We start from the raw sequence: 57,213 nt of genomic DNA, 5'->3' as shown, positions 1-57,213 counted from the left end.
TGCACGTTCGCGACCACGCCCTCGCGGCTTCAGGCCCCATATCTGGACGAGGAAGAGGTGCTTGAGATCGCCCGCGCCGGGGCGGCGGCGGGGTGCAGGGAAGCGCTGTTCACCCTCGGAGACGCACCCGAACGCCGCTACGCAGTGGCGCGTGAATGGCTGGAGGCGCGGGGCTTTTCGCGCACCATCGATTACGTGCGCCATTGCGCTGGTCGGGTGCTCAGCGAAACCGGGCTGCTGCCGCACGTCAATGCCGGCGTGCTGGACGAGGACGACTGGGCAATGCTGCGCCCCGTCGCGGCGTCGGTCGGCCTGATGCTGGAGAGCACATCGGAGCATCTGCTGGACAAGGGCATGTGCCATCACGGTTCGCCGGACAAGGTGCCCGCGGTGCGGATCGCCTCGCTGGCGGCAGCCGGGCGGGCGCGGGTGCCGACCACCAGCGGCGTGCTCATCGGCATTGGCGAAACTGCGCGCGAACGGATCGAGGCGCTGCTTGCCTTGCGTGATCTGCATAAGGCGCATGGGCACCTGCAGGAAGTCATCGTCCAGAATTTCTGCCCCAAGCCCGGCACGAAGATGTCCGGAGCGATTGAGGCGAGCGAGGCGGATTTCCTGCGCACCATCGCCGCCGCGCGTATCGTGCTGCCCGGTGAGGTGTCGGTGCAGGCCCCGCCCAACCTCAACGATGAGCGACTGGTCGAACTGATCGATGCCGGGATCGACGACTGGGGCGGTATTTCCCCGGTGACGCTTGACCACGTGAACCCGGAAGCGCCCTGGCCGGAGATCGCGCGACTGGAAGCGGTCTGCGCGCGCGCAGGATTGCCGTTGGTGGAACGCCTGACGGTCTATCCTCGCTTTGTCGGGGAAAACGGCTGGCTTGATCCTGCGATACGCCCTTCGGTGCTGCGACTTGCCGATGCGGAGTGGCTTGGGCGTGACAGCCGGTGGAGTCCGGGCGTAGCGGACCGCGCACCCGGCACGGTTCACGCGCCGCTGGGCGTTCGCCACGAAGGGCCGGTGGCCTTGCGGCTGCACCGTATCCTCGATCGTGCGGCAAGCGGTATTACGCTGGCCGAAGATGAGATCGCGGCACTTTTCGCTACGCGCGGGGCTGCGGCGCAGGCGGTGGTGGAAGCTGCCGATGCCTTGCGCGCCGAAGTTCGCGGCGATGCCGTCACTTACGTGGTCAATCGCAATATCAACTATACCAACATCTGCACTCACGCCTGTTCGTTCTGCGCCTTTTCGAAGACCAGCAGCAAGGCCGGCTATCGCGACAAGCCCTATGACCTCGATCTTGAGGAGATTGCCGGCAGGGCGCGTGAGGCGGTGGCGCGCGGGGCGACCGAGGTGTGCCTGCAGGGCGGCATTCACCCGCGCTACACGGGGGACACGTACCTTTCGATCCTGCGCGCGGTGAAGGATGCCTGCCCAGATCTTCACGTCCATGCCTTTTCCCCGCTGGAGGTCAGTCAGGGTGCGCGGACGCTGGGGATGCCGGTTTCGGACTATCTTTCCATGCTGCGCGATGCCGGGCTGGGATCGCTGCCCGGCACGGCGGCGGAAATCCTGTGCGACGATATCCGACAACAGATCTGCCCGGACAAGCTGACGACCGGCGAATGGCTCGATGTGGTAGGCGCGGCGCACCGGGTCGGTTTGCCGACGACATCGACGATCATGTTCGGCCACCTTGAAAGCCCGCTGCACTGGGCGCGGCACTTGCTGGCACTGCGCAACCTGCAGTTCGACACCGGCGGCATAACCGAATTCGTGCCCCTGCCGCTGGTCCACATGGAGGCGCCGTTCTATCGCAAAGGCCAGTGCCGCAAGGGACCGACCTGGCGCGAGGCGGTGATGATGCATGCAGTGGCGCGGCTTGCGCTGCACGGGGCGATCAGCTCCATCCAGGTGTCATGGGTCAAGCTGGGCATGGATGGCGCGGCGGCCGTGCTGGCTGCGGGTGCGAATGACCTTGGCGGGGTGCTGATGGACGAAAGCATCAGCCGCGCGGCCGGGGCATCGCACGGGCAACTGGCCGAAGTGGCGGACATGCGCGCCGCAGCCGAAAGCGTCGGACGCCGGCTGTACCAGCGCACGACGCTTTATGGAGAAGTGGGGGCGCAGGCCCATCGACAAGTTCAGGGCGAGCGGGTCTAGTGTAGCGCGCCGATCCATCTGAGGCGTGGGGCTGTCGAAGCTCCACGCCTCAGCGCAGGGCGTTTCTTACATCGCCCGGATGTGCTGCCACATCGCCTCGGGCATCGAGGTATATTCGATGTAGTGCCCGAACACCTTGCGTGCATCGAGGTAGAGGAACTTGAGCCCGCCTTCCGGCTCCCCGGTCAGATCGCGCTCCATGGCGATGGGGAAATCCTGCGCGTCCACGCGCGCGCGAAAATCCGCCCAGTCCGGCACGCGGAAGCAGATGTGATGGAAGCGCAAGGGGCCGCCATTCGACAGGCAATTGGCATAGATGCCGACTTCGTCGATCTCGTTCTCGATCAGTTCGTACTGCAGATCGCCGATCCAGATGAAGCAGATGCGGCCCTTCTGGCGTTTGGGGCCGGAGGGTGTCAGCACTGTCTGGTCGACGGGGATGATCGTCGGCTCCTTCACCAGTCCGCGCCCGCGGAACAGATCGATCCCCGCTTCCAGATCGTCGCAGATGTACGCGTTCTGGTAGTGCAGCCCCTCCAGCACGATCAGCCCTCCCGCGCGATGTCGTAGCGCGACAGGTAGCGCTCAAACAGCGGCTCCAGCGCTTCCTTGGAGAGCCCGTACTGTGCCAGCTTGTATTCGTGGCGCCCGAACTTGTCCTGCGGGTTATCGTCCACCCACTGCTGTACGCCTGCTTCGGCCTGCGCAGTCCATTCGTCGCCAAGGGCGGCGTAGACTTTTTTCGTGGCGGCTACCGGATCTTCGACGAGATCGGCGTAGTGGACGTCGATGATCTTGTCCTCTCCGTACTTGTCGCGGAAGTCCATGATGCGGTTGGCATGTTCGGCCGCCTGCCAGGGGTAGTCTTCTGCCAGCCATTCGGTGTCCGCCTTGCCCATGTGCCCCATGTGGCTGAGCGAGATGATCGAGCACAGCGATCCGGTTGCCGTGAAGGGATCGCGGTGCGTCCAGATCACGCGGGCATCGGGATAGACCTTGAAGATCGTCTCCAGCCACAGCGCATGGCTGGGCTTCTTGACGTTCCAGATTCCGGTGGTGTGCTGCTGCAGCACCTGCAGGAACTTCTTGTGGTATTCGTACGAGCTGGTCATGTCGCAGGAGAAGATGAAGTCCTTGTAGAGCGGCAGCTTGCCCTTGGATTCGATCATCAGCGTCTTGAAATCGTGCGCCATGAAGAACACGCATTCATTGGGATAGACCGCCGAACCGCGATAATACTTGCCCATGGCCGGATTGGCTTCCAGCGCTGCCTTTTCCTGCGCCAGCCGCTCCACCGCGCGCGGATCGGTGGTGAGCATCGCGTTCGAGGTGACGGGCGGCACCGGATCGTCGATTTCCCAGGTCAGCGGCGAACGGCGCGCGGGATCGGCGGCCAGCAGGTTCGACATCAACGTGGTGCCGGTGCGCGGCACACCCATGACGAAGACCGGCCGCTCGATCGGCCGTGCCAGCAGTTCGGGGTTATCGCGCAGGTATTGCGATACCTTGAGGCGTCCGCTCAGCCAGTGGACGCTGTCCTTGCGGGCGCGGGCGATGCCGCCTTCGCTCATCCAGCCCCTGGCGATACCTTCGTTGAAGGAGCGGGTGAATGCGTCCAGACCTTCGCGCCAGGTATCGTTGTCGAAGCTGTCGATCCCGGTTTCGCGGATTGCCTGTTCGACCAGAGCATCGGGTACGAGCTGTTCGGCGGCAGTAGTAGCCATGGTGCGGTTGTCCTCTTCCCATCGGCCGATAGATCGACCTTTCATGGGCATGAGATAACCTGCCGATGCCGGGCGCTGGCAACGCGGTTGGCCGATCAATTCCGGACCTTCTATCGAATTCGGGTCAAGACCCGACAGGCTCGGTCAGGACGCGCCCCTGCCGCTGTCGGAACGTGCTGGGGCTGGTGCCCACGGTACGGCGGAAGGCGAAGGTGAAGCTGGAGGGAGACGAAAAACCCATGGTGAAGGCGATGGTCTTGACGCTTTCCCCCTCCATCAGCAGCCGCTTGGCCGCTTCCATCCGGCGCTGTTCGATATAGTCTCCGATCGAACAGGCGCGGCTGACGCGAAAGCCGCGCGTCAGCTGGCGCACGGAGAGCGCGCATAGCTTCGCCAGTTCCTCAAGAGAGGGAGCGGAAAGGTCATCGGCAAGCCTCTCGTCGATCAGCCGCAGGCGCCAGCCGGACAGGCCGCCGGTCATCGGTCGTTCGGCTACCTCAAGGCAGTGGCGGCCCAGTTCGATCGCCAGTTCCCCGCCAAGGAAGCCCAGCATCCGCTGCGCCGCAAGGCCGGGGTGGCGCACTTCGGCGGTGATGCGAAACAACAGCGCGCGCATGTGGGCGCTGCCGATGTCGAGCGCGGCGGCCAGATGCGGATCGTCCCATTCCAGCCCGTGGCCAAGGAGGTCGTGAACGAGGTCCGCATCGATCGTGCAGATCAACGAGGCTTGCCGCCCGGAACCGCCCTTGATGTGCAGTTCCTCGCCCGGAGGCAGCACGAAGATGTCGCCCAGCCGTTCCAGCCGGTGTGGGCCCCAGCGCCGGCGATAGCCGCCCCGCGATTCGAGCGGACGGGGCGTAAGGCACATGTTGACGTGATAGTCCCGGCCGACGGCGTGGACGGTATCGGTCGGTCCGGGAATGTCGAAGCGCACGATCTGCGCGGTGACCCCGCGCGTCTCCAACTGCGCATCGATGCACATCCGGGGGCGGTGTGCCTCGATCATCCTCATCTCCATCAGGCTGACCGTAATATGTCCCGGACGCCACGTTAGGGCTGGAATTCTATGCCTGGCGCGCTTGCCCGGCAATGCCCGGCCGAAGAACATCGCGCCGGTGAACATGCCGCGATGACGGCACGGCTTGGGACAGAGGAAGACAAGAATGGCGAATGGCCTGTTCGACTGCACGGGCAAGGTTACCGTGGTGACCGGCGGTAACGGCGGCATCGGCTTCGGCTTTGCGATGGGCGTTGCCAGGATGGGCGGCGATCTGGCCATCTGGGCGCGTAACGCCGAAAAGAGCGCGAAGGCCAAGGCAGAACTCGAAGCCGCAGGTGCGGGCAAGGTCGTGGCCTATCAGGTGGACGTTTCGGAAGAGGCGAACATCGTGGCCGGCTACGATGCGGTGATGGCGGATTTCGGCCGTGTGGACTGCGTCTTCGCCAATTCCGGTGCCTCGCCGCGCTACAACTCGGTCTTCGAGATGCCGACCGAACATTGGTACGATTTCCAGAAGACCGCGCTTCATGGCGCCTTCTTCACCTTGCGCGAAGGCGCGCGGCTGATGAAGGCGCGTGTCGAGGCGGGGGATGAAAGCGGCGGCAGCCTTGTCGCCTGCGGTTCGCTTTCGCTGTTTCAGGGGCTGCCGGGCAAGATGGAATATGCATCGTCCAAGGCAGCGGTGGCCGCGGCGATACGCTGCCTTGCGATCGAACTGGCGCCGCTCGGCATCCGGGCCAACGTGGTTGCGCCGGGGCTCGTGATCACCCCGATGATGGGCGAGGGTGCCCGCGCCGACGCTGTCGCGCAGCACTTTGCCCCAACGATACCGATGAAGCGCACGGGCTTTCCCGCCGACTTCGAAGGGATCGGCGCGTACCTGTGTTCGGACGCCAGCAGCTTCATGACGGGTGAGACGATCACCATCGACGGCGGCTACATGGTCCGGCCGTAAGGAGACAGGCAATGGAACTGCTCAAGATCCACGGTGTCGGCGACGTCCGCGTCGACGCTTATGAACGCCCGCAGGCCGGGCCGCTGGATGTCGTCGTGCGGATGAAGTCGGTGGGCATCTGCGGCTCAGACCTCTCCTACATCAAGATGGGCGGCATTCCGCCGGGAGCCGAGACGGCGCTGGGGCATGAAGGCGCGGGCGAGGTGCTGGAGGTCGGCTCCGGCGTGGCGGGCATCGCGGTGGGCGATCCGGTGATCGTCAACCCGATGATGACGCCAAGCAACATCGGATCGGGCGGGCCGGAAGGGGCCTTCACGCAGGAACTGCTGGTGCGCGAGGCGCGGCTGGGCGAATCGATCCTGCCGATCCCCGAGGGCATCGACTATGACGTGGCCGCCATGTGCGAACCGCTTGCCGTCGCCATGCACGGGGTCAACCGGGCAGAAGTGAAGCCGGGCGACAAGGTGGTGGTGTTCGGTTGCGGGCCGATCGGGCTGGGCATGCTGCTGTGGCTGATCGATCGCGGCGTGACGGATGTTGTTGCGCTGGACCTTTCCGAAGAGCGGCTGGAACGTGCCCGTGCGCTGGGTGTGCAGGCGGCGCTCAACCCTGCCGAAGTGGACTTGCGTGCGGAACTGGCCCGCCTCCACGGCGAAGTGCCAAGCTACGGTCGTGTGGGCGTCGGCACCGATGCCTTTATCGATGCGGCAGGCGCGCCCAACATCCTCACGCAAGTCATCATGATGGCGAAGTTCCACGCGCGCCTTGTCATCACCGCCGCTTACATGAAGCCGCTGGAGTTTCCGGTGGGCCGCATGCTGACCAGCGAGATGACCATCACCACCGCTCTCGGCTATCCCACCGAAATGCCGGATGTGATCGCTGCCATGCCGCGTCTCAAGGACAAGATCGCCGCGATGATCAGCCACAAGCTGCCGTTCCGCGACGTGATGAAGGGTCTGGAGATCGCGGCAACCCCGCAGTCCGCCAAGGTCATGATCAGCTTTGAGGAGGATTGAAATGAGCGATGTGAAAGACGCCGTGTCGGAATCCGGCCCAAAGCTGGCGGGGCTGGTGCGTGCAGGCGACGAACAGGCAGAGGCGATCCGCGTCACTGACTTCATCTTCCAGGCGAATGACATTTCCAACGCCTACCTCGTCACCACCGCTGAAGGCGACGTGATGGTCAACACCGGCTTCATGGACAATGCCGAGCGCACGAAGCGCCTGCTGGCGCCGCACCGCACCGGCTCGCTCGCCTTCGTGATCCTGACCCAGAGCCACGCCGATCATTATGGCGGGCTGCCGGAGTTCGTGGAGGAGGGCACCCAGGTCATCGGCGGCCCCGGCTTCAACGAAGCGCTGGCCGACATGAACGGGCTTCAGTCGTTCTTCGGACCAAGGAGCCGGAAGCTTTGGGGCTCGACGCTCAAGCGCGGGTCCACGCCCAAGCCGCCGCCGCATGTGGTGCCCGACATTCTCGTCGATCGGCGCCTGACGCTGGATATTGGCGGGCGGACCTTCGAACTGATCTCCACGCCTGAAGGGGAGACGGTGGACAACCTCACTGTCTGGATGCCGAAGGAGAAGATCGCGTTCACCGGCAATGTCTTCGGCCCGGTCTGGCTGTCGATGCCGTTCCTGAACACCCTGCGGGGAGACAAGCCGCGGCTGGTGCGCAATTATCTCAAGTCGCTGGAAACCGTCCGCGACCTTGGGGCAGAGGTCATCGTGACAGGGCATGGCGAGGCGATCGTCGGCAAGGATCGCATCCGCGCCGATCTCGACAAGCTGCATGCCGCCGTATCGCACGTGCGCGACTATACGCTGGAAGGCATGAAGGCGGGCAGGGACGTCCACACCCTGATGCGCGAATTCGCCTGGCCCGAAGGGCTGGAGATCGGTGAATTCCACGGCAAGGCCAGTTGGGCGGTCAAATCGATCTGGCGCGAATATTCGGGCTGGCTGCATTACGAGGACGGCACCACCGCGCTTTACTGCGTGCCGCGCAGCAGCGTCGATGCGGACCTCGTCGAGCTTGCTGGCGGAGCGGACAGGTTGGCCGCCCGCGCGCAGCAAAAGCTGGATGGTGGCGCGGCGCTGGAAGCGATCCACCTCACAGACATCGCGCTTGGCGCGGAGCCGGATAATGCGGCTGCGGTTGCCGTGCGCAAGGCCGCGCATGAGGCGCTGCTGGCCGAAAGTGGCGGGCGCAACCTGTCGGAAACGATGTGGTTGCGCTCCGAGATCGCGGAGATGGACGCGAAGCTGTAAGCCGCCCGCGGCTAGCTCAATCGTCGATCCTGACCATGCCGCCCAGAACCGGCCCGCCTGCAACGGCGATGGCCTCGCCGGTGATGTAGCTTGCTGCATCGCTGACGAGAAAGGCCACGAGTTGCGCCACGTCTTCGGGCAGGCCGTATCTACGTAGGGGGAAAACATTGGCGGCGCTGTCCGCGTCAAAGCCGGTTTTCTCCCAACCGGCGCGGGCGTTTTCGGTTGCCGTCATGCCGGGGGCAACGGCGTTGACACGCACGCCCACTGGGCCCCATTCGGCCGCCGCGACGCGGGTGAACATCTGTACTCCCGCCTTGGCCGCCGAATAAGCCGCCACGCCTTGCGTCCCGTGCATCCCGGCGACCGAGGACACGTTGACGATGGAGCCCTTCGCCTTGCGCAGATGGGGGAATGCGGCCTGCGATGCATACATTGCAGAATTGAGGTTGAGCGCGATGTCACGGTCCCACTTGGCGGGGTCCATCTTCGCGATGCCGACATGCCCGTGCGCGCCGCCCGCGTTGTTGACCAGAATGTCCAGCCTTCCGAAATGCGCCGCTGCCGTTTCGACCATGGCCTGCGCGGACGAAAGTTCGCGCACGTCAGCCTCCACCGCCAGTGCCTTTCGCCCGAGCGCCTTGATTTCAGCCACCACCGCATCGAGCGGCGCGGGCTTCCGGCCTGCCACTGCGATATCGGCCCCCCGCCTTGCCAGCAGCAGAGCCGTGGCCCGGCCGATACCTGTGCCTCCGCCGGTGACAATCGCCACGCGGCCGGTCAGATCGAACTCCTCGAACATACTTCCTCCCTCTCCGTGCCGTACAACCGGCAGCGTCGCCGCGATATTCGAGGCATCGCCGCCGCCCCGCTCTTGGCAAGCGGGGGCGCACCTTATTCACTGCATCCCGATGGCGCGGGGGATCGCCGGGATGATCGGCGAAACGGCCGACGCAGACGGACTCGCTGAAAAAGATAGTATATACTATCTAAAGCGTAATCAACATGGGAGCAGGATGAATGAGCGAGCACGATCTACTCGACCTTGGCGGGCAGGTGGCGGTGGTCACCGGGGCCGGGCAGAACGCAGGGCGCGGCATCGCACTGGAACTGGCGCGACATAACGCGGGCGGTATCGCAGTGAACGATTTCGTCCCCGAACGGGCAGAGGCAGTGGCCGAGGAAATCCGCGCTACGGGCGTGCCCGCGCTGGCGGTGCCGTTCGACGTGGGCGACCTTGACGCGATCCGCGCCGCCGATGCCGCGATCAGGGACAAGCTTGGCGCGGCGACCATCCTCGTCAACAATGCAGGGATGGCCGGTCCGGGCGGCTCTCTGCGCCCAACGCTGAACTTCTGGGAAGAAGAGCCCTCGGCCTGGGATCGCTACCTGCGCACCAACCTTTACGGCGTGTACAACGCCTGCTTCGCATTCATTCCCAACATGGTGGCGGCCAGGAAGGGGCGTATCGTCACCATCGTATCCGATTCCGGCCGCGTGGGAGAACCCAAGCTGGCGGTCTATGCCTCTGCCAAGGCGGGGGCGCAGGGCTTCGTGCGCTCGATCGCCAAGGAATTGGGCCGCTTCAACGTGACAAGCAACGCCGTCTCGCTGTCGTCGCTCATGCCGGACATGGACGAGGAAAAGCTCGCCCAGGTCATGCAGAGCGATCACGCCAAGGCGCAGATGGCCCGCTACACCATCCGCCGCTATGGCAAGTCGGCCGACGTGGCCGGCCTGGTGACGTTCCTGTGTTCTGACGCGGCGGAGTGGATCACCGGGCAGACGTATCCGCTCAACGGCGGATACGCGCCGTCCATGTGATGAGCGTCACTCTACCGTGACGCTCTTGGCAAGGTTGCGGGGCTGATCGACGTCGGTGCCCTTCACGCAGGCGACGTGATAGGCAAGGAGCTGCACCGGGACCGCATAGACCAGCGGTGCGATCAGCGGGTGGACGCGCGGCATCTCGATCGTGGCGATGCAGCCTTCGCCCGCTTCGGCAATGCCTTGCGCGTCGGAGATCAGCACGACCTTGCCGCCGCGCGCGCGGACCTCCTGCATGTTGCTGACGGTCTTTTCGAACAGCGGGCCGGACGGAGCCAGGACGATCACCGGCACGGCCTCGTCGATCAGCGCGATGGGGCCGTGCTTCATTTCACCCGAAGCATAACCTTCGGCGTGGATGTAGCTGATTTCCTTGAGTTTCAATGCGCCTTCAAGGGCCAGCGGATAGTCCGGTCCACGGCCGAGGTAAAGCACGTCGCGGGCAGGGGCGATGAGGTGCGCCATGGCCGCGATTTCCTCGTCATGATCCAGCGCGGCGTTGAGACTGGCGGGCGTGGCCAGCAGGTGCTGGACGACTTCGGCCTCTTCCGCACGGTCCATGCGCCCGCGCTTGACCGCAAGATGCGCAGCGAGGGCGGCCAGCACCGCCAGCTGGCAGGTGAAGGCCTTGGTCGATGCGACGCCGATTTCCGGTCCGGCATGGGTCGGCAGCAGCAGATCGGCTTCGCGCGCCATGGTGCTGGTCGGCACATTGACGACGACGGCGATTGTCTGGCCGGCCGCCTTGCAGTGCTTGAGCGCGGCAAGGGTGTCTGCCGTTTCCCCCGACTGAGAGATGAACAGCGCAAGGCCACCGTCTTCCAGCACCGGGTCGCGGTAACGGAACTCCGACGCAACGTCGATATCTACGGGGACGCGGGCGAACGTCTCGATCCAGTACTTCGCCACCATGCCTGCGTAGAAGCTGGTGCCGCAGGCGACGATGGTGATGCGCTTGACGGCGCCAAGGTCGAAATCGATCTGCGGCAGCGCTACCGACTGGTCGACCTGGCGCAGATAGCTGCGCAGCGTCTGGGCGACGACGGTGGGTTGCTCGAAGATCTCCTTCTGCATGAAGTGGCGGAAATTGCCCTTTTCGATCGCCACGGCAGACGCGCCCGAGGTGACGACTTCGCGCTCAACCCGGTTGTTGGCGGCGTCGTAGATCGCGGCGCCTTCGCGAGTGATGACCACCCAGTCGCCTTCCTCCAGGTAAGTGATCTTCTGCGTCAGCGGGGCCAGCGCCAGTGCGTCGGAACCAAGGTAGGTTTCACCGTCCCCGTATCCCACGACCAGCGGCGAGCCGAGGCGGGCGCCGATCAGCATGTCCGGGAAACGGCGGAAGGCGATGGCAAGCGCAAAGGCGCCGCGCAGTTGGGGCAGCACGGCCTTGACCGCGTCTTCCGGCGCCGCCCCCGCTTCGACCTGTTCCGACACGAGATGCGCGACCACTTCGGTGTCGGTCTGGCTTTCGAACGTGCGGCCGCGCGATTCCAGGGCTTCGCGCAGGGGCTTGAAGTTCTCGATGATGCCGTTGTGGACGAGCGCGAGTTCGGCAGTGGCATGGGGGTGGGCGTTGGCGGCGGTCGGTGCGCCGTGCGTGGCCCAGCGGGTATGAGCGATGCCGGTCAGGCCCGGCGCCGGATCGCGTGCCAGTTCCTTGACAAGGTTCATCAGCTTGCCCTCGGCACGGCGGCGCACGAGTTGCCCCTCATGCAGCGTGCAGACGCCCGCGCTGTCGTAACCGCGATATTCCATCCGGCGCAGGCCGTCGACCAGCCTGTCCGCCACGTCTTCCTTGCCGACGATGCCGATGATGCCACACATGAAGAAAATGCCTTGGTCTAGAGAGAGTAGGGTACGCGGATGCCCGGCATGTTTGCCGGGAAATCCTTGGTATTTCGTGTAACCAGAATGCGCTGTCGAACTTGCGCCGAAGCGAGGATGATTGCGTCGGGCAATTTCAGTCTGGGGCGCTCCCGTCGCAGCGCCGCGGCATGGCGTGCGATCTCCGCATCCACCTCCTCGATCATGAAGCCGGACAGGAATATCTCTATGTTTTTGAGGGTTGCACCGGCTTCTTTGGAAAGAACCTCAGTCCATACCAGCCTACTGATGCTAGGACGGTCCACGCGCGCAATCTCTGCATGTGCGGGTGAAAATCCGTTCAATGCATCGATCAGGATATTGCTGTCGAACGAGTATCCGCTCATCCTGCGGACGGCTTTCTGCCCGACTGGGCGAGATAATGTGCGCGTTCGCGATCGTCCTGTTCATCGAAAAGGTCGGGGAATTCGGCTTTCACTTCCTCGTAATCGTCATCCCATGGACGGGTCCAGGAAGCCCGCTCCCGCCGCTGCCAGTCGACGGGATCGGTGACGTCCTGACGGTCCTTCCAGATGCCGAAAGCCTGATCGAGCCAGTCCTTGCCGCTAGCCGGCTGAGCCTGCGTCTTGTAAGTCGAAACCGCGTCGCGCAGCACCGACGCGCGCGACTTGCCGAGTTCGGCAGCGCGCGCGTCGAGCCAGCGGATATCCTCATCGGGCAGGTCTGCGAGAATGCGGGTCATGATATCGCGATATCATATCGTGATATCATCGGCAAGGCGCAGGCTCTGTGGATCATGTCCGAACCATGCCCCTTGGTCGATGACGGGGGGCTGTCCCGGACATTACAACGGCGTCATCAATCGCCGTCGATAAGGTTTCCGAACGAGCCGAGCAGCGAGCCTTCGCCTCGGCTCTGCCCACCGCTAGAGCCTGCCGCCGCCAGCATCCGCCCGGCCAGGCGCGAGAACGGCAGTGACTGGATCCAGACCTTGCCGGGGCCGCGCAGGCGGGCAAAGAATACGCCTTCTCCACCGAAAATCATAGATTTGACGGAGCCTGCTCTTACCACGTCGAACTCAACACTGGGCTGGAATGCGGCGACGCAGCCGGTATCGACGTGCAGTTCCTCGCCATGGCGCAGTTCGCGTTCGATCACGGTGCCGCCCATCTGCACGAAGACCCAGCCGTCGCCTTCCAGCTTCTGCATGATGAAGCCTTCGCCACCGAACAGGCCGGTCATGATGCGCTGCTGGAAGTGGATGCCGATCGACACGCCGCGTGCGGCGCACAGGAAGGCGTCCTTCTGGCAGATCAGCCGCCCGCCCACTTCATCCAGCTTGATCGGCAGGATCGCTCCCGGCACCGGCGCTGCGAAGGATACGCGCGCCTTTCCGGAACCGCGGTGCGTGAAGACGGTGGTGAACAGGCTTTCCCCGGTGACAAGCCGCTTGCCCGCGCCCAACAGCTTGCCCATGAAGCCGCCGCCCTGATCGGCCGAACCATCACCGAACACGGTTGTCATATCGATGGATGCATCTTTCCAGACCATCGCACCCGCTTCTGCGACCGCGCTTTCGCCGGGATCGAGTTCGATTTCCACGAACTGCAGTTCCTGGCCCTTGATCTCGAAGTCGACGTCGTCGGAAAGCGATGAACTGCGCGTATGGCTCCAGGGACTGTTGGCCATCGTGAATCTCCGGTTAAAGGACGCGTGATCGCGCCCTTGTGCGATGAACGACGATTTGATTTCGCCAAGATGACTTGTCAAACCGCATCGGTCGGATATTCTCTGCCTTTCGACGAACACTATCTGACGATTTGGCCCGGATAAAAAGGGCTCGGCATAGACCGGCGCGGTATTGGTGTTTTGGGGAGAGGAAAACGCCGATGAACGCTCGTATTGCGTCTTCTGTTCTGGTTTCGCTGATAGCCTTTACTGGGGCGGCTCATGCCGAACCCGCGCAGCAGGCCCACCTTGTCGCCACGGCTTTCCAGCCTGCAGCGCGGCTTACGGATACGCGCTTCGATGCCGCCGCTCACGTCCAGCAGGGTTACAGCCTTCTGCGTCAGGGCAAGCAGGCGCAGGCGGTGAAGCTGTTTGACAAGGTGATTGCCGATGCCGACCAGCGCCTTGCGGGCGATATGCGCCCGCGCCTGTGCCGCGATGGCGGAGCGGCCTCTGCGTCCACCGTCGAAGTCGATCCGGCGCTGTGCGAGGCGCATTTCGGCAAGGGCTTTGCGCTGATCGATCTGGGGCGCGGCGATCTTGCCGAGGGTGAACTGCGGCAGGCTTCGCAGATGGCGCCGGAAAATGCCCACTTCGCCAACGAATATGCCGAACTGTTCAAGTCCCGCCGCGACTGGCAGCAAAGCTATGCGCTGTTCGCGCAGGCATGGTCGGTCGTCGATAAGGACACCGCTGGCAAGGACGCCCGCGTTGCGGCGCGGGCGCTGCGGGGCATGGGCTTTACCAAGGCTGCGATGGGCCAGTACGACGAAGCGGAAAAGCTCTACGATCAATCGCTGCAGTACGATCCCAAGAGCGAGATCGCCAAGGCCGAACTGGGCAACATCGCGCGCCGCAAGGCGATAGGTTCCTGAGCGATCGCGCTTCATCCCCGCCACTGCCGGGATGAGGCGCGCGTTCGCGCTCAGCCCTTAAGTTCGGCTTTCTTCTTCTTCATTGCATCGTGGAAACGGTCGGCCCAGCCGGGCTTGACCAGCTGTTCCCCACGTACAAGGCGCAGTTCGCCGTCCGCCACATCACGGGTTACGGCGCTACCGGCCGCGACGATAGCGTCTGCGCCGATCTTCACAGGAGCCACCAACGCGCTGTTGGAGCCGACGAAGGCCCGCGCGCCGATCACGGTCTTGTGCTTGAAATAGCCGTCGTAATTGCAGGTAATCGTGCCTGCGCCGATGTTGGCATTCGCACCCACCTCTGCATCGCCAAGGTAGGTGAGGTGGTTCGCCTTGGCGCCTTCGCCCAGCACGGTGTTCTTCATTTCCACGAAGTTGCCGACCTTCGATCCCGCCTTGAGCACTGCGCCCGGACGCAGGCGCGCGTAAGGCCCGATGGCAACGCCGCTTTCCAGTGTCGCGCCTTCAAGATGCGAGAAGGCGTGGATCACCACGTTGTCGGCAACGGTGACGCCGGGGCCGAACACCACGTTGGGTTCCACCGTGACGTCGCGGCCAAGCACGGTATCCCACGCGAAGAACACCGTTTCCGGTGCAATCAGCGTGGCGCCGTCGGCCATGGCCTGGACCCGACGCTTTGCCTGCCAGCGGCCTTCCGCCTCGGCAAGTTCGCCGCGGCTGTTGATGCCGCCCACTTCGTCTGCATCGTCGGTGACGATCACCGCGCAGGCCCGACCTTCAAGAGTGGCGATATTGACGATATCGACCAGATAGTATTCGCCCTGTGCGTTCTCGTTGCCGACCTTGGAGAGCAGGTCGAACAGGTCGGCGGACTTTACCGCCATCAGGCCGGAATTGCACAAGGTACAGGCGCGCTGTTCCTCTGTCGCGTCCTTGTATTCGACCATCATCGCGATGCGCCCGTCATCGTGGGCAAGCACGCGGCCGTACTGCAGCGGGTCTTCAGGCTGGAAGCCGAGCACGACGACCGCCGGGGCATCGGGTGCGTGCAGGCGCGCGATCATGGCGCGCATCGTCTCTTCGCGGACGAAGGGCACGTCGCCGTAAAGGATCAGCACGTCGCCTTCGAAGCCCGCCAGTGCGCTCTCTGCCTGCTGTACGGCATGGCCGGTGCCCAGCTGCGGTTCCTGCACCGCAATCGTGGCACGGCTTCCAAGCGCTTTTTCCAGCTGTTCACGCCCGTGCCCGGCGACCACGACCTGCCGCTGCGGCGCAAGCTGCGCTGCGCTGGCCAGCAGGTGTTCCAGCATCGGGCGTCCGGCAACGGGGTGGAGCACCTTATGCAGATCGCTTTTCATCCGGGTGCCCTTGCCGGCGGCGAGGACGACGATGGCGAGAGGCGCGAGGGGGGCGAGAGGCGCGGCGGGGGCGAGAGGCACGGCGGGGGCGGGGCTGGCAGAAGTCATGGGTGCACTCCTGCCAGCAAATTGTTGCGGTTTCCATCCCGAGCCTGCAAACCTTGCCGCAATGACCAGCTTTCCTTTTCAGATCGTCGGTTTCGACCTCGACGGAACCCTTCTCGACAGTCTTGGCGACCTTGGCCATGCGGTGAACCATGCGCTTGCAATTGAGGGGCGGCGCGCCGTCCCGCGTGAGGAAGTGCGCGGGTTCGTGGGCGGCGGCGCGCGCAAGATGCTTGCCAATGCGCTGGTGGCGACGGGCGGCCCGGTGGACGACGCGCGGTTCGAGGAACTGCATGATGCGCTGCTCGCCTTCTATGAGGCAAACATTGCGGTCGAAACGTGCCTGTTTCCGGGCGGCGCGCAGATGCTGGACGCGCTTGCGGCACGTGGCGTGAAGATTGCGGTGGTGACCAACAAGCTGGAACGGTTCGCGAAGAAGATCTTCGCCGAACTGGGCCTGTCGCATCGGTTCTACACGGTGATCGGCGGCGATACGCTGGGGCCCGGCCGTGCGAAGCCGCGCCCCGACCTGCTGCACCTGATGCTGGAGCGGGGCGGGGAGGGCCGCGCCGCCTATGTCGGCGATACCACGTATGACACCCGCGCGGCTGCTGCGGCGGGGCTTCCCTGCATCGCGGTCAGCTTCGGCTTCAACGACATGCCCCCGGCCGACCTTGGCGCGGCGGCGGTGATCGATCATTTCGACCAGCTCGTGCCTGTGCTGGAGAAGATCGGTAACAACGCAGGGCCGATACCCGCCTGACGCGCTTGCCCGCCCGGCAGCTTCGTGCGAGCCCTTCCTTCAAGAGAGGGAGAGCCGAAGATGCCGACACCGGGTGAAAAGCTGCGCGCGCTGATCGAAAATGGTGAGCATTTCGTGGCCGCCGAGGCTTACAGTGCGCTTACAGGACGGATCGTGCAGCAGGTAGGGTTCAAGGCCGCCTACCTTGGCGGTCATGCCTGTTCGGCGTTTCACTATGCCGTGCCGGACAATGGCATCTTCAGCCAGATCGAGCAGATCGAACAGGCGGGTCGCATCGCGCAGGCCATGGACATCCCTCTGATCGCAGACGCCGATACGCTGGGCGAGACGGTGGCCGATGCGTACCGCTTCACCAAGATGTACGTGGCGGCAGGGATCGCCGGATACCACGTCGAGGATGAGGTGAATCCCAAGCATTCCAAGCACGTGAACGGGCTGTGCTCAATCGAGGAGATGCAGTGCCGGATCGAAGCAGGGGTGAAGGCACGGGGCGATTCGGGCCTTGTCATCATTGCGCGCTGCGATGAACTCTACACCAGTGCCAATGGCGGTGGCGGGACGGGATCGGTGGATGAGGCTATCCGGCGCGGCCGCGCTTATGCAGAGGCGGGGGCGGACGCGGTGGTCTTCGCCAGCGCTCCGCCCGAACAGCAGGCCGAAGTCATCCCGCATATGCCGATCCCGGTTTGCACCCTGGGCTTCAACCTGCCGGATACGCGCTTTACGCTATCGACCGGCTGGGGCTGGGTCTCGGCGGCGGTGAACCACCTGAAGATGGCGCGCGAACTGATGGAGATGGGCTCTGTCGCCAGCGCAATGGATGCCTTCCGCAACTTCCCCGAGAAGTACGACCTGATCGACCAGTCGCTTTACGACGATCTCATCGTCGACTGGGCGGAGCGTACCGGCCAGCAAACGCGGCCGAACCACGCGCGTTGATGCGGATGGCGGGCGATCCGGTCTATTTCGGTTCGGCCACGTCCCTTGGCAGTGCCAGCACCTCAAGCCCGGCCTCGGGCGCAAGATAGCGTTTCGCCATGGCCTGCATGTCCGCCGGGGTAAGGGCCAGCAGCCGTTCGCGCGCTTTCTGGAAGCGGTCTATGCGATCGGGCCGGGTCTGCGCATGTTCGACAAGCGCCATCCAGCCCGCGTTGTTCTTGAGCGCGTTCGACAGACCTTCGACCAGCGGCTGCCGCGCACGCTGGAGGATGTCGGCGCTGACCGGGGCGGCGCGCAATTCGTTCACGACCTGTCGTATCGCCGCGCGCGTGGCGGGAACTTCGGCCACGTCCACCGAAGCATTGACCGAGAAGATACCGTAGCCCTTCCAGTCATGCGACAGCTGGCTGGATGCCGATGGCGAATAGGTCTTGCCCAGCGCCTCGCGCAGCTGGTCGGTCAGTTCGACGCGCATCACCCGTTCGAGCAGTTCGAGCTCCAGCGTTTCGACCGGATCGGCATCATCGCGGGTGGGCCATGTGATGCGCAGCAGCGCCTGATCGGCAGGCCCGGTATGGCGCACGATCCGGGGCTTCCGGTCCTGCGTGAACGTTCGGGGAGGCTGGCCGGACAAGCCGCGGAATGCAGGCTCGCGCGGGGGCAGGGCGCCGAAAGTGCGGGCGACCAGCGCGATCGCCGCGTCTTCGTCGATGTCGCCGACAAGGGCGATCTCGACAGCGCCCCTGGTCAGCCGGTCCCCCATGTCGGTCTTGAGCCGCGCGTAGGACAGGTGGCGGTAGTCCTCCACGTCGCCAAGACTGAAGCGCGGATCGTTATCGCTAAGAATACCCCCAAGGCGCGCGCCAAGGGCGGAGGCGGGAGTGGCGTCCAGCTGGGCGAAGTAGTTGTTGATTGCCTGCCGGTAGCGCACTTCGCCTTCGGGCCGATAGCCGGGATCGGTGATGAGGGCGGCAAGCAGCTGGAGCTGGATTTCAAGATCGCGCGGCGTCGTCGTCACCCGCGAATCGAAACTTGTAGTGCCGCTGGACAGGCCAAGACCGACGCTGCGGCCGGCAAGGATCGTGTCGAGCGCGTCGCGGCTGTGCTTGCCAAGGCCGCCATCGTCCAGATTGGGCACCAGCTGCGTCGCGTGCGGGTTCTCGCGCGTGTTGAGCCGGTCGCCGCCGTCGATGGCAAGGCTTACGCGGACGCGGTCCTTCTCCAGATCGGTCTTGCGCAAGTTCAGCATCACGCCGTTGGCGAAGCGGACTTCACGAATGCCCAGGTCTTCGCGGCGGATATCCGACACGACCTGACCGGCGGGGCCGAATTCGGTATAGGCGAACTGCGCGGTATCGGCGGCTGCTTCTTTCTCGATCTTCGCGCGCATCACGTTGCGCCACGCGTCGCGCAGGGCGCTTTCCCCGCCCTCGGGTGCCTTGCGGCCCTGAAAGCGGATCAGCGGATCGTCGAGCGCCAGCGCCTCTCGCTTGAGCGCGGCAAGCACGGCATCGGGGGTGATCTGCGGCGCAAAGGCTTCGAAGCGCTGCAGGCCCGATTGCGGGGTGGAGGGCACCATCTCGTCATCGACAAGCGAGAGCGCAAGCTGGGTGAGCACCGCATTGCTGCGCGTGGTCTCGGCGGCGGCGGCATTGACGATGCCGGTGCGCACTTGCGCGACCTGTTCGGCCACTTCGGCTGCGGAAAAGCCGTAGGCAAGGGCGCGGCGATACTCGATCCCGGCCGCTTCCAGACCGGCGCGCCACTTGCCGTCGACGGTGTCGATGATGATGCGGGTGGAACGGGCAGTCTCGAATACGTCGCCGGTGCCGAACCCGGCCCCGCGGAACGGCGGTTCGGCGCTGCGGGCAAGGCGCTGCAGGCGGCGGTTGACGATGTCGTAACCGATAGAGCGCAGCAGCGTTTCGCGCCGCTGGGCTATCGAATCCGGCTCATCCTGATAGGCGCCGTTGCGCTGCACCGTCACACGCTCTGAAAGGGCCGGATCGATGTAGGCCGACGTGCGCCCCTTGTCCTTCGCCTTGATCGGGCCGGGAGAAGGCTGGGGCTGCACCGGCTTTGCCGTCCAGTCGTTGAAATGGCGCACGATGCCCGCTTCCACCGCGTCGACATCGAAATCGCCAACGATGACAAGGGTAACGTGGGCGGGCACGTATTCCCGCTCGTAGAATGCGCGCAGCGAGGCGGCGGTGGCGCCGTTCAGCGATGCCGTGGTGCCGATCGGGAAGCGTTGTGCGTATAGCGATCCGGGGTAGAAGAACTGCGTGGTGTCGATCGCGTTGCGCAGGGCCCAGGTATTGCGATCGCGCATTTCGGCGAAGATGACGCCGCGTTCACGTTCCACCGCCTGCTGCGAGATGGTGAGGTTCCCGGCAGTTTCGCGCATCAGCATCAGCGCAGTGTCGAGCAGCGCAGGATCGCTGCGCGGCAGGTCAAGCTTGTAGACCGTGCGATCGAAGCTGGTGGATGCATTGGTGTCAGCGCCGAAGGCCAGCCCTTCCCGTTCGAGCAGGGGGATCATCTGCCCTTCGGGTACACGGCTGGAACCGTTGAAGGCCATGTGCTCGACGAAATGCGCGAACCCCTGTTCCGCAGGGGCTTCGTCAAGCGATCCCGCCTCCACGTTGAGGCGGACCATGGCAGTCCCGGCGGGTGTCGCATTGTGGCGGATGACGTAGCGCATGCCGTTGGGCAGGCGGCCGAAGCGGAACGCCGGATCGACCGGAATGTCGCTGCGTTCGAAGGCCCAGCCGGTGTTCCGGGGCGGGACGTCCTTCGCGGCAAGCGGCATGGGAGCCAGTGCGACTACGAGCGCGATCAGGGAAACTCTCATTACCCCGAGGAGTGCCAAGGGCAGCAAGGGAAGGCAAGCCCGTTCCGCTCCGAGCCCGGTCGGCGCGTGCCCGGATACGAAAAAGGGCGGCGCTCCTGCCGGAACGCCGCCCTTTCAAATCAAGGTGTTGTCAGGCTTACTTGCCGCGCAGCTTGCGGTGCTTGGTAAGGTCCAGAACCTCGCTCGGCCCGGCGTCGTCCTGCAGCAGACCGAGGCGACGCGCGACTTCCTGATAGGCTTCTTCCTCGCCGCCAAGGTCACGGCGGAAGCGGTCCTTGTCGAGCTTCTCGCCGGTGGTCATGTCCCACAGGCGGCAGCCGTCGGGGCTGATTTCGTCGGCCAGGATCACGCGGCTGAAGTCGCCGTCCCAGATGCGTCCGAATTCGAGCTTGAAGTCGACGAGGCGGATGTTGATCGCCGCGAACATGCCAGCCATGAAGTCGTTAACGCGGATCGCCATGGCGGCGATGTCCTGCATTTCGTCATGGTTGGCCCAGCCGAAGCAGGCGATATGCTCTTCGGCGACCAGCGGGTCGCCCAGCGCGTCGTCCTTGTAGTAGTATTCGATCAGCGTGTGCGGCAGCATCTCGCCTTCGGGAATACCAAGGCGCTTGGAGATGGAGCCGGCGGCCACATTGCGCACCACGACCTCGATCGGGATGATTTCCACCTGGCGGACCAGCTGTTCGCGCATGTTGAGGCGGCGGATGAAGTGGTTGGGCACACCGATGTGGTTCAGGCGCGTGAACACATACTCGCTGATGCGATTGTTGATGACGCCCTTGCCCTGGATGGTGCCCTTTTTCTGGGCATTGAACGCGGTCGCATCGTCCTTGAAGTACTGGATCAGCGTGCCGGGCTCGGGGCCTTCGTAAAGGATCTTGGCCTTGCCTTCGTAGATCTGGCGGCGACGGGACATGCGCTTGGGTCCTTGCAAAACGTGCGAAAGAGCAAGCCCCGGCGCTTTATGAAGCCCGGGGCATTCGAGCGCGCATATAATCGAAGCGGGTACAAAAGCAAACTGCGCGCGCGGCAGGGCCATCGGCGGCGACGATGAGCGGGAGAATGCGGTTCTATCTCCCTGTTTTCAGCTGCATCGCCAGATTACGCGCGGCCTCGGTCACTTGTTCCCACGTGGTTTCGAAACCTTCCGGGCCGCCGTAATAGGGGTCGGCCACGTCCTGACCTTCAAGGCCCGGCACCAGATCGAGCAGCAAGGACAGGCGCGCTTCGCTGTCGGATGGCGCGATACGGCGCAAATCGGCGAGGTTGGAGGCATCCAGCGCAATGACGTGATCGAAGCGGTTGAAGTCCTGCGTTTTTACCTGACGGGCGCGATAGGATCTGATGTCGATGCCATGGCGCGCGGCTTCGGCGCAGGAGCGCGGGTCGGGCCCTTTGCCGACATGCCACGATCCGGTCCCGGCCGAATCGACGATGACCTCAACCCCCGCCCGCTCGGCCTCGTGGCGCAGGGCCGCTTCGGCAAGCGGAGAACGGCAGATGTTGCCAAGGCAGACGAACAGGACGGAAGGTACGTGAGGCATGGTTCGGGCGATAGCGCGTACCGTGGCTCAGGTCACTCCGGGATCGGTGCCTTGGCCATTTCGGCAAGTTGCAGCAGCATCGTGCGCACATCGGCCACGACGAAGGGCTTGTTGAGCATCGGACGGCCGGCATGGTCCGCCGGCAGATGCTCTCGGTCATAGCCGCTGACGAAGGCGAAAGGCGTATCGCGCGCAGCAAGAGCATCGGCGACGGGGCCTATCTTCTCGCCGTTGAGATTACCATCGAGCAGGGCAAGGTCGGGTTCGCTGTCGCGGATCATCGCCAGCGCCTGTTCGCAGGACGTCGCCGGACCAATCGCGATGCAGCCGCCGTCCTCGATTTCCATGATCAGTTCCATGGCGACCAGCGGTTCGTCCTCGACCACCAGAATGCGCATCGGCGGCATGGAAGCGGGCGCATCGGATACCGGAGACGGGGCGGGCGGCGGTGGTACAAGCTGTTGCGGGGCCGGCTTGGGCTCTGGTTCAGCAATACCGGCGCCCGGTGCGAGCGGCAGGATCATCGACCAGCGCATGCCTTCGGGTGCGAAGTCCGAGACTATGCGGGCGCCGTCGGAAACCATGCTGTGTTCGATCAGGGTGGAGCCGAAACCGCGCCGCTCCGGCGGCGAGACGGGCGGGCCGCCGTGCTCGCTCCACTCCATCGCCAGCACATCGCGCGTAACCGTCCAGACGAGGCGCACGGTGCCCACCGCATTGGAAAAAGCCCCGTACTTGTGGGCATTGGTGGCCAGTTCGTGGAACACCAGAGAGAAGCGCAGCGCCAGTTCGGGCGGCAGGTCGGCGTCCGGGCCGTCAAGCAGCAGACGGTCCTCGCTCAGTGCTCCGATGGCAACGTGGTCCGCGATAAGGCGCTTGAGGCTTGCGCTTTCCCAAGTCGTGGCGCTGAGCATCGAGTGCGCGCGCGCCAGCGCCTGAAGGCGGCCGGTGAAGGCGTCCTGGAATTCGCGGTGCGACCGGGCATGGCGGAACCCCTGCGAGGCGATCGCCTGGACGGTCGCCAGCGTGTTCTTCACCCGATGGTTGAGTTCGCCGATCAGCAGACGCTGGGTATCCTCGGCACGGCGGCGTTCGGTGATGTCGAGCATCTCGATCATCACGCTGCCGGGGCGCCCCCCTGACGTTATAGGACCAGTGCCCGCAAGCGATGAGCAGTACCACTCACCCTCGCGCAGCACTCCATCGGCGCGGCGATAGCGGTGTTCCTGCATGGCGCGGCGGTCGCCGCCTTCCAGCAGTTCGCCCATGCCCTTCAGGAAGGCTTCACGCCCGCCATTGGGCGGCAGGAAAGGGGCTTCGGACAGAGGAATGCCCAGCACGTCACCGGCGGCATAGCCAAGGGTACGCTCGGCGCTCTTGTACCAGCCGACGATGCGCAAGGTCGAATCGATCTCCAGCACGGCCAGCGGCGAATTGTCGCCATGCGCGCGCAGACGGCCGAGCGCGGCGCCAAGCTCGTCGCGCTGGAAGGCGATTTCGCGGCGCTGGCGGGCCAGCTCGACGAAGACCGCGACCTTGGAGTTGAGCACGGTGATGTCGATGGGCTTGAGCAGGTAATCGACCGCGCCCGTCTCGAACCCGCGGAACTTGCGCCGCTCGTCAGTGGCGACGGCGGTGAGGAAGATGATCGGGACACCGCGCGTGCGCTCGGTCCCGCGCATCAGTTCGGCCAGTTCGAAGCCGTCCATCTCGGGCATCTGCACGTCGAGCAGCGCCAGCGCGAAGTCCTGCCGCAGCAGCAGTTCCAGCGCCTCGAAGCCGGACGATGCGGTGACGAGTTCGACGCCGGGCTGATCCAGCGCGGCTTCCAGCGCGATCAGGTTCTCGCGGATGTCGTCCACCGCGAGGATGCGCACGGGCTCATTCGGCAAAGGCGGCCTCCTGTACGTCATGCGTGGTGCGGCGCCAGATCTTCTCGGTCGGCGCAAAGTCTGCGAAGCATTCCGTCTCGGCCGAGAAGGCGACGGTCTCCTTGGAGCCGAGGCCGAGGAACCCGCCGGGCGGCAGCGACTGGGCGAACAGGCCGAGCGCACGGTCCTGCAATGCGCGGTCGAAATAGATCAGCACATTGCGGCTCGATACCAGCTGGACCTCGGAGAACACCGCGTCGCTGGCAAGGTTGTGGTCGGCGAAGACGGCGCGGCGGCGCAAGGTGGGATCGAACCGTGCGACGTCGTGGTTGGTGGTGTAGTAGTCCGCAAGAGAGCCCTTGCCGCCCGCGTCGCGGTAATTGCGCGAGAAGCCGGCGATGCGCTCGATATCGAAAATTCCCGCCTCAGCCTTGGCGAGCGCCGGGCGGCTGATGTCGGTGCAATAGAACATCGTGCGGTCCTCCAGCCCCGCCTCGCGGAACAGGATGGCGAGCGAGTAGAATTCCTCCCCGTTGGCGCAGCCCGCAATCCACACCTTGATCGTCGGCCAGGTGGCGAGGTGGGGGATGACGTTCTCGCGGATCGCGCGGAAGTATTCGGGATCGCGGAACATGTCGCTGACCTGGATGGTCAGGAAGCCGATCAGCACCGGCAGGCTCTGCGGATCGTGAAGGATCACGTCGAGCAGGCCGGACAAGTGCGCCACGCCGAAATGCGCCTGCGCGCGCTCAAGGCGGCGCAGCAGCGAGGCGCGCGAATAATCGCGAAAATCGTACTGATAGCGCCGCCAGATAGCCTCGACGATGAGGTCCAGCTCGATATCGTTCAGGCTGTCGCCGGAGCGGATGACCATCATCGCCCCTGTTCCATATCACCCAACCTCGTCATCGCGGCATCCACACGCGCACGAGGCTGAGCAGCTTGTCCACGTCGAGCGGCTTCGACAGGTAGTCGTTTGCGCCGGCGTCGATGCATTCGCGGTGGTCGCGCTCCATGGCCTTGGCGGTCAGCGCGATGATCGGCAGGCGCGACCACTGCGGATCCTTGCGGATTTCCTTCATGCAGGTGAGGCCGTCCATCTCGGGCATCATCACGTCCATCAGCACGAGGTCGACCGGCGCGCCGTCGCTGTCGGCGCTGCGTGCCAGTTCGTTCAGCGCCTCGATCCCGTTGCGGGCGATGCGTACCGCGACGCCGTGGGGTTCCAGCACCGAAGTGAGGGCATACACGTTGCGGATATCGTCCTCGACGACAAGGATCTGGCGGCCCTCCAGCGCCTGATCGCGCCCCAGCGAGCGGGCCAGCAGCTGCTGCTTTTCCTGCGGAAGTTCCGAAACGACCTGATGGAGAAACAGCGTGACCTCGTCGAGCAGGCGTTCGGGGCTCTTTGCGCCCTTGACGATGATCGACTTGGAATAACGCCGCAGCCGCATCTCCTCTTCCGGTGAAAGGTCGCGGCCGGTGTAGACGATCACCGGCGGGAAGCCGACGCTCTCGTCGTGCGACAGGCGTTCGAGCAGGTCGAGCCCCGACATGTCGGGCAGGTTGAGGTCGAGCACCATGCAGTCGAACGTGTCGGTGCCGAGGCTGCCCAGGCATTCGGCGGCGGAATGGACTTCCACCGTCTCCACATCGCGCGAGGCGAGGAGATGGTGGATCGCCTCGGCCTGCTGCGCGTCGTCTTCGACCACCAGCACGCGGCGCAGGCGCTGGGCCATGCGTGCTTCCAGCCCTTCGAGCATGTCGACCAGGGTATCGCGGCTGACCGGCTTGAACAGGTAGCCGACCGCGCCGCTGGCAAGCGCCGCATGGTCGTCATGGTCGGCCGAGACGATATGAACCGGGATGTGGCGGGTGCGGGTGTCACGCTTGATGCGATCGAGCACCGAAAGCCCAGTGTGATCGGGCAGGTGCATGTCAAGGATGACCGCCTGCGGCAGATATTGGCGCGCAAGCAGCGCACCTTCGTCGGCGGTTCCGGCGATGAGGCACGAGAAGCCGACTTCGTGGGCAAGGTCGGCCAGAATGCCCGCGAACGCCGGATCATCCTCGACGATGAGGATCACGCGCGAATCGCCGGACAGGGTCTCGCGATCGTCGGAGATAACTGCGGCGCGGCGCGGCGCCGTCGGAACGGGCGTCGGTGATGTGGCAGGCGGGGTGGGCGAGGAGCGGCGCACCTGTTCGGGGGCAGCTTCGGCGTCGAAGTGTTCGGGCAGGGTGATGGTAAAGGCGCTGCCCTTGCCGGGCTCGCTCTCCAGCGAGATCGTGCCGCCCAGCAACTGCGACAATTCGCGCGAGATCGACAGGCCAAGGCCGGTTCCGCCGTACTTGCGGGCGATGCCGCCGTCGGCCTGGCGGAAGGCTTCGAAGATGGCGCCCTGCTTGTCGGCGGGGATGCCTGTGCCGGTATCGCGCACGGTGAAGGCGACATTCCCGGCGGCGCGGCCCACTTCGATGGCAACGTGGCCGCGTTCGGTGAACTTGATCGCGTTCGACAGGAAGTTCTTGAGCACCTGCTCAAGCCGCAGCGGATCGGTTTCGATTTCGCCTGCAACATCGGGGATGCGCAGTTCGAGGCCGCGCTTGGCGGCAGCGCCGGCGAAGGTATCGCGCAGCTTGGCGAGGAGGGCAGAGACTGGGACGGCGCGCGGTTCCAGTTCCAGCTTGCCCGCCTCGATCTTGGAAATGTCGAGCACATCGTTGATCAGGGCCAGCAGGTCGTTGCCCGACGTCTCGATCGTCTCGGCGAAACGGACCTGTTCGGATGAAAGGTTGCCGCCGCGATTGTCGGCCAGCAGGCGTGCCATGATCAGCAGCGAATTGAGCGGGGTGCGCAACTCATGGCTCATGTTGGCGAGGAATTCGCTCTTGTAGCGGCTCGCCTGTTCCAGATCCTCGGCCTGCCCGCGCAGCATTGCCTGGGCGCGGGTCAGCTCGTCGCGCTGGGCTTCGAGCGAGGTGGCCTGTTCTTCAAGCTGGGCGTTGGAGCGTTCAAGCTCCGCCTGCTGCGCTTCGAGTTCGGTCTGGGAATTCTGCAGCGCCTTGGCCTGCGCTTCGAGTTCATCGTTGGTGGCGCGCAGTTCCTCGCTCTGGTTGGCGAGTTCTTCGGCCTGCTGCTGGGTTTCGGACAGCAGGTGCTCAAGCCGGGCGCGATACTTGGCGGCGCGCAGCGCCAGCCCGACAGAGCCGGACACCGTTTCAATGAAACGGGGCGCGTCTTCGGGCTGGGCTTCGGGCGCGTCTAGAAAGCCGAGCTCGATTACCGCGTTGACCTTGCCGTCGATCGCGGTGGCGCCCAGCACCAGCCGGTCGAGCGGTGCCTGGCCCAGCGCACTGCCGAACGCAAGATAGCCCGCAGGTGCCTTGGCGATCGTGCGGGTGCGGCCGTCGCGGATCACTTCTGCCAGCAGCCCGTCGTCGTGGGAGAGTTCATCGGGGATGTCGGCGCCCTTGGGCACACCGTAGCTGGCGGCGCGGCGGAATGCTCCGTCCTCGTTGACGTAGATGACCCCGGCCGCCGCACCGAAGCGGTCGACAAGGAATGTCACCAGCCGGTGCGAAAGGTCCGCCAGCGCAAGGTTGCCGGCGGTTTCACGGGCCAGCTTCGCCTCGCCTTCGCGCAGGGCCTGCAGGGCGCGGGTGGAATTGCGGTAGCTGATGAAAACGGCGCCGATCCCGGCCAGCGTCAGGTTGGTGATGGTGCCAAGCGTGCGGTTGATGAGCGCGACTTCCTTGGCGACGCCATCGGGCGCCAGCTGGTAGCCGATGATGACGAGCACGGTCGTGGCGGCGGCGACAGCCACCGGCACCAGGCGGTGCGGCGCCAGATAGGCCAGCACGGTCGGCAGCAGGTAGATGACCCAGATCGATGTGCCCAGTGGGAAGGACGTATCGGCGATGAAAGTCAGACCGATTACGATGGGCAGCAGGATGTAGAGCAACTTGGAAGCTTCAAGTCCGCGGGCGGTCGCCATTCACTCGTCTCGCGGGGGCACAAAACCGCTGTAATGCAGGCCGCTCCCCCATTACGCGCGGCCCTCGGATCGGGTGGAACAACGCCGGAAAATCAGGTTGGTTCCCGTATGCGGAATTTTATTTGCCCACTCGTCGCTCGTGGTTGCGTTGCGGAGCCGGGCCGACGGGGGCATGCGCGAAAACTTCTTTAAGACATTGCTGGTATCGGCGAGGGATTATCGGGGCAATTCCAAGAGCGAGCGTGGTTTACAATGCGTCAAGCATGCCAATTTCCTGCCAAGATCGTTCGCGGCACCGTGCGTGATCTGCTGCGCGACGTGCTGCGCGATCGGGGCGGCAATATCCTGCCCATCGCAGCGATCGGCATGCTGGTGGCGGCAGTGGTGGTCGGATCGGCCGTGGATCTCAGCCGCGATTACCTTGTGCGCCAGCAGCTTCAGTCGGCTTGCGATGCGGGTGTGCTGGCGGGCCGGCGCACGGTGACGACCGCCGGTTTCGATGACGCGTCCAAGAAAGTGGCGAAAGCCTACTTCGACACCAATTTCAGCGATGCGCAGCAGGGCACTCGCTCCACCGTGTTCAACCCGGTTTCGACCGACAACGGGCAGACCATCACCGGCACGGCGACAACGTTGCTCGACACTCTTCTGATGCGCATCTTCGGCAAGATGACCTTCGACATCCAGGTGACCTGCGCCAGTTCGATGGGCGTGGGCAATTCCGATATCATGATGGTGCTCGATACCACGGGATCGATGGACTTCACGCTTTCGGGCTCTTCGCAGAAGCGTATCGATGCGCTGCGTTCGGCGATGCGCAACTTCTACACCACGATCTACAACGCCACTGCCAACAGCAATGCGCGGGTACGTTATGGCTTCGTGCCGTTCAGTTCGACAGTCAATGTCGGCAAGCTGCTGACCGATGTCAGCAAGAGCTACATCGTAGACAGCTACGCCTACCAGTCGCGCGCTTACGAACTCGATGATTCGGGTAGCAGCGACTACACCAGCGACTGGGTGCGCTACTCCAACGACAGCTGGACCTACAAGAGCAGCTGCACCAATAACATGCCTTCGGATGAGAACTTCGGCGACTACTCCTCCGGAGGGTCGAAGTATCAGCGCAAGATCGAGTATTCCTGCAGGCAGCCGAATAACAGCAGCAAGTACGCGATCTACTGGCATTATCTCTATCGGCCCTGGGTGATGCGCTATCATCAGCGCACGTTCTCGACGAGCAGCTTCAAGAAGTTCAACTCGGTCAACACCGATACCGGCAATGGCGGCGCCAACGTGTCTTCGACCTGGGACGGCTGCATCCAGGAACGCGACACCGTCGCCCAGTCGACCTTCAAGTATTCCGCCACCAGCGGGATCACTCCGGCGGGCGCGCTGGACCTCGACCTTGATTCGGCGCCCACGTCCGACGACAAGACGAAGTGGCGTCCGCTCTGGCCGGAAGTCTCGTACCGCCGCTGGACCGACAACGGATACTACACCACGGCGACCACGAACAACGGCGGCTCCGGGGGGGACTATTGCCCGGTCGAGGCGCGGCTGCTTTCGACGATGTCGCAAAGTGAATTCAACACGGTTGCCGATTCGCTGGTCGCGGTTGGCGGTACATATCTTGATATCGGCATGATCTGGGGCGGGCGCCTGATGTCGCAGCAGGGCATGTGGTCCACGCTGAACAGTGACGAGCCCAGCAACGGCGGCAAGGTTTCGCGTCACCTCATCTTCATGACCGACGGCGAGATGGAGCCCAACTACACCATCGCGCAGGCATGGGGCATGGAATACTGGGACCGCCGCGTCACCAGCGACGGGTCCACCGACGATGCCAAGCGTCATACCCAGCGCTTCCTTGCATCGTGCGAGGCGATCAAGGCCAAGGGCATCCGCGTATGGGTGGTGGCTTTCACGTCCACGCTCAGCACTGACCTGACGACCTGCGCCTCCGACGACAGTTCCTTCACCGCAAGCAGCTCGGCGGATCTTAATGCCGCGTTCCAGGAGATCGCCAAGCAGGTCGGCGAACTGAGGGTTGTGCAGTGAGCTTGCGCGATCGCATCCTTCGCCTGCGTGCGGCCGAGCAGGGTTCGGCGGTGATCGAATTCGCCGTCGCCGCGCCAGTGCTTCTGCTGCTGCTGATCGGCATCTACGACATGGCGCACCGTGCCTATCTTACCGCGATCCTGCATGGCGCGGTGGAGGAAGCGGCACGGCAGGACGGGCTGGAAAGCGCCGATAACGCCAAGGCGGATGCCTATGTGGAGGCGATGGTCAAGCGCGTGGCACCGGGCGCCGATGTCAAGTTCAAGCGGCTGAGCTACTACGACTTCGCCGATCTCAAGCGCGCCGAGACGTGGAACGACAAGAACGCCAACGGCCGGTGCGACAATGGCGAGGCTTACACCGACGAGAACCGCAACGGCAAATGGGACGCCGATATCGGCACTGAGAATGAGAGCGGCGGCAACGACGTGGTGCTCTATACTGCGACGGTGACTTATACACCGGTGTTCATCGTGCCGTTCATGCCCAATTCGACCAGCCAGCGCACGCTGACCGCCAGCACGGTTCACAAGAACCAGCCTTACGAGCTACAGGCCAAGTACGGATCGGACGCGGGCACATGTTCATGATCGCACGCTTCGCACGGCGCTTTGGCGGGCGGCTGCGCAAGGATGAGCGTGGCGTGTCCTTCATGGAATTCGCGCTGATTCTGCCGATCATCGTGACCATGGGGTTTTACGGGACCGAACTGGCATGGATGGCGATGATCAACATGCAGGTCGCCCAGATCGCCACGTCGGTGGCCGATAACGCCTCGCGTCTCGGCCAGACAGACAACAGCGCCGTTACGCCCACCGTCACCGAAACGATGGTGGATTCGGTGATGTCCGGTGCGCTGGTGCAGGGATCATACTTCAATTTCGAGGCGAACGGACGGATCATCCTGTCCAGCCTTGAGCGCGATAGCGCCACCGGGCGCCAGTTCATCCACTGGCAGCGCTGCCGCGGCAACCTGAAGGTCAATTCGCAGTACGGAACGGCGGGCAAGGGGCTGACCGGGTCGACGATCGCCGGAATGGGGAACCCGAACATCGCCGCCGTGGCAGGGTCTGCCGTCATGTACGTCGAAGTGAACTATACCTATCAGCCGCTGTTCGGTAGCTGGTTCGTCGGCCAGCCCAACTTCCGCCGCGAGGCTGCCTACATCATCCGCGACGATCGCAACCTTGGCACCAGCACCGGCAGTGGCGTGACGCCGGGCACAAGCACGGCAAAGTCGCTTTGCACCTGAGCGTTTTGCCTGACCCTTCGACAAGCTCAGGGTAAGCGGGGACAAGAGATATACCTCTCAAACACCGCTCGGCCTGAGCCTGTCGAAGTCCGATTGCCTGTCCGACTTTCTGCCCTGCCGCCTTACTTCGGCTCCAGCCGGATCGCGGTGCCGCCGCCGGGGGCCAGCCACACGTCCAGCGTATCGCCCTTCTTCACCGTGCGGGTGTCATAGGCGATGTTGTGGCGCGCTTCGGTTTCGTAAGTCGCGCCTTCGCCGTCCTTCCAGACGCTGGCCTTGTAGGTCTTGCCTGCTTCGAGGAAATCGAACTTCAGCGTCACGGTGCGCGCCGTCGCATCGTTCACGCCGCCCACGAACCAGCGCGGCGAAGCGCGGTCCTTGCGTGCGAAGATCGCGTAGTCGCCCACTTCGCCTGCGATCAGGTGGCTTTCGGCCCAGTCTGTCGGCACGCTTTCGATGAAGTTCATCTCGCGCGGGTACTTGTCGAGCTGCTCGATGAAGTCCGCCGCCATCTGGATCGGCGAATAGAGCGCAAGGTACAGCCCCAGCTGCTTGGCCAGCGTAGAGGCGAGGGGGCCTTGCGCGCCTTCGAGGCTCAGCACGCCCGGCGTGAAGTCCATCGGCCCCGACAGCATGCGGGTGTAGACCAGGGTGGGTTCATGCTCCGGCCCGTTGGCGAACTTGCCCCATGCATTGTATTCCATGCCGCGCGCGCCTTCGCGTGACACCCAGTTGGGGTAGGTGCGGCGAAGGCCGGTGTCCTTCACCGGTTCGTGCGCGTCGATGGCGATGTGGTGCCTTGCGGCATCCTCGACGACGGCAAGGTGATGTTCGACCATGCGCTGTCCGTCATGCCATTCCATGCGCAGCGGACCGACCGGCGCCCCGGGATGGTCGGTGTTGGCGATGATCCCGCCATGATCGGCAACGTAGCCGGTCTTCACGGTATCGACGCCCAGCTTCTGGTAGAGCGCGAAACCGGCGTCCATGTTGGCTTCGTAGTTGGCGATGTTGCCGCCGGTTTCGTGGTGACCGATCAGCTTGACGCCCTTCTTCGCGGCGTACTTCGTGATTGCATCGATATCGAAGTCAGGCGTCGGCTGCGTGAAGCTGAATTCGTCGCCGTGGCCGAACCAGTCGCCGTTCCAGCCCTTGTTCCAGCCCTCTACCAGCACGCCGCGGAACTTGTGCTTCGCGGCATAGTCGATGTACTGCATCGTGCGCGCGGTGGTGGCGCCGTGCTTGGGCCCTTCGGCCCAGGTCCAGTCGTTGCGGATCATGCCCCACCAGATGCCGATGTAGCGGCCCGGCTTCACCCAGCTGACATCGCCCAGCTTGTTCGGCTCGTTGAGGTTCAGCTCCAGATCGTTGTCGACCAGCCCCGCCGCATCGTCGGCGATGCGCACCGTGCGCCAGGGCGTGGCGAAAGGCAGGTCGCGCACGACCTTCGCCCCGCGCGAGGAAGGCGAGAGCGTGGTGCGGAAGGTTTGTCCGCTGGCGCGCTTGAACCAGTATCCGGCGTAATCGACCAGCGCCGCTTCGTGGAACGACAGGTGCGTTCCGTCCTCCAGCTTCATGGTGATCGGGGTGTGTGCGGTAGAGACGGCATCGATCGGGGTCTGCTGATAGACCTGCTCGTACCGGTTCCATTCGCCGCCGGGAATCCACCATGCCTGCCCCTTGGGGACGATGTCGAACTCGGTCGTCTCATCGGCGATGTTCATCGTCTTGAGGCCGGGCTGTTCGGGCAGTTCGTAGCGGAAGCCTATGCCGTTATCGAACAGGCGGAAGGTCACGTTCATCAGGCGCGCGCCCTGCAGGGGGTTCTGCCTGAAGCGCACGGTAACCTGGTTGTACTTGTCCTTGACGAAGCGGCGCTCGCCCCAGGGCTGCTCCCAGGTGTCGTCGCCCTTCGCGGTGCTGTTGCCCTCGATTGCGAAGCCGCGAGTCATGTTCAGGCCATCGGTCAGGATGAAGCCCAGCTTGCTTGGTGCGATCAGCAGCTTGCCCTTGCGGGTAAGCGACCAGGTCGGGCGGCTGTCGTTGTCGGTGGTGACCGTCAGGACGATCGAGCCGTCCGGCGATGCTGCGGTGACGGTGGGCTTTTCCTGCGCGATTGCAGGCGCGGCGATGACGATGCCGCCAAGTACCGAGATACCTGACAGTGCAGTCATGAACGGGGCGAGCGGCTTCATGCCGTTTCTCCTTCGATGATCCAGATGCCGCCCCATGCAGGGAGCGAGCCGGGGGTGGCGTCATTGACGGCGGCAAGAACCCTGCCGTCGGTCGGAATGTCTGCGGGCCATGCTGCGGGCAGGGCGCTCATGTTGACCACGGCCAGCACGCTGCGCCCTTCAAGCGCGCGGCGCAGCACAAGGCGCGTTTCATCGGCGACAAGCACTTGCGCACTGCCTCGGCGCAAAGACACATCGACGGCGCGCAGCTGCAGCAGGTGGCGCGTCAGGTTGAGCAGCGATGCGGGGTCGGCCTCCTGCCGGTCCACCGCGCGCGAAAGGTTCTGCTCGCTCAGCGGCAGCCAGGGCTTCGCGGCGGTGAAGCCGCCATGCTCGCTCTGCGCCATCCACGGCAGCGGGGTGCGCACGCCATCGCGTGACAGGGTGAGCGGCCAGTTGGCGATCGCTTCGGGATCCTGCAGCATTTCGAACGGAATCTCGTCCTGCAACAGTCCCAGTTCCTCGCCCTGGAACAGGATCGGATTGCCGCGCAGCGACAGCAGCAGCAGCGTCTTCATCCGGGCGAAGGCGTCGATCTGGTCGGGCGCGCACCAGCGGGAGAGGGCGCGGGGGGCATCGTGATTCTCGAACGCCCAGCTGGGCCAGCCGGTGCCGGGCTCGTCCGGCCAGTAATCCTGCGCGGCGGCGATACGCTGCGGGGTCAGGTTCTCGGCATAAAGGAAATCGAAGCCATAGGCGCTGTCGAGCCGCCCGGGCCCTTGCGTGAAGGTCTTCATCTCCTCGCCCGCGCGGGCGCCGCCCACTTCGGCCAGCGAATACGTGTCGGGGTAGGAGGCGATCAGCGCCTGCAGCCGCTCGATGAACTTCAGGATGTCCGGGTGCGACTGGTTATAAACCTGCAACTGGAAATCGTATGGCCGCGTGCGCGGCTTTCCGGCGTCGGGCGCGGGCGGATTGTTGCGCAGCATCGGATCGTGCATCGAATGGTTGAGCGCATCGATGCGGAAACCCGAAACACCGCGGTCCAGCCAGAACTTCGCCACGCCCAGCAGGGCTTCCTGCACCTCGGGGTTATGGCAGTTGAGCTGGGGTTGCTCGGCCAGGAAGTTGTGCATGTAATACTGCCCGCGCCGCGCATCCCAGCGCCATGCGGGACCGCCGAACACGGACTGCCAGTTGTTGGGCGGGGAACCATCGGGCTTCGGATCGGCCCAGACATACCAGTCGCTGCGGGCATTGCTGCGCGATGCGCGGCTTTCGGCAAACCACGGGTGCCGGTCGGACGTATGGGCATAGACTTGGTCGATGATGATCTTGAGGTTCAGCTCCTTCGCACGAACGACAAGGGCGTCGAAATCCTCCAGCGTGCCGAACATCGGGTCGATCGCACAGTAGTCGGAAATGTCGTAGCCGAAGTCGGCCATCGGCGACTGGTAGAACGGCGAGATCCAGATCGCCTCCACGCCCAGCCGCGCAACATGGTCGAGCCGGGCGGTGATGCCGGGCAGGTCACCGATGCCGTCGCCGTTGGAATCAGCGAAGCTGCGCGGGTAGATCTGGTAGATCGCCGCGCCGCGCCACCATGGGGCCGTGGATGAGGTTTCAGGGTTCGTCATGGCGTTCTTTCGGTGCGTCCAGGTGCCGTTAGGTGCCGCTTGGGTGCCGTTGAGTGCAGGTCAGGGTTGGGCCGCGCAGACGGCGAAACCGAGCGGTGGCAAAGTGATCGTAACCGATCCCGGAGCAGTCGCCTTCACGGGGCATGTGGAGCCCGCAAGGGTCTGGAACTGCGCCGATTTTGGCTCGACGGCGAGGTTGCCTGCAACCGCCTCGGTAGAAGTATTGTAGGCCAGCAGCACCTCGTTTCCGGTGGCCGGATCGAAGCGGGAGACGGCGAACAGGCCCGGCTTGTCGGAAGCGGCGCGAACTGTGGTGATGCCCCCCGTCAGCGCAGGCGTCTGGCGGCGCAATGTCGCCAGCTGCGCGATCAGTCTGTAGAGCGGATGTTCGGGATCGAAATGTTCCGCATCCGGGGCGCGGGTGGTGCCCAGAAGCGGCTCGTCCGTCAGGCGCAAGTCTTTGGAAACAAACATGTCCTGCCGCGACCACTGATCGCCGCCGTGGCCGACGAAGCCCTGTTCGTCGCCATAGTAGATCGTCGGCACGCCGCGCAGCGTCAGCAGCATGGCATGAGCCAGCATGGAGCGCTTGAGCAGTTCGTCGTTGCTTGCAAGTGGCTGACCCAGCTTGAGAAACATCGGCAGGCGCCCGGCGTCGTGGTTGCCCAGGAATGTCGGCAGCTGCATCGCACCGGCCTTCCCGCCGGCATAGAGAGCATCATCGTCGAACAGCCGCGCCAGCGTCTCGGTGCCGCCGTCCTTCGCGCCGCCTGCGGCATCGTCGACAGCGCGCATGAACGCGAAGTCGAGGACGCCCGGAAGCCCGGCATTGCGCGTCCACGAGGCGAGCAGGGCGGGGTCGTAATCTCCGGTGGCTACTTCACCGAAGATGTGGAAGTTATTGATTCCCTTTGCCTTCGCGCGCTCAAGCATGGCGGGCACGAACTTGCGCCACAGTTCCGCATTGACGTGGCGGGCCGTGTCGATGCGGAAGCCGTCGATACCGAAGCGGTCGATCCAGCTGCCGTAGATGTCGATCATGCCGTCGACTACGCGCGGGTTCTCGGTCGCAAGGTCGTCAAGGCCAACGAAGTCGCCGTATTGCGCGCTTTCGCCCTTCCAGTCGGTGTTGCCGCGATTGTGGTAGTATATCGGATCGTTGAGCCAGGCGGGGACTTTCACGTCCTCTTCCGCCTTGGGCACCACCGGGGTATAGGCGAACGAGGGATCGGTCAGTTTCGCCCAGTTCTCGGCCGTTTGCACGGTTTCCCCGAGGAAACCCGGATTGATCGCCGGCCCCTTCACGCCACCTCGGGTCGAGAAGGGATAGTCGGCCTTCGACCGGTACGGATACCCTTGCGAGACCCCTTCCTTGTACTGGATCACGTCTGCCGTGTGATTGACGATGATGTCCATGTAGACCTTCATGCCCCTGGCATGCGCGGCCTCGACAAGCGCCTTGAAGTCTTCGTTGGTGCCGAAATGCGGATCGACCTGTGTGAAATCGGTGATCCAGTAGCCGTGATATCCGGCGCTCTCGTTGCCTTTCGGTCCCTGCACCGGCTTGTTCTTGAAGATCGGACCGACCCAGATCGCGCTGGCGCCCAGGCCCTGGATATAGCCCAGCCGCGCGTTCAGACCTTTGAGGTCGCCGCCGTGGTAGAATGCCTTGTCGGTGGGATCGAACCCCGTCTGCAGCTTGCCGCCTTTCAGCCCGCCGGTGTCGTTGGAGGTATCACCGTTCTCGAAACGGTCGGGCAGGACGAAGTAGATGACTTCCTGCTCGGGCGTGCGTGCGCGCATGTCCTCGACCGTTCCGGCAAAGGCGGCGCCGTTCGAGAGGGCCAGCGCCAGGGCGGCGAGCGAAGGTATAAGGCGGTTCATCGGGCGATCTCCGGATGGCCGTCGGGGGAAGTAGGCGGAACCGGGAAGGGAGGGATCTTCGCCGGTTCCGCCGGTGTGGCGCCGTTCAGGAGGAGGAGGGTTCCATCCCGGCGCCGGGGGGGGTGAGGCTCAGAACTTATACGTGAAACCGGCCAGGAAGCGGCGGCCGTAAGTCTGGTAGTCGATGACTTCGCGGGTATCGCCCGGATTGGTCGTGATGAACGGCGCGTTGGTCAGGTTCTGGCCCTGAACATAGAGCGAAAGGCCCTCAAGCGCGCTGCCGGCCTGGAAATCATAGCCGATCTGCGCATCGACGATCGTTTCCGAAGCCGCGCGGCGACGCACGCGGTTGGCCGCGAAACCGGAAACTTCGCCAAGGAAGGTCGAACGGTAACGCACCGAACCACGCGCGTTGAAGCCCCACTTTTCGAAGTAGGCGGTGCCGTTGGCGACCCACTTCGAATATCCCGGCAGGTCACCCGAGGGCGAATCCGGCGTCGCCTGGATCTTGCTCTTGGTATAGGCCACAGAGCCGGTGATGCCGAAGCCGTCCAGCGCCGAGATGAAGGTTTCGAACGGCAGCGTCGTCGCAAGTTCCACGCCGTAGAGCTTGCCGCCCTTGCCGTTGATCGGAACGTTCAGCTGCGCGGTATCCGAAACCGGGATGCCCTGGCCCGGGTCCTGCAGCGCAAGACCATCGGTGGGCACGGTAAGGTCGGTGTTGTAGATGTAGCTCTTCAGGTCTTTCCAGAAGAACTGCGCCGCGATGACGCCCTTGCCGCCGAAGTATTGCTCGATCGTCAGGTCGAGCGCATTGGCGCGCCAGGGGCGCAGGTCGGGATTGCCCGATGAACCGGTGGCCTGCGCCACGCCGTCCGCGATCGTGTAGCTCCAGCTGAGCGAGGCGCGCATGTCGTCAAGGCGCGGGCGGATGATTTCGCGCGCGGCGGCGAAGCGGATCACCGTATCGCTCGGGAAGCGCAGCGACAGGTTGAGGCTTGGCAGCACGTCGAGATAATCGGTGCTGGCGTTGCGCACTTCGCCACCGATGATCGGCGAACCGTTGTCGGCGGTGCCCAGCTGAACGGCGGTGGCGCCGATCGAATTCTGGTCGGTCCACTGTGCCTGAACACCGAAGTTGCCGGTCAGGTGCGCGGAACCGATATCGCTGTCGATGTTGCCCTGGAAGTAGGCAGTCATCAGGCGTTCGCGGATCTCGTAGCTCTTGACCACGACGTCGCCGTAAGGGTTGGCAACGCGGTTGTAGATGCCGTCACGCACAAGCGCAGCCGGATCGTAGCTGATCACGGAGCCGAGACCGTACATGCTCAGGTCCGTCGCGCCTAGGCGGTATTCCTGAGGCACGGCGACGCTGGTGAGCCCGTCGGTATTCGCTGCAAGCCCGAGGAAATATTCCTCCGGCACCAGCGACTTGGAACGGTTGGTGTAGTTCAGGCCGACCTGGAACGAGTGGAGCGGGCCGCTCTCGAATTCATGCCCGACTTCGGTGCGGAACTGCCAGAGTTCGTCCTTGATCTTGCGGTTGTTGTAGTACCCGTCCTGCCCGTTGATGATCGAGGTGCCATCAGGCGCGATCTGGGTGCCGCCCCAGCCTTGCGGGCTGGTCAGCAGGATCGTGTCGTAGTCGCCGTAGTCGAGGCCCGAAGAGAACATCGAACCCTTGGTGCCGGTGGTGAAGCCGATGGTATCATAAGCACCGATGGTGTTGCGGCCGGTGCCTGCGGTGGTTTCGATGCTCAGCTCGCTGCGGTCGGTCTTCGAATAGCTGGCGTCGAAGAAGGCGGTCCAGCCGTTGTCGCCTTCCCACTTGGTATTCCAGCCGAACGAATAGAGCTTGGCGTGACGCTGATAGAGGTCGTTGCGCGCCAGAGCCTTGACCCCCGAGAACTCGCCGGCTGTGACCAGGCCGTTCTCGACCGTCGTGGCCGAAAGCACGGGGGTATCGTCCATCGCCAGCGGCATTTCGATGCCGCGCTTGATCTGGTCGTCCTTGAAGTTCGAATAGAACGCGTCGAGCGTGGTCGTCAGGTTCGGCGTCGGCTGCCACTGCAGCGTGCCGTTCAGGCCCATGCGCTTCAGCTTGGTCGAAGTGACCATGGCCTTGGCGCCGCCGATCACGCGATCGCCGTTGGCAAGGTCGCTGTAGCCCCAGGCGTTGTATTCTTTAATCTGGTAGGGTTCGTTGTTGTAGCTGGCGCCCAGCGCGATACCGATGGTGTCGTCGGCGAACTGGTCGACGTACATCGCGTTGGCGCGATAGCCCATGTCGTCCGACTTGGCGTTCAGCTTGCCGAGGTCCGCATAGGAACCGCGCGCACCGACCGAGATGATGCGCTTGCCCGCTTCGAGCGGCCGGATCGTGCGCATGTCGACGGTGCCGGAAAGACCCTGACCGACAAGGCTGGCCATCGGCGTCTTGTAGACGTTGACGGCGCTGACGACTTCGGACGGATACTGGTCGTACTCGACGGCGCGGTTGTCGCCGGTCGACGTCTGTTCGCGGCCGTTCAGCAGCGTGGTCGAGAAGTCCGGCGCGAAGCCGCGGATGGCGATCGAGTTCGATCGGCCGTTGACGCGCTGCGAGGTCAGGCCCGGCAGGCGGGCAATCGATTCCGCGATCGATGCGTCGGGCAGCTTGCCGATATCTTCGGCGGACACGCTTTCGACGATCTGCTCAGCGTTGCGCTTCTGGTTGATCGCATTGAGCAGCGAGGCGCGGTAGCCGGTGACGACGATGGTGTCGGCACTGGGTTCCTCTTCTGCGGGGGCGGCGTCCTGCGCCCATGCCGCAGCCGGCAGGGCAGCCGCGATCAGCGCGGCGGTGATGGCGATGCGGGACGAAGCGCCCACGGCCGAAAACTCGTTACGAAGCGACATTGAGGTGTCCTCCCCTGTACCAGCCGGGACAGCACACCTGGCGCCCGGCATCTCCTCCTGATGAGCCCGTGCATTTCTGCCGCGACTCCATTCGACCGGCCCTGATTAAGGCCGTCCTTCGTTGCGCATAATATGGCATACGTATACGTAGGTGCCGTAGGGGTACGCAGCGTGTCTTGCGTGCAACGCCGGACCTTACGCGTAATCACCAGATTCTCGTGGGTTATCCGGGATACATCGTTGCATCGTTGCAGCGCAGCATCGAACAGGTACTTATGGGACGAAAGCCGACCAACCGCCCGACCAGCTTCGACATCGCCTACCGGGCAGGTGTTTCTCAGCCCACCGTCAGCAGGGCTCTGCGGGGCAGCAAGTCGGTCAGCGCCGCCACGCGTGAACGGATCGAAGCCATCGCCCGGGAACTGAACTATTCGGTCGACAAGAACGCGTCCTCGCTGCGCTCACAGCGGTCCAACACGATCGCCTTGCTGTTCTTCGAGGAGCAATCGCCCGACGATTCCAAGATCAACCCGTTCTTCCTGGCCATGCTTGGCGCAATAACGCGGGCCTGTGCCAACCGGGGGCTCGATCTGCTCATTTCCTTTCAGAAGCTGGAGGATGATTGGCACGTGCGCTATCAGGACAGCCACCGAGCCGATGGGCTGATCCTGCTGGGTTACGGCGACTACAAGCTTTACGAGAGCCGGTTGCGGCAACTGGTCGGACAGGGCACCCATTTCGTGCGCTGGGGCAGCGTTGATGAGGTGAATATCGGCGCCACCGTGGGGTCGGACAACCTTGGAGCCGGGCGCATGGCGGGGGAGCATCTGTTGGGCCTTGGGCGCAGGCGCATCGTTTTTCTGGGGCAAGCGGACGAACATTATCCGGAATTCGCGGATCGCTATCGAGGCCTGTGCGAAGCGCTGGCGGCAGCGGGGCTGGAGGCCGACCCCCGCCTGCAGCGCGACGTGGTGAACCTTGAGGACATGGGCCATGCCGCCATGCGCGAAGTGATCGGGCAAGGAATAGCCTTCGACGCCGTATTCGCGGCCAGCGACCTCATCGCGATCGGCGCCATGCGTGCGCTGGCCGAAGCGGGCCTGTCGATCCCCGGCGACGTTGCGGTAATAGGCTTCGACGACTTGCCCGCAGCCAGCATGACCAACCCGCCGCTGACCACGGTAATGCAGGACATCAAGCGCGCAGGAGGCGTTCTGGTGGACACCCTTGCGGCGCAGATCGAGGACGGAGAGGCGCATTCGCTTACCCTGCCGACCCGGTTGGTCGTGCGCCGCAGCACTCAGGCGGTGACTTGAGCCGATCCGGACGCATTAGGCATTCGTATGCATGTTGTCGTCCCGGCAGCATCATGCGACGCGCGTCGTTCGATTTATCCGAAGCGGCGGCAAGCTCGCTAGGGACATAGGGAAGGGACGCGATGACGGCTGCAACCATGGACAAGCCGCGGCAGGGCTGGGCGGGGCTGTGGAACATCAGCTTCGGTTTCTTCGGCATCCAGATCGGTTTTGCGCTGCAGAACGCGAACATGAGCCGGGTTTTCCAGTCTCTGGGCTCCGGGATCGACGATCTGCCTGCCTTGTGGATCGCCGCACCGCTTACCGGGCTATTGGTGCAACCCATTGTCGGCCATATGTCCGACCGCACCTGGCTGGGGCGCTTCGGGCGCCGTAGACCATACTTCCTTGCAGGCGCCGTGCTGGCGACGATCGCACTGCTGATCATGCCCGAAAGCGGCGGACTGCTGATGGCGGCGATGCTGTTGTGGATGCTCGACGCCAGCCTCAATGTGTCGATGGAGCCGTTCCGCGCCTTCGTTGGCGACATGCTGCGCAAGGATCAGCATACCGCAGGTTATGCCGTGCAGACCGCCTTCATCGGGGCGGGCGCGGTCGTCGGTTCGTTGTTTCCTTATGTTCTTGAGCATTTCGGTGTCTCGAATGCCGCGGCGCTGGGGCAGATTCCGGACACCGTGCGCTACAGCTTCTGGGCGGGTGGGCTGGCGCTGCTTGCGGCAGTGCTCTGGACCGTACTGACCACGCAGGAATACTCGCCGCAGGAGCAGGCGGCTTTCGGAGATGTTCAGGACGGGGAAAGCATCGCGGCGGCAGCTCTCGCCGGCCGCAGCTTGTGGACCGGCCTGCCGTGGATTGCTGCCGGCGTCATGATCGCGCTTATCGTGCAGCATTGGTCGCTGGAAAAGGAAGTTTACCTGCTGGCGGCGCTGCTCGCCGGCTATGGCCTTGCGGTGATGGCGGCGATCGGGCTTGCGCGGGCCGGGCGCAGCGCCTCGATGCTGGCCGGGATCGTGGGTGACTTTTCCGGCATGCCACCGCTCATGAAGAAGCTTGCCTTCGTGCAGTTCTTCAGCTGGTCGGCCCTGTTCATCATGTGGATCAACACGACGCCGGTTGTGGCCCAATACCATTTCGGATCGGGTGATCCGGCCAGTGCCGCGTATCAGGAGGCGGGTAACTGGGTGGGCGTGCTCTTTTCTGTCTACAATGGTGTCGCCGCAATCGCGGCTTTGGCGCTGCTGCCGTTGCTCTCCGCGAAGCTGGGCAAGGCACGGACGCATGCCTTGTGCCTCGTCATGGGCGCGCTGGGCTTTGCGGGGTTCATGGTGTTGCGCGACCCCAGGGCGCTGCTGGCGTGCGAGGTCGGGATCGGGATTGCCTGGGCCTCCATTCTGGCCATGCCCTACGCGATCCTTGCAAGCAGCCTGCCGCAATCGAAGCTGGGCATTTACATGGGACTGTTCAACGTCTTCGTGGTGCTGCCTCAACTCCTTGTCGCTACGGTGATGGGATCGATCATGAAGGCCTTCTTCCCCGGCGAACCGATCTGGACGATGGCTTTCGCCGCAGGCACACTGTTGGTCGCCGCGCTGGCATCTCTACGGATCGAACGCCGGACATAATCCTTGCCCGTGTCGTAATATTCCATCTTCGCGCTGCATCGTTATTGCTCTAGGAGCGTTCGCAACAACAGGCAGCAAGAGGAGAGGAACCCATGCGCGCCACCCCCGATTTCGATTTCGCCCTTGGCGAAAGTGCGCTGATGATCCGTGATACGATCGCCCGCTTTGCCGATGAGCGTATCGCACCGATTGCCGCAAAAGTGGACGCGGAGGACTGGTTTCCGCGCGATCTGTGGCCGGAAATGGGCCATCTTGGCCTGCATGGCCTGACGGTGGAGCCCGAATGGGGCGGCATCGGCCTTGGCTATCTTGAACACGTTATCGCGGTCGAAGAGGTCAGCCGCGCGTCGGCATCGATCGGGCTGTCCTACGGCGCGCATTCAAACTTGTGCGTCAACCAGATCCGGCGCTGGGGTACTGACGAGCAGAAGGCGAAGTACCTGCCCCCACTGATCTGCGGCGAACATGTTGGCAGCCTGGCGATGTCTGAGGTTGGCGCCGGGTCCGACGTCGTGGGCATGAAGTTGCGGGCAGATGCCGTTGCGGGCGGGTTCCGGCTGAACGGCACCAAGTTCTGGATCACCAACGGCACGTATGCCGATACGCTGGTGGTTTATGCGAAAACGGGGGAAGGCTCCAAGGGAATTACCGCGTTCCTTATCGAGAAGGGCATGCCCGGCTTTTCAGTAGGCCAGAAGATCGACAAGATGGGCATGCGGGGTTCGCCCACGTGCGAGCTGGTTTTCGACGACTGCTTCGTGCCTGAAGAGAACGTGATGGGGCCGCTGCACGGCGGCGTCGGCGTACTGATGAGCGGGCTCGATTACGAACGCGTGGTGCTGGCGGGGCTGCAACTTGGCATTATGCAGGCGTGTCTGGATGCCGTGATCCCGTACCTTCGCGAGCGCAGGCAGTTCGGCAAGCCGATCGGCGCGTTTCAGCTTATGCAGGCCAAGGTTGCGGACATGTACGTCGCGCTGCAGTCCGCTCGTGCCTATGTCTATGCCGTTGCGCGGGCGTGCGATGCCGGGCAGACCACGCGCTTCGATGCAGCGGGCGCGATCCTGCTGGCGAGCGAAAATGCATTTCGCGTTGCGGGAGAGGCCGTGCAGGCGCTTGGTGGCGCGGGCTATACCAAGGACTGGCCAGTCGAACGCTATCTGCGCGATGCAAAGCTGCTCGATATCGGCGCCGGCACAAATGAAATCCGGCGAATGCTCATTGGCCGGGAACTGATCGGCGCAGCCTGAAGCGTTTCAAACGGGCACGATCGTCTGCGCCAACCGCTCCACCTCCGCGCGGTCGTGGCTGACGTAGAGGATCGGCAGGCGCATTTCGTCACGGATACGTTCCACCAGGCGCAGGATTTCGTCGCGTCGGGCAGCATCGACCGAGGCGAGCGGTTCGTCCATCAGCAGGAAATCCGGCGTCGACAGCAGGGCCCGCCCGATCGCGACGCGCTGAGCTTCACCGCCCGATAGCGTTGCAGGCATCCGCTCAAGCAGCCCGCCGATGCCGAGGAGGTCTAGGGTGTGATCCCAGTCCAGCCCGCCATACGCCTTGCGGCCGAAAGCAAGATTGCGCCTCACCGAGATGTGCGGAAATAGCCGCAGGTCCTGGAATACGTAGCCGCAGTGGCGCTTCTGCGGCTTCACGTCGATGTGCGCGGCGCTGTCGAAGAGTGTGGTCCCGCCGACCGTGATGCGGCCCTTGTCAGGACGCAGCAGTCCGGCGATTGCATCGAGCAGGCTCGTTTTCCCGGCACCTGACGGACCGAATAGAGCCGTAAGTCCCGAACCGGCAGTGAACGCGTACTCCAGGCTACGCTCACCCCGTCTCAGAGAAAGGGCGATATCAAATGACATGTCGTCCCCGTTGTTGGCCGCTGCGGCGTATCAGCCATTCCGAAAGAACCAGCGCGGCGACGGAAAGCAGCACCGACAGGCCGGCAAGGCGGACGACCTGACTATCTGAACCCGGTATCTGCAGCGCGCTGTAGATGGCCAGCGGAAGTGTTTGCGTTTCGCCGGGGATGTTGGATGCGAAAGTGATGGTCGCGCCGAATTCTCCGACCGACCGCGCAAAGCCGAGCACAAGGGCTGCAAGCACGCCATTGGCGCTGAGCGGCAATGTCACGCGAATGAACGTGCGCCAGGGGCCGGCCCCCAACGTGCGGGCTGCGCTTTCCAGTCGACGGTCAACGCCCTCCAGCGACAGGCGCATCGCGCGGACCATCAAAGGCAGTGCCATGACCCCGGCTGCCAGTGCTGCGCCGGTCCAGCGGAACAGGAAAGTCAGACCCAGCGTGCGTTCCAGAAAAGCTCCGAAAGGAGCGTTGGGGCTGAAGGCAAGGAGCAACAACCAGCCCGTTACGACGGGCGGCAGGACCAACGGCAGATGGACGACGGCGTCGATTAGAACTTTACCCGGAAACCGCCAACGTGCGAGCATCCAGGCCAGTCCGAATGCGACGGGCAGAGTGGCGACAATCGCCACGCCGCCCACCTTCAGTGAAAGGACCAGCACCTCCCATTCAGCGGGTGAAAGCGGCTGCACGGAGGCTTATTTCGTTCCGAAGCCGAAGCGGCGGAAGATCGCCTTGCCTTCGCTGGAAAGCAGGTAACGGCGGAACGCTTCTCCTTCGGGGTTGCGAGAGGCGGCAAGGGTGGTAACCGGATAACTGACTGGATCGTGGCTGGCAGCCGGAAAGATGCCGACCACCCGAACGCCCGGATCGGCGCGCGCATCTGTGGCATAGACGATGCCAAGCGGCGCTGCGCCTCGGCTCACCAGAGCGAGAGCGCCACGCACGCTATCGCCCGGAGCGAGCCGGCCTTGGACCGAAGGCCATACACCAAGCCGGGTCAGTGCCTGCTTGCCATAGATGCCTGCCGGCACTCCGGCCGGGTCTGCTATGGCCAGGCGGCCATTGCCCAGCGCCTGCACCAACGGCATGTTGCGACCTATGCGAAGGCGCACGTTGCTGTTCCGGGGGGCGACCAACACCAGATCGTTGCGTAGGAAGGACACGCGGGTGCCCTTGCGGACAAGACCTTTGTTCTGGATGTCGTCCATCCATGGCTCGTCCGCCGATACGAAGACATCTGCGGGAGCGCCCGATGCGATCTGTCTGGCAAGCGCGGAGGAGGCGGCAAACGATACGCGCGGTCGCGGATGGCCTTTGCGGGCCCAGGCGTCTGCGGCTGCGTTCATCGATTCCTGAAGGCTTGCGGCGGCAAGCACGACCGGCGACTGCCGGGCGGGAGCCGCGCTGAGCGGGCAGGTGGCACCATATAAGGCAGCCAGCATCGCCAGCAGCAGGGCCACGAATTTACGCATTATCAAACTCCGGGGAAAGCGTACTATATTTGACAGTATATCGTGTGCAGTCGATTGCAAGCGCTGCCCATGCAGGATGGCTCAGTCCTTTTGAGAAGTGCGCGGCACAGCCAAAAGCCGGGCTGCCAGCACATCGTAATCAGGCCCGCGCGTGGCTTGCGCGATGCTGTCCTGCAAGGCCCGATAGTGTGCAAGGACCGCTTCACCCAGTTCAGTCAGCCGCGCGCCGCTTGTGGCAGCGCGTCCCGGCGCGGTCTGTACGAGCGGCGCGTCCCAGCAGCGGTTCATGACATCGACCAGCAGCCAGGCACGACGATAGCTCATCGACATTGCGCGTCCGGCCGCAGAAATGGAGCCGTGTTGGCGGATGGCGTCGAGAAGGTCGGCCTTTCCCGGGCCCATCGCGATTTCGTCTCCGGAATGGATCTGGATTTTTATTTTCAGGCGGGCGGGATCACTCATCGCGCTATTTCTAGGACGCAGGGCCTGCACCGGCAAGATGGGAGGCGATCATTGACCGGGAATGGCCCCCAGGGGTGCGAATCACATAGCGGCCGGGGCGGAGGCGAGGGAGAAAGGCCGTCGCTTTGGCATGGCATTTTGCACGGCCCCAATTTGCCGGACAATTCGTTGACGGGATCGACAGGATGGCTGTTGCCGCGCGGCATGAGAGCGTCGCTTCATTTGCGCAACGATTGCACAATGGCGTGTTTCCGGCAGCTTGGACGACTGTTGCAGTGCAATAACACCTCTGTGTAATCCTTGGTGATATCCCACAATCTGGTATCAAAATTGCCTTTTGAATGAGCAAAATGTCGTGGTGCGGATGCTCATTAAAATGATGTGAGCGGTTCGGGATATTCTGGAACAAACCCGCAGATTCTGGTAAGACTTGTGCCAGCAAAGAAATGGGAGTGACGTCAACAGGCGCACCCTTGCGGGATTGATAAGGGCGGGCATGGCGCAGCAACCGCGCATGAAAACCGCCTCGGGAATTGAGGATGCGTTATGAAGGTCGCTGACGACAACATTATTCGTTTCGAACGCATGTCGGAGGGCATGGGGGACTTGTCTGCCCGGCTATCGGCGGGGATCGTATATGCGGCGCAGCGCAAGGATCGCGGCGAAGAGCATGACGGGCGGGGACTGACCATCGCCATCCTGCTCTGCATGGCCTGCTGGGCCGCGCTGGGATATTTCCTGCTCTCCTGATCAGTGTTGTGGAGATTGCGTCCCGCATGAATGACCGTGTCCTCCACCTCAGCGGGGTTCACAATTTTCGCGACGCGGGCGGTTATTCAATTCCTGATGGTGGTCGGATGCGAAAGGGGGCGGTCTGGCGGTCAGGGCAACATCATGGTGCCACCGACGCCGATCTCGAAGCCATCGCTGCGATTGGTCTGACGAGCGTATTCGATCTCAGAACGTCTAAGGAACGGGCGATGCATCCCTGCCGCCGCCCGTCGGATTTCGCGGCAAGGATAGCGTTCGCTGCGGACCCGCAAGTGCGCCATGCGCCGCACCTTGCCGCCGCGCAGACAGCGCGACATCGCACGGCGCAATCGACCCGCGAAAGCCTGAGGCTGAATTATAGCCGGATCTGTGCGCGTCCCGAACTTCAGGCAATGATCCGCGGTTGGCTGGATGAACTGGCAAGCGGTTCCGGCCCCAGTCTTGTCAATTGCATGGCAGGCAAGGATCGCACCGGGATCGCGGTTGCCATGCTTCACGCCGCGCTTGGCGTGCATCGTGATGACATCATGGCTGATTACCTGCTGACCAACAGCGCCGGCGATGTTGAAGCGCGTATTGCCTCAGGTGCCGAAACGATCCGTGCCATTACCGGCCAACTCGACGATGCAGTCCTGCGCGTACTCATGGGGGTGGAGGCGGAATATCTGGAGACTGCATGGTCGGCCATCGACGAAAGCCATGGCAGTCTTGACGTGTATCTTGAGCAGGTGCTTGAGGTGACCCCGCAAAAGCGGGAGAGGCTTCGCGAAGTTCTGACGCAGCATTGAGCGCGTTCGCATTTGCGTTTCGTCTAATCGAGGAAAAATCTGATATCGGCAATGAAACGGTCGAACTGGTCGTGGTGGAGCCAGTGTCCGGCATTTTCGTATTCGACGAGGCGGGCCGTGCGGAAGTAGTCCATTCGGCCGTCGCCTGCAGGGCTCTTGGCGAAGCTGTCTTTGCCCCACAGAAACAGCATGGGGCAGGTTATGTCCTCCCAGAGCCGGATGATCTGGTCGGTCGGCAGGTCGGAGGCGCTCCATACATTCAGATAGTTGTCGAACTTCCAGCTCCAGGTGCCGTCCTCATTCCGGGTGGCGCCGTGGATAGTCAGGTGCCGGGCCTGTTCGTCGCTGAGGAAGCCGTTCTCGGCTTTCATACGCTGGTAGGCGTCGCGCAGGCTGGCGTACTTGCGGACCGTGCGGCCGGATGCCTTGCGCTTGTCTTCCACCCATTGGCGAAGTCTTTCCCCAGCGCCGCGCTCTTCCTGTTCCCGCCGCATGGTGGGCGGAGGGCCCAGACCTTCGATGTTGACGAACTTCGCGACCTTTTCCGGGTACAGCCCTGTAAAGCGCGTAGCGATATTGCCGCCCAACGAATGCGCCACGATCGTCACCTGATCGTGGCCGAGAGTGTGGACCAGCTGCGCGAAGTCATAGACGAAGGCGTCCATGCCATAGTGCCCTTCCGGGCTCCATTCGCTGTCGCCGTGGCCGCGCAGGTCGGGGCAGATGACGTGCCAGTCGTGGCGCAGTTCCTCCGCCACCCAATCCCAGCTGCGGCAATGGTCGCGGCCGCCGTGCTGCAGGATCAGCGGCGGAGCATCGGCATTGCCCCAGTCGACATAGTGCAGGCGCAGTCGCTGCGAAACGAAACGGTTCGACGTGGGGCCAAGCTGGTTCTTCATTACCGATGGATGGGGACCGCGCAGCTCAAGGTCAATCCACGCCTGAGGAGGGGCGCCATTGGTCGCCAGCGTGATGTTCGATTTGCGGGGATGAAAGTATTGCTTGGGTATGCCCATGCTTGGCGGAAAGCCGCTTAGGCCCTATCTCGCCACCCAAGCAATTCACGCCGGAGACGTATAGTGGCGACCACGCACAAGACCCGCATGCTCATCATCGGTTCCGGCCCGGCCGGACTTTCCGCCGCCATTTATGGCGCGCGTGCAGGGATGGAGCCGATCGTGGTGCAGGGCCTGCAGCCCGGCGGCCAGTTGACCATCACCACCGATGTCGAGAACTATCCCGGCTTCCGTGAGGTCATCCAGGGGCCGTGGCTGATGCAGGAGATGCAGGCCCAGGCCGAACATGTCGGCACGCGCATGATGTGGGACACCATCACCAATGTCGATCTTTCCGGCGATACTTTCGTCGCGACCGGCGATTCGGGCGATCTCTACGAAGGCGACACGCTGGTCATCGCAACTGGCGCGCAGGCCAAGTGGCTGGGTGTTCCCGGTGAGCAGGAGCTTTCGGGCAAGGGCGTTTCAGCCTGTGCGACATGCGACGGTTTCTTCTATCGCGGCAAGAAGGTCGTCGTGATTGGCGGCGGTAACACGGCCGTCGAAGAAGCGCTCTATCTGACCAACCATGCCACCGAAGTCGTACTGGTCCACCGCCGCGATTCGCTGCGTTCGGAGAAGATCCTGCAGGATCGCCTCTTCGCGCACCCCAAGATCACCACCGTCTGGAACAAGAAGGTCGACCGCTTCCTTGCCGGAGAGAACGGCGCGCTGCGTGCTCTTGCGCTGATCGACACCGAAACTGGCGAGCAGAGCGAACTGCTGGCCGACGGTGCCTTCGTGGCGATCGGCCATGCGCCCGCGACAGAGCTGTTCAAAGGCAAGCTGGCCATGGACGACACCGGCTACCTCATCGTCGAGGCAGGTACGCCCAAGACCGAAATTCCGGGCGTTTATGCGGCGGGCGACGTATCCGACCACGTCTACCGGCAGGCCATCACGGCGGCAGGCGCGGGCTGCATGGCGGCGCTCGATGCTGAACGCTACCTGGCCGAAAAGCTGCACCTTGCCGGTATTACCGAGACGGTGCAGGGCTGATTTGATTTGATTTGATTTGATTTGGGGGAGGGCGTTGCTCTCCCCTTTTTCGTTGTGGGCTTGTCGAAGCCCCCGCCGCGCGCCTTACTCGGTAAGGCTTGGGCCAAGCGAGGGGTCCAGATCGCGCGGGCGGACAAGGTGCGTCAAACGTCCGCAGCCTTCGCGCAGATCGGACCAGTGTTCGATATCAAGTTCGACCACGGCGTAAGCGGCGGTCGGGAACTTGTCTTCCACCACATCGCGCAGAGGGCTGGAGCCGTCGTCGGGCACCAGATCGAAGATCAGGTCTTCCAGCCCCGGATTGTGCCCGACCAGCAGGATGGAGCGCGGGTCGCTGTCCTGATCGCGCAGAACGTCGATCAGCGCTGCCGAACTGGCAAGGTAGATGCGGCGGTCCCAGTTGATCGGCGGCGTTTCGCCTGCGGCCTCTCCGGCCAGTTCGATCGTCTGCGTCACGCGCACGGCGGGCGATGCGAGGATGTATCGCCAGCCTACGCCGTGTTCCAGGATGTGCTTGCCCATCACGCCTGCGCCGACGCGGCCGCGCTTGTTGAGCGGACGGTCGAAATCGCGGAGACGCGCGTCGGTCCAGTCCGATTTCGCGTGGCGGAAGATGCCGAGGATTTTCATGGGCACTCTCTTGTACGGGCGGATCAGGATAGCGACTGCGAGTCTTCCGCCCGGTCCGCTGCGGCTCCTTGAGCATGACCGGCCACGCGCTGTAAAGCCTCCTCCAGCGTAACGCGGCGGATCGGGGTGCCTGCAGGGAAGGCTGAAAGCAGCCGTGACGGGAACGCGGGAGACAGCACGACGAAGTGGCCCCGGTCCTCGCGGCTGCGGATCAGGCGACCGAAAGCCTGCGCCAGCTTGGCCCGGATCAGGGTGTCGTCATATGCGCTGCCGCCGTTTGCCATGCGCCGGGCGCGGTGCAGGATGGTCGGGCGCGGCCAGGGAACCTGCTCCATCACCACAAGGCGCAGGGAATCGCCCTGTACGTCCACCCCGTCGCGCAGGGCGTCAGTGCCCAGCAAGGAGGCGGCGGGATCGTCACGAAAGATATCGACCAGTGTGCCCGTATCGATCGGGTCGACATGCTGCGCGTAAAGCGGCAGCCCGCCCCGCGCGAGCCGGTCTGCAATGCGGCCGTAAACCGCGCGCAACCGCCGGATCGCCGTGAACAGACCCAGCACCCCTCCGCGCGATGTTTCGATCAGGCGGCCGAACGCGGCGGACAGGGCAGGAATATCCCCCTTGGGTACGTCGGTGACGATCAGCACTTCGGCTTGCTGCGCGTAGTCGAACGGGCTCTGGTGGATCGACAGGCGCGGCATCACCTCGATCTCGGTAGCGCCGGAACGGGCGATCGCCTTGGCCCAGTCATCACCGTCGCGCAGGGTGGCCGATGTCATCACGACGCCGTGCGCGGGTTCGAGGACGACGCGGGCGAACGGCTTCATCGGGTCCAGCCAGCGACGGTGGATGCCGATATCGAATTCGCGCGCTTCAGAGCGGTCGACCGCCAGCCAGTCGACATATTCCGGGTCGGCGGGGCCCCCCATGCGATCCAGCAGCGCTTCCCACGCGACCAGCGTATCGACGCGCCACGTCAGCGAATGGCGCGCGCCTTCGATGCGGGCGCGGCCCGGACCGTCGAGCCAGTCGGGCGGTTCTTCCAGCAGCGCTTCAAGGCGCATGCCCAGCCGGATCAGCGGCTGGCGCAGTTCCGCCAGCGCCATGCGCGCGGCCTGCGCGATTTCGACGAACGCGCCTTCAAGGCCCGCTGCCTCGGTTTCCAGGCCATAGCCCGCCTCCTGGCCGCCGCTCTCGTCGCGAGCGTAGACGGTGGTGCGCACCGCCGAGAGCAGTTCTTCCAGCGGGCCGGAGGCGGCGTTTTCCGCGATGCGCTGCATCCAGCCATCGCCGGGAAGCGCTTCGGCTGCGGCGCGCGCGTCAGTGATGGCCTTGGCTCCGGCCTCGTCATAGCTGGCAACGTCGGCAAGGCGGGCGGAAAGGCCACGGCGGCGGCCCTTGGACGCCTTTTCAGGCCCGATCACCCAGCGGCGCAGCTCGATCGCCTCGGCCCCGGTCAGCGCGGCGGCGAACGTGGAATCGGCGGCGTCGAAAACATGATGGCCCTCGTCGAAAACCACGCGGGTCGGGCGCGACGCCTGATCACGCCCGCGCGCGGCGTTGACCATCACCAGCGCGTGATTACCGATCACCAGATCGGCGCCGACGCTGGCGCGGGTGGCGCGTTCGATGAAGCATTTGCGGTAATGCGGGCAGCCGGCATAGACGCATTCGCCGCGCCGGTCGGTCAGCGCCGCGATGCCGCGCTGGCGAAACAGGGTGCCAAGCCAGCCGGGCAGGTCGCCGCCGATCATGTCGCCATCTTGCGAATAGGCGGCCCATCGCGCCACCAGTTGCGCAAGGATTGCCGCGCGTCCGTTGAAGCCGCCTTGCAGCGCATCTTCAAGGTTGAGCAGGCACAAGTAGTTCTCACGCCCCTTGCGCACCACCACAGGGCGGCTGCCGTCTGCGCGGCGTTCGGGCCATGCGCGGCGGCTTTCCTGCCGGAGCTGGCGTTGCAGCGCCTTGGTATACGTGGAAACCCAAACGGTGCCGCCCGCCTTCTCGGTCCATAGCGAGGTGGGCGCCAGATAGCCCAGGGTCTTTCCGATGCCGGTGCCTGCCTGCGCCAGCAGCACGTGCGGATGGCCCGATCGTTCGCGCGGAGCGAAGGCGTGCGCGGTTTCGACTGCATAGGCGCGCTGGCCGGGGCGCTGTTCGGCAGTAGAGCCCGTCAGCTTTTCCAGTCTTTGCAGCACTTCACCATCTTCCAGCACGACCTGCCGGGGCTGGGGGACTTCGGGCGTTTCCTCCCATTCCGGCAAGCGGGTGAACAGCCAGCGCTCGGCCCGCTCCGGCTTGCGGATACGGCCGGTGAGCAGGCTCGCCCATGGCCAGCGCATCCGGGTGAGCGATTGCAGCGCGGTCCACGCCCCCTCTCGTTCAGACCATGCGCCATTTTCGCACATGGCAAGCAGTGCGCCTGCGGCATCCTGCAGCAGACGGGGCACGTCCGCGTCGTTCTCAGGCGGGGTCAGGTCCAGCGCGTGGGCAAGGCCCTTGGGCGTAGGCACCACAAAGCGGGCCGGGTGGACGAAGGCGTAAAGCTCCAGCAGATCCAGCCCGGATAGGTCGGGATAGCCAAGCCGCGTTGCCAGCAGAGGCGCGTTGAGGATCAGCAGCGGCGTATCGGCTGCGGCCATGACCGCTTCGCCCTTGGAGATCGCGCGCGTGCCGGTGCCGGTCAGGTCCTTCTCACGCAGCCAGCATCCGCCGTGGCTGGCGTGGAGCGCGGAGAGGGGAAGGGCGGACATGGCGCCGTCTTAAGGGCGGGCAGCCCGATTGGGAACGGCAGGGACCGGCGCTCCACGGAAAAAGTTACGGCTCGATACAATTTTCCGGCTTGCAGGAACTCTTTCAAGATATATCTTAGAGCCATCATGAAGAATATGGAACGAATGATGAGAAACTCGGATTGCAACCACGGCCGCAGGGGCGGCCATCGCGGCTTTGGCCGCGAAGATGTAATGGCAGCCGTGGCAGAGGCCATGGGCGGACGCGGACGGCACGGCCTTCACGGGCTGGCGCGCGGGCCGTTCGGCGGCGGCTTCGGGCGGGACTTTCCTGGCGGCATGGGCCCCGGTGGCATGGGTGGCGGCGGCATGGGTGGCGGCGGCATGGGTGGCGGTCGTGGACGCGGCGGCCCGGACGATGGCGATGGTCGGCGCGGTCGGCGCAAGCGGCTGTTCGATCAGGCGGAACTGCAGGTGCTGTTGCTGGGCCTGATCGTCGATGCGCCGCGCCATGGCTACGAACTGATCCGCGAGATCGAGGCGCTCTCGGGTGGCGATTACGCGCCTAGCCCCGGCGTGGTCTATCCCGCGCTGATCTACATGGAGGAAACCGGCCTGATCGCGCCCGTCTCCGGTGACAGCGCTCGCAAGGCGTTTGAACCTACGGCAGAGGGTCGCGCCAAGGCGGAAGCCGACGCGGAAAAGTTCGCTGAGCTCAAGGGGCGCCTTGGTGCGCTTGCCGCGCAGCGAGACCGTGTGGACCCCGCTCCGGTGCGCCGCGCCTTCCACGCGCTCAAGACGGCGGTGTTCGACCGACTTTCGCAGGAAGGCGCCGACCGTGCCTTCATCCTGCAGGTCGCCGATGCCATCGATGAAGCTACCCGCAAGATCGAAAGGATCGAAAAGTGAGCACGATCGCTGCAACCGTGAAGACGCCCAATGGCGGCAAGTACGTCCGCCAGCTCTGCAAGCACTGGAGCCATAAACTGGAAACCGTGGTGGACGGCGATAAGGGCACAGTGACTTTCCCCAATGCCGTCACCGTGATGGACGCGGATGCCGATGGGATCGCCATCACCATCACCGGCGAGGACCGCGACGCGGTTCAGGGCCTGACCGACGTGGTCGCGCGCCACATCGATCGCTTTGCCTTCCGCGAGGATGCTTTGGTCTACGACTGGGCCTGGCAGGACTGAACCCGGCGTGGCCCCGGATACGCTCCGGGGCCCCGAGTCCATGGTGACGAGCCCATGGCGACGAGGCCCTTGCGAAAATCGGCCATTTCGCCTTAGAGCGCGGCCATGACTGAAAACGCCCTGATCGAAGCCGCACGTGTGTCCAAGGCCTGGCCCTTCCAGGAGGCCCAGAAGTTGCTCAAGCGGTTCCCGCAGGGCAAACCTGACGGCGCACCCGTGCTGTTCGAGACGGGTTATGGCCCCTCGGGCCTGCCGCATATCGGCACGTTCCAGGAAGTGCTGCGCACCACGCTGGTGCGCCGTGCTTACGAAGCGCTGATCGGCGCGCGCCCCGAAGACGGGAAGACGCGGCTGGTCGCGTTCTCGGACGACATGGACGGGCTGCGCAAGGTGCCCGACAACATTCCGAACGCGCAAGTGCTGGCCGCCAACCTCGGCAAGCCGCTTAGCCGCATTCCCGATCCGTTTGGCACGCATGAGAGCTTTGCGCATCATAACAACGCGATGCTGCGTGATTTCCTCGATCGCTTCGGGTTTGACTATGAATTCGTGTCGGCCAGCGACCGTTACAATTCGGGGGCATTCGATGCCGCGCTGGCGCGTGTGCTCGAATGCAACCAGGCGATCCTCGACGTCATGCTGCCGACGCTGCGCGAGGAACGTCGCAAGACCTATTCGCCGATCCTTCCCGTTTCGCCCACCAGCGGCGTCGTGCTGCAGGTGCCGGTCGAGGTGGTGGATGCTGCCACCGGCCTGATCCGCTTTACCGACGAGGACGGCAGCGTCGTCGAGCAGTCGGCGTTCGGCGGCAAGGCCAAGCTGCAGTGGAAGGTCGACTGGGCGATGCGCTGGTATGCGCTGGGCGTCGACTACGAGATGTGCGGCAAGGATCTGACCGACTCGGTCATCCAGTCGGGCAAGATCGTGCAGATCCTTGGCGGACGTAAGCCCGAGGGGCTGATCTACGAACTGTTCCTCGACGAGAACGGAGAGAAGATCTCCAAGTCCAAGGGCAACGGCCTGACGATCGAACAGTGGCTGACTTACGGCACCGAGGAATCGTTGGGCTTCTACCTGTTCCGCGAACCCAAGAGCGCCAAGCAGCTGCACGTCGGCGTGATCCCCAAGGCGGTCGACGAATACTGGCAGTTCCGTGGCAATCTTGCCGGGCAGGCGGCCGACAAGCAGCTGGGCAATCCGGTCTGGCATCTGCTGCGCGCCAATGGCGCCAAGGCCAGTTCTGGTGAAGGTGCGGGCGATACCGTGCCGGTAACCTTTGCGTTGCTGCTCAACCTCGTCGGCGTTCTGGGCGCGGAAGCGACGGCGGAGCAAGTCTGGTCCTACCTTGGCAACTACGTTGCGGATGCCAGCCCCGAGGCGCACCCGGACCTTGCCGAGATGGTCCGCGCCGCGCTGGCCACCAACCGCGATTTCATTGCGCCGACCCTCCAGCGCCGCGCGCCGACTGCGAACGAGGCGGCCGCCCTGAAGGCTCTGGACGATTACCTTGCCGTCGCAGGCGGAAAGCTGTCGGCCGAAGACCTTCAGAACGCAGTCTATGAAATCGGCAAGAACGAGGCCTACCGGTTCGAGAACCTGCGCGACTGGTTCAAGGCGCTTTACGAAACGCTGCTCGGTTCGCCGCAGGGCCCGCGCATGGGCAGCTTCATCGCTCTTTACGGCGTGCCTGAAACGCGCAAGCTGATCGCAGAGGCGCTTGCCATGGACAGCGCAGCCTGATCTGACGGAGAGGCGATGCAGCATACCGACCTGACGCCCGAACAGCTCTGCGAGGAACTGCTCGGGCGCAAGCTTGCCGACGTGGATGCCGAGGAACGGCGGGTGCTGCAGCGCATCGCGTCAGGGCAGGTGATGGGCCCGGATGCGCAGGAGGAAGCCGCGCTTCATGCGGGCTTTGGAGACCGGCTGGCCGATCGCGTGGCTGCGGTCGGCGGTTCGTGGGGCTTCATCATCGCCTTTGGCGTGGTGCTGTTCGGCTGGATGCTGGTCAACAGCCGCGTGCTGGAGCAGTTCGGGCTGCATCCCTTCGACGCCTACCCGTACATCTTTCTGAACCTGATGCTGTCGATGCTGGCGGCGGTGCAGGCGCCGGTGATCATGATGAGCCAGAACCGCCAGTCCGACAAGGACAGGATCGCGGCGCGCCACGACTATGAGGTGAACTTGCGCACGCAGCTGGAAATCATCCGGCTGCACAAGCGCATGGATCATCTGTTCGCGTTCCTCGACAAGCAGGCTTGCGCGAAGCAGGGCGAGGAAACCTGAAGCGCATACGACTTTGCCCGCTGGCGAGTGCGGGCCATTACGCCGGGGGAAGGCAACGCAATCCGAGAGTAAAATCGGGTCGGCGTCGGGAGCGTCCACGCAGGGACGCGGGGGTTTGTGTTCCGCAGCTCAGGCGAGCGGCCGGGTAGCAGCGGGCAGCCCGGCTCGACCAGCATTTCATCGAACTCGTCCCGTATGGCCGACGTCAGGGTTCGCGTCTTGGGCGGCCATGGGTCATCCGGGATAGGACATCCGATGTCCCGCCGTATGTCGCAGGATTAGGCAGATGCCACCTTTCCA

At 64.1% G+C, this 57,213-nt stretch carries 47 protein-coding genes (1 of these 47 only partly in view); 21 read left to right on the top strand and 26 right to left on the bottom strand.

Going from position 1 to position 57,213, the window contains the following annotated elements:
• Positions 1–2,166: the 3' portion of a 5-amino-6-(D-ribitylamino)uracil--L-tyrosine 4-hydroxyphenyl transferase CofH gene (gene cofH, locus A8V01_RS05810; protein ID WP_103094986.1), read on the top strand. The gene continues 180 nt to the left of window position 1, outside the view; the window shows 2,166 of its 2,346 coding nt (coding positions 181–2,346); its start codon lies off the left edge, out of view; the stop codon is at positions 2,164–2,166.
• 66 nt (positions 2,167–2,232) lie between these two features.
• Here cofH and A8V01_RS05805 read toward each other — a convergent pair whose 3' ends face one another.
• The 3 genes from A8V01_RS05805 to A8V01_RS05795 form a co-directional block, all read right to left on the bottom strand.
• On the bottom strand, positions 2,233–2,709 hold the full coding sequence (locus tag A8V01_RS05805; RefSeq protein WP_103094985.1) for a VOC family protein: 477 nt from the start codon (positions 2,707–2,709) through the stop codon (positions 2,233–2,235).
• Between the two features lie 2 nt (positions 2,710–2,711).
• Entirely contained in the window at positions 2,712–3,890 is a 1,179-nt protein-coding gene (locus tag A8V01_RS05800; RefSeq protein ID WP_103095068.1) for a sulfotransferase family protein, read from the bottom strand.
• A 124-nt stretch (positions 3,891–4,014) separates the two neighbouring features.
• Complete coding sequence (locus tag A8V01_RS05795) at positions 4,015–4,896, bottom strand: helix-turn-helix transcriptional regulator (RefSeq protein WP_103095067.1); 882 nt, start codon at positions 4,894–4,896, stop codon at positions 4,015–4,017.
• A gap of 157 nt (positions 4,897–5,053) precedes the next feature.
• Between A8V01_RS05795 and A8V01_RS05790 the strand changes: the two genes are divergently transcribed.
• The 3 genes from A8V01_RS05790 to A8V01_RS05780 are packed head-to-tail and all read left to right on the top strand — an operon-like array spanning position 5,054 to position 8,119.
• A complete protein-coding gene (locus A8V01_RS05790; protein WP_103094984.1) occupies positions 5,054–5,845 on the top strand; it encodes an SDR family NAD(P)-dependent oxidoreductase in 792 nt (263 codons plus the stop codon).
• 11 nt (positions 5,846–5,856) lie between these two features.
• Entirely contained in the window at positions 5,857–6,864 is a 1,008-nt protein-coding gene (locus A8V01_RS05785; protein ID WP_103094983.1) for a zinc-dependent alcohol dehydrogenase, read from the top strand.
• A gap of 1 nt (position 6,865) precedes the next feature.
• Positions 6,866–8,119, top strand: a complete 1,254-nt coding sequence (locus A8V01_RS05780; RefSeq protein ID WP_103094982.1) for an MBL fold metallo-hydrolase — start codon at positions 6,866–6,868, stop codon at positions 8,117–8,119.
• 16 nt (positions 8,120–8,135) lie between these two features.
• On the opposite strand, the gene A8V01_RS05775 is transcribed toward A8V01_RS05780, so the two are convergent.
• Entirely contained in the window at positions 8,136–8,921 is a 786-nt protein-coding gene (locus A8V01_RS05775; RefSeq protein ID WP_103094981.1) for an SDR family NAD(P)-dependent oxidoreductase, read from the bottom strand.
• A gap of 218 nt (positions 8,922–9,139) precedes the next feature.
• Here A8V01_RS05775 and A8V01_RS05770 point away from each other — a divergent pair, with 218 nt between their 5' ends.
• Entirely contained in the window at positions 9,140–9,943 is an 804-nt protein-coding gene (locus A8V01_RS05770; protein ID WP_103094980.1) for an SDR family NAD(P)-dependent oxidoreductase, read from the top strand.
• 6 nt (positions 9,944–9,949) lie between these two features.
• Here the strand turns inward: A8V01_RS05770 and glmS are convergent, their stop codons facing one another.
• The 4 genes from glmS to A8V01_RS05750 all read right to left on the bottom strand — a co-directional run bounded on the left by glmS (position 9,950) and on the right by A8V01_RS05750 (position 13,462).
• Positions 9,950–11,773, bottom strand: coding sequence for a glutamine--fructose-6-phosphate transaminase (isomerizing) (glmS, locus tag A8V01_RS05765; RefSeq protein WP_103094979.1), 1,824 nt, complete (start codon positions 11,771–11,773; stop codon positions 9,950–9,952).
• Between the two features lie 17 nt (positions 11,774–11,790).
• A complete protein-coding gene (locus tag A8V01_RS05760; RefSeq protein ID WP_103094978.1) occupies positions 11,791–12,159 on the bottom strand; it encodes a type II toxin-antitoxin system VapC family toxin in 369 nt (122 codons plus the stop codon).
• Positions 12,156–12,515, bottom strand: coding sequence for a ribbon-helix-helix protein, CopG family (locus tag A8V01_RS05755; protein WP_103094977.1), 360 nt, complete (start codon positions 12,513–12,515; stop codon positions 12,156–12,158). Before A8V01_RS05755 ends, A8V01_RS05760 begins: the two co-directional genes overlap by 4 nt.
• Positions 12,516–12,631: 116 nt before the next feature.
• Positions 12,632–13,462, bottom strand: a complete 831-nt coding sequence (locus tag A8V01_RS05750; protein WP_103094976.1) for a TIGR00266 family protein — start codon at positions 13,460–13,462, stop codon at positions 12,632–12,634.
• 200 nt (positions 13,463–13,662) lie between these two features.
• Here A8V01_RS05750 and A8V01_RS05745 point away from each other — a divergent pair, with 200 nt between their 5' ends.
• Positions 13,663–14,376: a tetratricopeptide repeat protein gene (locus A8V01_RS05745; RefSeq protein ID WP_103094975.1), complete on the top strand. Its 714-nt coding sequence runs from the start codon at positions 13,663–13,665 to the stop codon at positions 14,374–14,376.
• A 50-nt stretch (positions 14,377–14,426) separates the two neighbouring features.
• On the opposite strand, the gene glmU is transcribed toward A8V01_RS05745, so the two are convergent.
• Positions 14,427–15,842, bottom strand: coding sequence for a bifunctional UDP-N-acetylglucosamine diphosphorylase/glucosamine-1-phosphate N-acetyltransferase GlmU (gene glmU / locus A8V01_RS05740; RefSeq protein WP_103094974.1), 1,416 nt, complete (start codon positions 15,840–15,842; stop codon positions 14,427–14,429).
• Between the two features lie 61 nt (positions 15,843–15,903).
• On the opposite strand from glmU, the gene A8V01_RS05735 reads away from it, so the two are divergent.
• Together A8V01_RS05735 and A8V01_RS05730 are read left to right on the top strand one after the other, a co-directional pair.
• Entirely contained in the window at positions 15,904–16,602 is a 699-nt protein-coding gene (locus tag A8V01_RS05735) for an HAD-IA family hydrolase (RefSeq protein ID WP_103094973.1), read from the top strand.
• A 60-nt stretch (positions 16,603–16,662) separates the two neighbouring features.
• On the top strand, positions 16,663–17,541 hold the full coding sequence (locus A8V01_RS05730; protein WP_103094972.1) for an isocitrate lyase/PEP mutase family protein: 879 nt from the start codon (positions 16,663–16,665) through the stop codon (positions 17,539–17,541).
• A 22-nt stretch (positions 17,542–17,563) separates the two neighbouring features.
• On the opposite strand, the gene A8V01_RS05725 is transcribed toward A8V01_RS05730, so the two are convergent.
• From A8V01_RS05725 to A8V01_RS05700, 6 genes are all read right to left on the bottom strand, one after another.
• A complete protein-coding gene (locus A8V01_RS05725) occupies positions 17,564–20,395 on the bottom strand; it encodes a M16 family metallopeptidase (RefSeq protein ID WP_103094971.1) in 2,832 nt (943 codons plus the stop codon).
• Between the two features lie 136 nt (positions 20,396–20,531).
• Positions 20,532–21,314, bottom strand: a complete 783-nt coding sequence (gene purC / locus A8V01_RS05720) for a phosphoribosylaminoimidazolesuccinocarboxamide synthase (protein ID WP_103094970.1) — start codon at positions 21,312–21,314, stop codon at positions 20,532–20,534.
• 154 nt (positions 21,315–21,468) lie between these two features.
• A complete protein-coding gene (locus A8V01_RS05715) occupies positions 21,469–21,942 on the bottom strand; it encodes a low molecular weight protein-tyrosine-phosphatase (protein ID WP_103094969.1) in 474 nt (157 codons plus the stop codon).
• A gap of 32 nt (positions 21,943–21,974) precedes the next feature.
• A complete protein-coding gene (locus A8V01_RS05710; RefSeq protein ID WP_103094968.1) occupies positions 21,975–23,834 on the bottom strand; it encodes a response regulator in 1,860 nt (619 codons plus the stop codon).
• The gene (locus A8V01_RS05705; protein ID WP_103094967.1) at positions 23,824–24,690 is read right to left on the bottom strand and encodes a CheR family methyltransferase; all 867 of its coding nucleotides are present in this window, start codon (positions 24,688–24,690) and stop codon (positions 23,824–23,826) included. The genes A8V01_RS05710 and A8V01_RS05705 overlap by 11 nt, the downstream gene beginning before the upstream one ends.
• A 28-nt stretch (positions 24,691–24,718) precedes the next feature.
• Positions 24,719–27,811: a hybrid sensor histidine kinase/response regulator gene (locus A8V01_RS05700; protein WP_103094966.1), complete on the bottom strand. Its 3,093-nt coding sequence runs from the start codon at positions 27,809–27,811 to the stop codon at positions 24,719–24,721.
• A gap of 252 nt (positions 27,812–28,063) precedes the next feature.
• Between A8V01_RS05700 and A8V01_RS05695 the strand changes: the two genes are divergently transcribed.
• From A8V01_RS05695 to A8V01_RS05685, 3 genes are read left to right on the top strand one after another with little or no spacing between them, the layout of a single operon-like run.
• Positions 28,064–29,872, top strand: coding sequence for a pilus assembly protein TadG-related protein (locus tag A8V01_RS05695; RefSeq protein WP_103094965.1), 1,809 nt, complete (start codon positions 28,064–28,066; stop codon positions 29,870–29,872).
• Positions 29,869–30,462 (top strand): TadE/TadG family type IV pilus assembly protein, encoded by a 594-nt coding sequence (locus A8V01_RS05690; protein ID WP_245892344.1) that lies wholly within the window; start codon positions 29,869–29,871, stop codon positions 30,460–30,462. Before A8V01_RS05695 ends, A8V01_RS05690 begins: the two co-directional genes overlap by 4 nt.
• Positions 30,459–31,124, top strand: a complete 666-nt coding sequence (locus tag A8V01_RS05685) for a TadE/TadG family type IV pilus assembly protein (RefSeq protein WP_103095065.1) — start codon at positions 30,459–30,461, stop codon at positions 31,122–31,124. Before A8V01_RS05690 ends, A8V01_RS05685 begins: the two co-directional genes overlap by 4 nt.
• A 122-nt stretch (positions 31,125–31,246) precedes the next feature.
• On the opposite strand, the gene A8V01_RS05680 is transcribed toward A8V01_RS05685, so the two are convergent.
• From A8V01_RS05680 to A8V01_RS05665, 4 genes are all read right to left on the bottom strand, one after another.
• A complete protein-coding gene (locus A8V01_RS05680) occupies positions 31,247–33,319 on the bottom strand; it encodes a glycoside hydrolase family 97 protein (RefSeq protein ID WP_245892343.1) in 2,073 nt (690 codons plus the stop codon).
• A complete protein-coding gene (locus tag A8V01_RS05675; RefSeq protein WP_103094964.1) occupies positions 33,316–34,935 on the bottom strand; it encodes an alpha-amylase family glycosyl hydrolase in 1,620 nt (539 codons plus the stop codon). The genes A8V01_RS05680 and A8V01_RS05675 overlap by 4 nt, the downstream gene beginning before the upstream one ends.
• Positions 34,936–34,995: 60 nt before the next feature.
• Positions 34,996–36,819, bottom strand: a complete 1,824-nt coding sequence (locus tag A8V01_RS05670; protein ID WP_103094963.1) for an alpha-amylase family glycosyl hydrolase — start codon at positions 36,817–36,819, stop codon at positions 34,996–34,998.
• Between the two features lie 129 nt (positions 36,820–36,948).
• Positions 36,949–39,717 carry a TonB-dependent receptor gene (locus A8V01_RS05665; protein ID WP_211294965.1) on the bottom strand — a complete coding sequence of 923 codons (2,769 nt, stop codon included), beginning with the start codon at positions 39,715–39,717 and terminating at the stop codon, positions 36,949–36,951.
• Positions 39,718–39,992: 275 nt separating this feature from the next.
• Between A8V01_RS05665 and A8V01_RS05660 the strand changes: the two genes are divergently transcribed.
• From A8V01_RS05660 to A8V01_RS05650, 3 genes are all read left to right on the top strand, one after another.
• Complete coding sequence (locus tag A8V01_RS05660) at positions 39,993–41,033, top strand: LacI family DNA-binding transcriptional regulator (protein ID WP_103095062.1); 1,041 nt, start codon at positions 39,993–39,995, stop codon at positions 41,031–41,033.
• Between the two features lie 137 nt (positions 41,034–41,170).
• On the top strand, positions 41,171–42,655 hold the full coding sequence (locus A8V01_RS05655) for an MFS transporter (RefSeq protein ID WP_103095061.1): 1,485 nt from the start codon (positions 41,171–41,173) through the stop codon (positions 42,653–42,655).
• Between the two features lie 92 nt (positions 42,656–42,747).
• Entirely contained in the window at positions 42,748–43,905 is a 1,158-nt protein-coding gene (locus A8V01_RS05650; protein ID WP_103094962.1) for an isovaleryl-CoA dehydrogenase, read from the top strand.
• A 6-nt stretch (positions 43,906–43,911) separates the two neighbouring features.
• Here A8V01_RS05650 and A8V01_RS05645 read toward each other — a convergent pair whose 3' ends face one another.
• From A8V01_RS05645 to A8V01_RS05630, 4 genes are all read right to left on the bottom strand, one after another.
• Entirely contained in the window at positions 43,912–44,520 is a 609-nt protein-coding gene (locus A8V01_RS05645; protein ID WP_103094961.1) for an ATP-binding cassette domain-containing protein, read from the bottom strand.
• A complete protein-coding gene (modB, locus tag A8V01_RS05640; protein ID WP_103094960.1) occupies positions 44,510–45,211 on the bottom strand; it encodes a molybdate ABC transporter permease subunit in 702 nt (233 codons plus the stop codon). The genes A8V01_RS05645 and modB overlap by 11 nt, the downstream gene beginning before the upstream one ends.
• 6 nt (positions 45,212–45,217) lie before the next feature.
• Entirely contained in the window at positions 45,218–45,994 is a 777-nt protein-coding gene (gene modA / locus A8V01_RS05635) for a molybdate ABC transporter substrate-binding protein (RefSeq protein WP_103094959.1), read from the bottom strand.
• An 81-nt stretch (positions 45,995–46,075) separates the two neighbouring features.
• The gene (locus A8V01_RS05630; protein WP_103094958.1) at positions 46,076–46,456 is read right to left on the bottom strand and encodes a winged helix-turn-helix domain-containing protein; all 381 of its coding nucleotides are present in this window, start codon (positions 46,454–46,456) and stop codon (positions 46,076–46,078) included.
• A gap of 546 nt (positions 46,457–47,002) precedes the next feature.
• Here A8V01_RS05630 and A8V01_RS05625 point away from each other — a divergent pair.
• Together A8V01_RS05625 and A8V01_RS05620 are read left to right on the top strand one after the other, a co-directional pair.
• Positions 47,003–47,206: a hypothetical protein gene (locus A8V01_RS05625; protein WP_103094957.1), complete on the top strand. Its 204-nt coding sequence runs from the start codon at positions 47,003–47,005 to the stop codon at positions 47,204–47,206.
• Between the two features lie 26 nt (positions 47,207–47,232).
• Positions 47,233–48,015 carry a tyrosine-protein phosphatase gene (locus A8V01_RS05620; RefSeq protein WP_103094956.1) on the top strand — a complete coding sequence of 261 codons (783 nt, stop codon included), beginning with the start codon at positions 47,233–47,235 and terminating at the stop codon, positions 48,013–48,015.
• Between the two features lie 23 nt (positions 48,016–48,038).
• On the opposite strand, the gene A8V01_RS05615 is transcribed toward A8V01_RS05620, so the two are convergent.
• Positions 48,039–48,914, bottom strand: a complete 876-nt coding sequence (locus tag A8V01_RS05615; RefSeq protein WP_103094955.1) for an alpha/beta fold hydrolase — start codon at positions 48,912–48,914, stop codon at positions 48,039–48,041.
• 180 nt (positions 48,915–49,094) lie between these two features.
• Here A8V01_RS05615 and trxB point away from each other — a divergent pair, with 180 nt between their 5' ends.
• Positions 49,095–50,069: a thioredoxin-disulfide reductase gene (gene trxB, locus A8V01_RS05610; protein ID WP_103094954.1), complete on the top strand. Its 975-nt coding sequence runs from the start codon at positions 49,095–49,097 to the stop codon at positions 50,067–50,069.
• Positions 50,070–50,153: 84 nt separating this feature from the next.
• On the opposite strand, the gene A8V01_RS05605 is transcribed toward trxB, so the two are convergent.
• Together A8V01_RS05605 and A8V01_RS05600 are read right to left on the bottom strand one after the other, a co-directional pair.
• The gene (locus tag A8V01_RS05605; protein ID WP_103094953.1) at positions 50,154–50,699 is read right to left on the bottom strand and encodes a SixA phosphatase family protein; all 546 of its coding nucleotides are present in this window, start codon (positions 50,697–50,699) and stop codon (positions 50,154–50,156) included.
• Positions 50,700–50,722: 23 nt separating this feature from the next.
• Positions 50,723–53,452, bottom strand: coding sequence for an ATP-dependent DNA helicase (locus A8V01_RS05600; RefSeq protein WP_103094952.1), 2,730 nt, complete (start codon positions 53,450–53,452; stop codon positions 50,723–50,725).
• A gap of 144 nt (positions 53,453–53,596) precedes the next feature.
• Between A8V01_RS05600 and A8V01_RS05595 the strand changes: the two genes are divergently transcribed.
• From A8V01_RS05595 to A8V01_RS05580, 4 genes are all read left to right on the top strand, one after another.
• The gene (locus A8V01_RS05595; protein WP_245892342.1) at positions 53,597–54,340 is read left to right on the top strand and encodes a PadR family transcriptional regulator; all 744 of its coding nucleotides are present in this window, start codon (positions 53,597–53,599) and stop codon (positions 54,338–54,340) included.
• Positions 54,337–54,627, top strand: coding sequence for a DUF2218 domain-containing protein (locus tag A8V01_RS05590; RefSeq protein WP_103094951.1), 291 nt, complete (start codon positions 54,337–54,339; stop codon positions 54,625–54,627). Before A8V01_RS05595 ends, A8V01_RS05590 begins: the two co-directional genes overlap by 4 nt.
• A 105-nt stretch (positions 54,628–54,732) precedes the next feature.
• Positions 54,733–56,367: a lysine--tRNA ligase gene (locus tag A8V01_RS05585; protein WP_103094950.1), complete on the top strand. Its 1,635-nt coding sequence runs from the start codon at positions 54,733–54,735 to the stop codon at positions 56,365–56,367.
• A gap of 15 nt (positions 56,368–56,382) precedes the next feature.
• The gene (locus A8V01_RS05580) at positions 56,383–56,913 is read left to right on the top strand and encodes a DUF1003 domain-containing protein (RefSeq protein WP_103094949.1); all 531 of its coding nucleotides are present in this window, start codon (positions 56,383–56,385) and stop codon (positions 56,911–56,913) included.
• The last annotated feature ends 300 nt before the right edge of the window (positions 56,914–57,213 follow it).

The sequence above is a fragment of the Novosphingobium guangzhouense genome (assembly GCF_002896965.1).
Taxonomy (GTDB): domain Bacteria; phylum Pseudomonadota; class Alphaproteobacteria; order Sphingomonadales; family Sphingomonadaceae; genus Novosphingobium; species Novosphingobium guangzhouense.
Note: the sequence above shows the minus strand (reverse complement) of the source record. Positions and strands in the feature narration are given on the sequence as shown.

Bases quoted from the DNA above. Each gene is read 5' to 3' on its own strand.
- A8V01_RS05800 (WP_103095068.1), bottom strand. From the start codon at position 3,890: ATGGCTACTACTGCCGCCGAACAGCTCGTACCCGATGCTCTGGTCGAA.
- A8V01_RS05795 (WP_103095067.1), bottom strand. From the start codon at position 4,896: ATGATCGAGGCACACCGCCCCCGGATGTGCATCGATGCGCAGTTGGAG.
- A8V01_RS05790 (WP_103094984.1), top strand. From the start codon at position 5,054: ATGGCGAATGGCCTGTTCGACTGCACGGGCAAGGTTACCGTGGTGACC.
- A8V01_RS05785 (WP_103094983.1), top strand. From the start codon at position 5,857: ATGGAACTGCTCAAGATCCACGGTGTCGGCGACGTCCGCGTCGACGCT.
- A8V01_RS05780 (WP_103094982.1), top strand. From the start codon at position 6,866: ATGAGCGATGTGAAAGACGCCGTGTCGGAATCCGGCCCAAAGCTGGCG.
- A8V01_RS05775 (WP_103094981.1), bottom strand. From the start codon at position 8,921: ATGTTCGAGGAGTTCGATCTGACCGGCCGCGTGGCGATTGTCACCGGC.
- A8V01_RS05770 (WP_103094980.1), top strand. From the start codon at position 9,140: ATGAGCGAGCACGATCTACTCGACCTTGGCGGGCAGGTGGCGGTGGTC.
- glmS (WP_103094979.1), bottom strand. From the start codon at position 11,773: ATGTGTGGCATCATCGGCATCGTCGGCAAGGAAGACGTGGCGGACAGG.
- A8V01_RS05760 (WP_103094978.1), bottom strand. From the start codon at position 12,159: ATGAGCGGATACTCGTTCGACAGCAATATCCTGATCGATGCATTGAAC.
- A8V01_RS05755 (WP_103094977.1), bottom strand. From the start codon at position 12,515: ATGACCCGCATTCTCGCAGACCTGCCCGATGAGGATATCCGCTGGCTC.
- A8V01_RS05750 (WP_103094976.1), bottom strand. From the start codon at position 13,462: ATGGCCAACAGTCCCTGGAGCCATACGCGCAGTTCATCGCTTTCCGAC.
- A8V01_RS05745 (WP_103094975.1), top strand. From the start codon at position 13,663: ATGAACGCTCGTATTGCGTCTTCTGTTCTGGTTTCGCTGATAGCCTTT.
- glmU (WP_103094974.1), bottom strand. From the start codon at position 15,842: ATGACTTCTGCCAGCCCCGCCCCCGCCGTGCCTCTCGCCCCCGCCGCG.
- A8V01_RS05735 (WP_103094973.1), top strand. From the start codon at position 15,904: ATGACCAGCTTTCCTTTTCAGATCGTCGGTTTCGACCTCGACGGAACC.
- A8V01_RS05730 (WP_103094972.1), top strand. From the start codon at position 16,663: ATGCCGACACCGGGTGAAAAGCTGCGCGCGCTGATCGAAAATGGTGAG.
- A8V01_RS05725 (WP_103094971.1), bottom strand. From the start codon at position 20,395: ATGAGAGTTTCCCTGATCGCGCTCGTAGTCGCACTGGCTCCCATGCCG.
- purC (WP_103094970.1), bottom strand. From the start codon at position 21,314: ATGTCCCGTCGCCGCCAGATCTACGAAGGCAAGGCCAAGATCCTTTAC.
- A8V01_RS05715 (WP_103094969.1), bottom strand. From the start codon at position 21,942: ATGCCTCACGTACCTTCCGTCCTGTTCGTCTGCCTTGGCAACATCTGC.
- A8V01_RS05705 (WP_103094967.1), bottom strand. From the start codon at position 24,690: ATGATGGTCATCCGCTCCGGCGACAGCCTGAACGATATCGAGCTGGAC.
- A8V01_RS05700 (WP_103094966.1), bottom strand. From the start codon at position 27,811: ATGGCGACCGCCCGCGGACTTGAAGCTTCCAAGTTGCTCTACATCCTG.
- A8V01_RS05695 (WP_103094965.1), top strand. From the start codon at position 28,064: ATGCGTCAAGCATGCCAATTTCCTGCCAAGATCGTTCGCGGCACCGTG.
- A8V01_RS05685 (WP_103095065.1), top strand. From the start codon at position 30,459: ATGATCGCACGCTTCGCACGGCGCTTTGGCGGGCGGCTGCGCAAGGAT.
- A8V01_RS05680 (WP_245892343.1), bottom strand. From the start codon at position 33,319: ATGAAGCCGCTCGCCCCGTTCATGACTGCACTGTCAGGTATCTCGGTA.
- A8V01_RS05675 (WP_103094964.1), bottom strand. From the start codon at position 34,935: ATGACGAACCCTGAAACCTCATCCACGGCCCCATGGTGGCGCGGCGCG.
- A8V01_RS05670 (WP_103094963.1), bottom strand. From the start codon at position 36,819: ATGAACCGCCTTATACCTTCGCTCGCCGCCCTGGCGCTGGCCCTCTCG.
- A8V01_RS05665 (WP_211294965.1), bottom strand. From the start codon at position 39,717: ATGTCGCTTCGTAACGAGTTTTCGGCCGTGGGCGCTTCGTCCCGCATC.
- A8V01_RS05660 (WP_103095062.1), top strand. From the start codon at position 39,993: ATGGGACGAAAGCCGACCAACCGCCCGACCAGCTTCGACATCGCCTAC.
- A8V01_RS05655 (WP_103095061.1), top strand. From the start codon at position 41,171: ATGGACAAGCCGCGGCAGGGCTGGGCGGGGCTGTGGAACATCAGCTTC.
- A8V01_RS05650 (WP_103094962.1), top strand. From the start codon at position 42,748: ATGCGCGCCACCCCCGATTTCGATTTCGCCCTTGGCGAAAGTGCGCTG.
- A8V01_RS05645 (WP_103094961.1), bottom strand. From the start codon at position 44,520: ATGTCATTTGATATCGCCCTTTCTCTGAGACGGGGTGAGCGTAGCCTG.
- modA (WP_103094959.1), bottom strand. From the start codon at position 45,994: ATGCGTAAATTCGTGGCCCTGCTGCTGGCGATGCTGGCTGCCTTATAT.
- A8V01_RS05630 (WP_103094958.1), bottom strand. From the start codon at position 46,456: ATGAGTGATCCCGCCCGCCTGAAAATAAAAATCCAGATCCATTCCGGA.
- A8V01_RS05625 (WP_103094957.1), top strand. From the start codon at position 47,003: ATGAAGGTCGCTGACGACAACATTATTCGTTTCGAACGCATGTCGGAG.
- A8V01_RS05620 (WP_103094956.1), top strand. From the start codon at position 47,233: ATGAATGACCGTGTCCTCCACCTCAGCGGGGTTCACAATTTTCGCGAC.
- A8V01_RS05615 (WP_103094955.1), bottom strand. From the start codon at position 48,914: ATGAAGAACCAGCTTGGCCCCACGTCGAACCGTTTCGTTTCGCAGCGA.
- A8V01_RS05605 (WP_103094953.1), bottom strand. From the start codon at position 50,699: ATGAAAATCCTCGGCATCTTCCGCCACGCGAAATCGGACTGGACCGAC.
- A8V01_RS05600 (WP_103094952.1), bottom strand. From the start codon at position 53,452: ATGTCCGCCCTTCCCCTCTCCGCGCTCCACGCCAGCCACGGCGGATGC.
- A8V01_RS05595 (WP_245892342.1), top strand. From the start codon at position 53,597: ATGATGAGAAACTCGGATTGCAACCACGGCCGCAGGGGCGGCCATCGC.
- A8V01_RS05585 (WP_103094950.1), top strand. From the start codon at position 54,733: ATGACTGAAAACGCCCTGATCGAAGCCGCACGTGTGTCCAAGGCCTGG.
- A8V01_RS05580 (WP_103094949.1), top strand. From the start codon at position 56,383: ATGCAGCATACCGACCTGACGCCCGAACAGCTCTGCGAGGAACTGCTC.